Origin of the sequence: Segetibacter aerophilus, from assembly GCF_007991655.1 — a bacterium.
GTDB classification, from domain to species: domain Bacteria; phylum Bacteroidota; class Bacteroidia; order Chitinophagales; family Chitinophagaceae; genus Segetibacter; species Segetibacter aerophilus.
In genome coordinates this window covers 1-57,671 of sequence record NZ_BJYT01000012.1, presented here as the reverse complement: position 1 = coordinate 57,671, position 57,671 = coordinate 1, and the positions used below count along the sequence as shown (strand labels likewise).

The 57,671-nt window shown below is 40.0% G+C and carries 44 protein-coding genes and 1 tRNA gene; 19 read left to right on the top strand and 26 right to left on the bottom strand.

Annotation, left to right across the window (positions count from 1 at the left end):
* Position 1: 1 nt before the first annotated feature.
* From rplS to pheT, 6 genes are all read right to left on the bottom strand, one after another.
* Positions 2-349, bottom strand: coding sequence for a 50S ribosomal protein L19 (rplS, locus tag SAE01_RS15760; protein ID WP_147204754.1), 348 nt, complete (start codon positions 347-349; stop codon positions 2-4).
* A 69-nt stretch (positions 350-418) separates the two neighbouring features.
* Positions 419-1,072 (bottom strand): TylF/MycF/NovP-related O-methyltransferase, encoded by a 654-nt coding sequence (locus tag SAE01_RS15755; protein WP_147204753.1) that lies wholly within the window; start codon positions 1,070-1,072, stop codon positions 419-421.
* Positions 1,073-1,275: 203 nt separating this feature from the next.
* A complete protein-coding gene (gene rny / locus SAE01_RS15750; RefSeq protein ID WP_147204752.1) occupies positions 1,276-2,841 on the bottom strand; it encodes a ribonuclease Y in 1,566 nt (521 codons plus the stop codon).
* A 549-nt stretch (positions 2,842-3,390) separates the two neighbouring features.
* Positions 3,391-3,687, bottom strand: coding sequence for a cell division protein ZapA (locus tag SAE01_RS15745; RefSeq protein ID WP_147204751.1), 297 nt, complete (start codon positions 3,685-3,687; stop codon positions 3,391-3,393).
* Positions 3,688-3,691: 4 nt separating this feature from the next.
* Positions 3,692-3,979 carry a DUF3450 domain-containing protein gene (locus SAE01_RS15740; RefSeq protein WP_147204750.1) on the bottom strand — a complete coding sequence of 96 codons (288 nt, stop codon included), beginning with the start codon at positions 3,977-3,979 and terminating at the stop codon, positions 3,692-3,694.
* Positions 3,980-3,997: 18 nt separating this feature from the next.
* Complete coding sequence (pheT, locus tag SAE01_RS15735; RefSeq protein WP_147204749.1) at positions 3,998-6,424, bottom strand: phenylalanine--tRNA ligase subunit beta; 2,427 nt, start codon at positions 6,422-6,424, stop codon at positions 3,998-4,000.
* 559 nt (positions 6,425-6,983) lie between these two features.
* Between pheT and dnaB the strand changes: the two genes are divergently transcribed.
* Together dnaB and SAE01_RS15725 are read left to right on the top strand one after the other, a co-directional pair.
* A complete protein-coding gene (dnaB, locus tag SAE01_RS15730; RefSeq protein ID WP_147204748.1) occupies positions 6,984-8,582 on the top strand; it encodes a replicative DNA helicase in 1,599 nt (532 codons plus the stop codon).
* Between the two features lie 69 nt (positions 8,583-8,651).
* Positions 8,652-9,350, top strand: a complete 699-nt coding sequence (locus SAE01_RS15725; protein WP_147204747.1) for an RsmE family RNA methyltransferase — start codon at positions 8,652-8,654, stop codon at positions 9,348-9,350.
* Between the two features lie 13 nt (positions 9,351-9,363).
* Here the strand turns inward: SAE01_RS15725 and SAE01_RS15720 are convergent, their stop codons facing one another.
* The 5 genes from SAE01_RS15720 to SAE01_RS15700 all read right to left on the bottom strand — a co-directional run bounded on the left by SAE01_RS15720 (position 9,364) and on the right by SAE01_RS15700 (position 14,719).
* A complete protein-coding gene (locus SAE01_RS15720) occupies positions 9,364-9,981 on the bottom strand; it encodes an ABC transporter ATP-binding protein (RefSeq protein WP_147204746.1) in 618 nt (205 codons plus the stop codon).
* The gene (gene lpxA / locus SAE01_RS15715) at positions 9,962-10,774 is read right to left on the bottom strand and encodes an acyl-ACP--UDP-N-acetylglucosamine O-acyltransferase (RefSeq protein ID WP_147204745.1); all 813 of its coding nucleotides are present in this window, start codon (positions 10,772-10,774) and stop codon (positions 9,962-9,964) included. Before lpxA ends, SAE01_RS15720 begins: the two co-directional genes overlap by 20 nt.
* A complete protein-coding gene (locus SAE01_RS15710) occupies positions 10,771-12,180 on the bottom strand; it encodes a bifunctional UDP-3-O-[3-hydroxymyristoyl] N-acetylglucosamine deacetylase/3-hydroxyacyl-ACP dehydratase (protein WP_147204744.1) in 1,410 nt (469 codons plus the stop codon). The genes lpxA and SAE01_RS15710 overlap by 4 nt, the downstream gene beginning before the upstream one ends.
* A gap of 98 nt (positions 12,181-12,278) precedes the next feature.
* Entirely contained in the window at positions 12,279-13,343 is a 1,065-nt protein-coding gene (gene lpxD, locus SAE01_RS15705; protein ID WP_147204743.1) for a UDP-3-O-(3-hydroxymyristoyl)glucosamine N-acyltransferase, read from the bottom strand.
* Positions 13,344-13,420: 77 nt separating this feature from the next.
* On the bottom strand, positions 13,421-14,719 hold the full coding sequence (locus SAE01_RS15700) for an HD domain-containing protein (protein WP_246113257.1): 1,299 nt from the start codon (positions 14,717-14,719) through the stop codon (positions 13,421-13,423).
* A 20-nt stretch (positions 14,720-14,739) separates the two neighbouring features.
* Here SAE01_RS15700 and porX point away from each other — a divergent pair, with 20 nt between their 5' ends.
* From porX to SAE01_RS15675, 5 genes are all read left to right on the top strand, one after another.
* Entirely contained in the window at positions 14,740-16,299 is a 1,560-nt protein-coding gene (gene porX / locus SAE01_RS15695; RefSeq protein ID WP_147204742.1) for a T9SS response regulator signal transducer PorX, read from the top strand.
* Between the two features lie 192 nt (positions 16,300-16,491).
* Positions 16,492-16,857: a hypothetical protein gene (locus SAE01_RS15690; RefSeq protein ID WP_147204741.1), complete on the top strand. Its 366-nt coding sequence runs from the start codon at positions 16,492-16,494 to the stop codon at positions 16,855-16,857.
* Positions 16,858-17,038: 181 nt separating this feature from the next.
* Entirely contained in the window at positions 17,039-17,815 is a 777-nt protein-coding gene (locus SAE01_RS15685) for an MBL fold metallo-hydrolase (protein ID WP_147204740.1), read from the top strand.
* A 36-nt stretch (positions 17,816-17,851) separates the two neighbouring features.
* A complete protein-coding gene (locus tag SAE01_RS15680) occupies positions 17,852-18,805 on the top strand; it encodes a ComEA family DNA-binding protein (RefSeq protein ID WP_147204739.1) in 954 nt (317 codons plus the stop codon).
* Between the two features lie 103 nt (positions 18,806-18,908).
* Positions 18,909-20,048: an acyl-CoA dehydrogenase family protein gene (locus SAE01_RS15675; RefSeq protein WP_147204738.1), complete on the top strand. Its 1,140-nt coding sequence runs from the start codon at positions 18,909-18,911 to the stop codon at positions 20,046-20,048.
* Between the two features lie 78 nt (positions 20,049-20,126).
* On the opposite strand, the gene SAE01_RS15670 is transcribed toward SAE01_RS15675, so the two are convergent.
* The 6 genes from SAE01_RS15670 to SAE01_RS15645 form a co-directional block, all read right to left on the bottom strand.
* Complete coding sequence (locus SAE01_RS15670; protein ID WP_147204737.1) at positions 20,127-20,324, bottom strand: HU family DNA-binding protein; 198 nt, start codon at positions 20,322-20,324, stop codon at positions 20,127-20,129.
* A 185-nt stretch (positions 20,325-20,509) separates the two neighbouring features.
* Positions 20,510-21,745, bottom strand: coding sequence for an ATP-dependent Clp protease ATP-binding subunit ClpX (gene clpX / locus SAE01_RS15665; protein WP_147204736.1), 1,236 nt, complete (start codon positions 21,743-21,745; stop codon positions 20,510-20,512).
* A gap of 162 nt (positions 21,746-21,907) precedes the next feature.
* Positions 21,908-22,543 carry a ClpP family protease gene (locus SAE01_RS15660; RefSeq protein ID WP_218029170.1) on the bottom strand — a complete coding sequence of 212 codons (636 nt, stop codon included), beginning with the start codon at positions 22,541-22,543 and terminating at the stop codon, positions 21,908-21,910.
* A 94-nt stretch (positions 22,544-22,637) separates the two neighbouring features.
* Positions 22,638-23,330: a ClpP family protease gene (locus SAE01_RS15655; protein ID WP_147204735.1), complete on the bottom strand. Its 693-nt coding sequence runs from the start codon at positions 23,328-23,330 to the stop codon at positions 22,638-22,640.
* A 203-nt stretch (positions 23,331-23,533) separates the two neighbouring features.
* Positions 23,534-24,895, bottom strand: coding sequence for a trigger factor (gene tig / locus SAE01_RS15650; RefSeq protein ID WP_147204734.1), 1,362 nt, complete (start codon positions 24,893-24,895; stop codon positions 23,534-23,536).
* 276 nt (positions 24,896-25,171) lie between these two features.
* Positions 25,172-25,253: transfer RNA gene (locus SAE01_RS15645), tRNA-Leu, on the bottom strand.
* 284 nt (positions 25,254-25,537) lie between these two features.
* Here SAE01_RS15645 and nadB point away from each other — a divergent pair.
* Positions 25,538-27,160, top strand: coding sequence for an L-aspartate oxidase (gene nadB, locus SAE01_RS15640; RefSeq protein WP_147204733.1), 1,623 nt, complete (start codon positions 25,538-25,540; stop codon positions 27,158-27,160).
* Between the two features lie 30 nt (positions 27,161-27,190).
* On the top strand, positions 27,191-28,045 hold the full coding sequence (locus SAE01_RS15635; RefSeq protein WP_147204732.1) for an aminotransferase class IV: 855 nt from the start codon (positions 27,191-27,193) through the stop codon (positions 28,043-28,045).
* Positions 28,046-28,104: 59 nt separating this feature from the next.
* On the opposite strand, the gene SAE01_RS15630 is transcribed toward SAE01_RS15635, so the two are convergent.
* Positions 28,105-28,746 (bottom strand): SET domain-containing protein, encoded by a 642-nt coding sequence (locus SAE01_RS15630; RefSeq protein WP_147204731.1) that lies wholly within the window; start codon positions 28,744-28,746, stop codon positions 28,105-28,107.
* 202 nt (positions 28,747-28,948) lie between these two features.
* Here SAE01_RS15630 and SAE01_RS15625 point away from each other — a divergent pair, with 202 nt between their 5' ends.
* A complete protein-coding gene (locus tag SAE01_RS15625; protein WP_147204730.1) occupies positions 28,949-29,791 on the top strand; it encodes a helix-turn-helix domain-containing protein in 843 nt (280 codons plus the stop codon).
* A gap of 95 nt (positions 29,792-29,886) precedes the next feature.
* On the opposite strand, the gene SAE01_RS15620 is transcribed toward SAE01_RS15625, so the two are convergent.
* The 3 genes from SAE01_RS15620 to SAE01_RS15610 form a co-directional block, all read right to left on the bottom strand.
* Positions 29,887-31,113 carry an RNA polymerase sigma factor gene (locus SAE01_RS15620; protein WP_147204729.1) on the bottom strand — a complete coding sequence of 409 codons (1,227 nt, stop codon included), beginning with the start codon at positions 31,111-31,113 and terminating at the stop codon, positions 29,887-29,889.
* Positions 31,114-31,157: 44 nt separating this feature from the next.
* The gene (locus SAE01_RS15615) at positions 31,158-31,511 is read right to left on the bottom strand and encodes a YciI family protein (protein WP_147204728.1); all 354 of its coding nucleotides are present in this window, start codon (positions 31,509-31,511) and stop codon (positions 31,158-31,160) included.
* Positions 31,512-31,804: 293 nt separating this feature from the next.
* Positions 31,805-34,261: an outer membrane beta-barrel protein gene (locus SAE01_RS15610; protein ID WP_170234170.1), complete on the bottom strand. Its 2,457-nt coding sequence runs from the start codon at positions 34,259-34,261 to the stop codon at positions 31,805-31,807.
* 549 nt (positions 34,262-34,810) lie between these two features.
* Here SAE01_RS15610 and SAE01_RS15605 point away from each other — a divergent pair.
* The 3 genes from SAE01_RS15605 (at position 34,811) to SAE01_RS15595 (ending at position 40,896) form a co-directional block, all read left to right on the top strand.
* On the top strand, positions 34,811-38,452 hold the full coding sequence (locus SAE01_RS15605; RefSeq protein ID WP_147204726.1) for a metallophosphoesterase: 3,642 nt from the start codon (positions 34,811-34,813) through the stop codon (positions 38,450-38,452).
* A 9-nt stretch (positions 38,453-38,461) separates the two neighbouring features.
* Positions 38,462-39,685, top strand: coding sequence for a Pycsar system effector family protein (locus SAE01_RS15600; RefSeq protein ID WP_147204725.1), 1,224 nt, complete (start codon positions 38,462-38,464; stop codon positions 39,683-39,685).
* A 134-nt stretch (positions 39,686-39,819) separates the two neighbouring features.
* On the top strand, positions 39,820-40,896 hold the full coding sequence (locus SAE01_RS15595) for an adenylate/guanylate cyclase domain-containing protein (protein ID WP_147204724.1): 1,077 nt from the start codon (positions 39,820-39,822) through the stop codon (positions 40,894-40,896).
* A 105-nt stretch (positions 40,897-41,001) separates the two neighbouring features.
* On the opposite strand, the gene SAE01_RS15590 is transcribed toward SAE01_RS15595, so the two are convergent.
* On the bottom strand, positions 41,002-42,858 hold the full coding sequence (locus SAE01_RS15590; RefSeq protein WP_147204723.1) for a DNA polymerase III subunit gamma/tau: 1,857 nt from the start codon (positions 42,856-42,858) through the stop codon (positions 41,002-41,004).
* Between the two features lie 289 nt (positions 42,859-43,147).
* Here SAE01_RS15590 and SAE01_RS15585 point away from each other — a divergent pair, with 289 nt between their 5' ends.
* On the top strand, positions 43,148-43,387 hold the full coding sequence (locus tag SAE01_RS15585) for a DUF433 domain-containing protein (RefSeq protein WP_147204722.1): 240 nt from the start codon (positions 43,148-43,150) through the stop codon (positions 43,385-43,387).
* On the top strand, positions 43,371-43,700 hold the full coding sequence (locus tag SAE01_RS15580) for a DUF5615 family PIN-like protein (RefSeq protein WP_147204721.1): 330 nt from the start codon (positions 43,371-43,373) through the stop codon (positions 43,698-43,700). Before SAE01_RS15585 ends, SAE01_RS15580 begins: the two co-directional genes overlap by 17 nt.
* An 84-nt stretch (positions 43,701-43,784) precedes the next feature.
* On the opposite strand, the gene SAE01_RS15575 is transcribed toward SAE01_RS15580, so the two are convergent.
* Positions 43,785-46,496: a bifunctional YncE family protein/alkaline phosphatase family protein gene (locus tag SAE01_RS15575; protein WP_147204720.1), complete on the bottom strand. Its 2,712-nt coding sequence runs from the start codon at positions 46,494-46,496 to the stop codon at positions 43,785-43,787.
* 357 nt (positions 46,497-46,853) lie between these two features.
* Between SAE01_RS15575 and ppk1 the strand changes: the two genes are divergently transcribed.
* On the top strand, positions 46,854-48,959 hold the full coding sequence (ppk1, locus tag SAE01_RS15570) for a polyphosphate kinase 1 (RefSeq protein ID WP_147204719.1): 2,106 nt from the start codon (positions 46,854-46,856) through the stop codon (positions 48,957-48,959).
* 91 nt (positions 48,960-49,050) lie between these two features.
* Here ppk1 and SAE01_RS15565 read toward each other — a convergent pair whose 3' ends face one another.
* Both SAE01_RS15565 and SAE01_RS15560 read right to left on the bottom strand, forming a co-directional pair.
* Positions 49,051-50,460 (bottom strand): beta-helix domain-containing protein, encoded by a 1,410-nt coding sequence (locus tag SAE01_RS15565; RefSeq protein ID WP_147204718.1) that lies wholly within the window; start codon positions 50,458-50,460, stop codon positions 49,051-49,053.
* Positions 50,461-50,588: 128 nt separating this feature from the next.
* A complete protein-coding gene (locus SAE01_RS15560; protein ID WP_147204717.1) occupies positions 50,589-53,423 on the bottom strand; it encodes a TonB-dependent receptor in 2,835 nt (944 codons plus the stop codon).
* A gap of 304 nt (positions 53,424-53,727) precedes the next feature.
* On the opposite strand from SAE01_RS15560, the gene SAE01_RS15555 reads away from it, so the two are divergent.
* From SAE01_RS15555 to galE, 3 genes are all read left to right on the top strand, one after another.
* Complete coding sequence (locus SAE01_RS15555) at positions 53,728-54,375, top strand: DUF47 domain-containing protein (RefSeq protein ID WP_147204716.1); 648 nt, start codon at positions 53,728-53,730, stop codon at positions 54,373-54,375.
* Between the two features lie 30 nt (positions 54,376-54,405).
* Positions 54,406-55,419, top strand: coding sequence for an inorganic phosphate transporter (locus SAE01_RS15550; RefSeq protein ID WP_218029169.1), 1,014 nt, complete (start codon positions 54,406-54,408; stop codon positions 55,417-55,419).
* Positions 55,420-55,489: 70 nt separating this feature from the next.
* Positions 55,490-56,545, top strand: coding sequence for a UDP-glucose 4-epimerase GalE (gene galE / locus SAE01_RS15545; RefSeq protein WP_147204715.1), 1,056 nt, complete (start codon positions 55,490-55,492; stop codon positions 56,543-56,545).
* A 432-nt stretch (positions 56,546-56,977) separates the two neighbouring features.
* Here the strand turns inward: galE and SAE01_RS15540 are convergent.
* A partial coding sequence (locus SAE01_RS15540) for a T9SS type A sorting domain-containing protein (protein WP_147204714.1) occupies positions 56,978-57,671 on the bottom strand: 694 nt, incomplete at its 5' end.

The following is a 57,671-nucleotide window of genomic DNA, read 5'->3' as shown; positions in this document are numbered from 1 at the left end:
ACTAGTATCGTTTTTCTTTAATCCTTGCACTCTTACCGCTTCTCTCACGAAGGTAGAACAGTTTAGCGCGGTTAACTTTACCAACCTTATGCAGTACAATTGATTCAATATTAGGAGAGTTAACAGGGAACAATCTTTCTACGCCAACTCCATCAGAAATTTTACGTACAGTAAATGTTGCCGTTGCACCTTGACCCTGGCGCTTGATTACATCACCTTTAAAAGACTGAATTCTCTCTTTATTACCTTCAATAATTTTATAATTAACGGTAACGTTATCACCTGCTTTGAATTTAGGTACTTCTTTGTTTACAGTTAACTGCTCATGCACATAAGCTACAGCGTTCATATCAAATTTTTTTTCGGATTGCGAAGGTAAGGGGAAATGATTGATGGAAAAAGTTTTTAAACATTCTTTTTACATTCTCACTAAGTAGTGCGGCCCTTTATTAACAGAAAAATTAAGAATACGATTTTCAGAATACTTGAAATAATCTTTGACCGCTTGATAATCTTCCTCTTTTTTGTAGTAATTGTCGAAAATAAGTATACCGTCGTGAACGAGCCGAGGGTAAAAATACTGAAGGGTTGTTAATGAACTTTCGTAATCATCAAAGTCAATATTGAGATAAGCGATCTTCATCTCCGGATTTTCCATTAGGTATTCGGGAATCGAGTCTCCAATGTTTCCCGGAACGAAATCGATTTGTTGTTTAATTCCTTTTTTATCCAGCTTCTGCTGAATCCTACTTACGTTGATAGGCGATCTCTTAATATGATATTTTAACTTACTACTGTCATCTGTACTACTTGTAAGATAGAGGCTTTTCGAAAATTTTTCAAAAGCAACCACTTTTTGATTTGGGTGGGCAGTTACGAGATTTCGCAGCATTGAAAAGCGTGTAAAACCTTCTTCCGAAGCAATCCCACACTTTACAACGCAACCTTCCAAATGACTTACTTTTCTGTATAATTCGTAATGGGCTATTAGCTTACCTGAATAGCTTTTCTCTGATACTTCAGGAAACAGGATTTTTTCAAAGTCCAACGGGTACTCTACAAATGATTTCATACACCAATTAATTATTTCAGAAAATGATTACGGGGGCAAACAATTCTTTGGGAAGAAATTGCAGCGGCCTTTTAAGAAATATTGGATAATTGACTGGTAATCTTACTACTAAGACTGGCAGTTAGCTCCTTTTGGTTGCACGACTGTTAACGTAAATAAAAAACCCGCCTAAAGCGGGTTTCAATTTATAATTAGATTTCAGTTTATCTTGCAATGTTAACAGCTCTCTTCTCCCTGATTACAGTAACTTTTATCTGGCCAGGATAAGTCATATCAGTTTGAATCTTCTGTGCAATTTCAAAGCTCAGTTTGTCACTATCATTATCGGTGACTTTATCAGCCTCTACGATTACCCTTAGTTCACGACCTGCTTGAATTGCATATGCTTTCTCTACTCCCTGGTATGTTAGCGCAAGGGTTTCGAGCTCTTTTATTCTTTGCAAATATTGTTGCATAATTTCTCGTCGGGCACCAGGTCTTGCACCGCTTATGGCATCACAAGCCTGAATAATAGGAGAAATCACATACTGCATTTCCATTTCGTCGTGATGCGCCCCAATTGCATTTATCACTGCAGGATTTTCACCAAACTTTTCAGCAAGCTTGGCTCCAAGTAATGCGTGGCTTAGTTCTGTCTCCTCGTCCGGAACCTTTCCAATGTCGTGAAGCAACCCGGCACGTTTAGCAAGTTTAGGATTCATGCCTAATTCACTTGCCATCAGCCCACACAAGTTAGCTACCTCACGGCTATGCATTAGAAGGTTTTGGCCATAAGACGACCTAAACCTCATTTTTCCTACAATACGTACCAGTTCTTTATGAAGCCCGTGAATACCTAGTTCTATCACCGTGCGCTCACCGATCTCCATAATTTGCTCTTCCAGTTGCTTACGCGTTTTTTCAACCACTTCCTCTATACGAGCCGGGTGAATACGTCCATCAGAAATAAGGCGTTGTAAACTCAACCGAGCAATTTCGCGTCGAAGGGGATCAAAAGAAGAAAGTACAATTGCTTCCGGCGTATCATCTACGATCAAGTCAACGCCGGTTGCGGCTTCAATGGCCCTAATGTTACGGCCTTCACGTCCAATGATTTGGCCTTTTATTTCATCTGTTTCAAGATTGAAAACAGTAATAGCATTTTCAATGGCTTGTTCTGCAGCAGTTCTTTGAATAGTTTGAATGATAATCTTACGAGCCTCTTTATTTGCCTTCTGTTTAGCATCGTCAATAATCTCCTGCTGTATGCTCAGTGCGCGGCTTTGCGCTTCCTGCTTCAAGCTTTCAATTAATTGGTTTCTTGCTTCTTCCGCAGTTAGGGCAGCAATCTTTTCCAGTCTACGAATGTGTTCTTCCTGGTGTTTCTCAAGTTCAGTTCGCTTTTGGCTTACTACTTCAAGTTGTCTGTTCAGGTTTTCTTTAATCGACTCGTTATCCTTTAATTGTTTGTCGAGGTTGACCTCCTTTTGATTAATTGAGACTTCCTTTTGTTTTAACCTGTTTTCAATGTCAGCGATCTTACGGTTTTTGTCTATAACCTCCTTGTCATGCTCACTCTTTAGTTGAACAAATCTTTCCTTCGCCTCAAGTATCTTCTCTTTTTTTAAAGTCTCCGACTGCATTTGTGCATCAGCAATAATTCTTTGCGCTTGCTGCTCCGCATCCTCTACCTGTTTTCTTGTGTCTTTGGCAAAAATTAATTTTCCTATAATAATTCCTGCAACTACTCCGACAATGCCAATAATTATGGTTAATACTATGGTCCCCATGCTTTTCTGTTTGTTTTTAAAAAGTTTAATTTCATATGGTTATACCCTCCATTTCTGTTATAAATGATTGTATAGGTTCGCGAAGATAATTATTATGAACGATAAAAGCGGTTGATAAAGCAGGGTTACGCCAAAGGAGGTTGTGTGCTAAAACGTACCTTCTTTCGGGGTTCTGCCATTTTTTTCTCTTATTAGATAGGTTTGTTTTTGGTACAAACATTAGCCGATGTCTTACCATTGTTGTGTCACTCACTTGTACTTTAAATGTTTATTCGCCCATATTTGCTATTTGTAAAAATTGCGGGCTACTTAATTACATTTTTTCAATTTCGACTTTTTCAATTTTTATTTAAGAAAGGTCAAAAGGAAGAGACGCGCTAGCTGGTCTTTATTAAACTTTACTGGTAGCGAAAGCTAAAAATTAGATTTAGATATAGTAGCCTTTAGGAAAGAAAAAAGTGAAGTATATGTAGTATATTTAGTCTGGATACTAGCTGTTGCAAAACTGTTGTATCCGTACCCTACGGCCTCTGTGAAAGCAGGGGCTCTTTATTTTATAGGAATGGCCTTATTAAGTAGTTCTTCAAGTTTGTCCAGTTTAGCCTGGCTTCCTGTTTGGGAGGTCATCTCCGGAGTAGGTTTTTGTTGTTCCGTTGCATACCATAGTAACACCATTGACACGTAATCCTGCATGTCTTTTCCGGCAAAGTTGGTTTTGTAGTCAATAATTTTCTCATTGATAATCTTTAAAGTCCTTCTTACCACTTCCTCATCATCGGGATCAATCTTTAGCCTATAACTCCGGTCAGCTACAATTATATTTATGGGAATGAGCGGCTTAGACATAATGTTAAGAATGTAGTAGTGCAAGGCATTTATCAATGTCTTTCAAGTAAGTGTTAATGCGCTTTTCCAGGTCCTTTTTAGCTTTATCCTCCATGTTTGACGAAGAAAAGGTTTGCGCATCAACCCGCTGATGAAGTTTATTCGCCTGCTCGGTCTGTGTTTGTAATTGCCTCGCGAGGTTCTCGTTTTCTTTTTGCAACCGCTGAACTTCCTTTTGAGCGTTGTTGTACTCTTTCAGTAATTGCTGCACTTTAGTTTCAATTCGCTGTATTTGCTCCTGCATGTCTTCCATACAAATTGTATTTGCAAGTTATCTTCTAATTTCGGCGCTTAGCTCCCGCTCAAAAGTTAGGATGAGGCGATCCATTACTTCATCCACTTCTTTATCTGTCAGTGTTTTTTCTTCATCTAAAAAAGTAAAACTTACTGCTAAGGATTTTCTGTCCTTGCCAAGTTTTTCGCTTTCAAAAACATCAAACAGCTGTAGATTTTGTAATGTAGGAATTTTTGTTTTTTCGACCACATCTTCGACTGCTTCAAATGTTACGGTTTTATCTACAACAACGGCAAGATCTCTTTGCATTGCTGGAAATTTAGAAACTTCTTTGTAAGTAATATTTTCATTACTCACTAACTTCAATAACAGTAGCCAATCAAAATCAATAAAGAACACCGGCTGTTTTATATCAAAAGCTTTTAGCTTATTCGGATCAATTTCTCCTACAGTTAATAATTGCTGTCCATTTACAGTTTTAGCCAGCGCAAGAGAAAATCCATTAATATCCTTTTTTTGAAGAGAAGGAGTATCCAGCCCGACAACCCGAACAATTCCGGCCGCAATTCCTTTTGCGAAGAAAAAATCAATTGCCTCCTGTTTTGACTTCCAGCTATCCTGTTGCCGGCTACCTGTTATGTATAAAGAAAGGTGCTCTTTTTCCTTATAATCGCCCACTCCTGAGGAATGGTAGGTCTTGCCAAATTCGAACAATAAGAGATCTTTATTTTTCCGGTTGATGTTGTAAGCAATTGTTTCCAGGCCAGTTTCTACCATTGAAAGCCTCATTACATCAAGGTCAGCGCTTAGGCTATTAATCATTTTAGCCGCTCCCCCTAATTCAGCCTCTGTATAATATTTACTGTTAGTAATCGAATTAGTCACAATTTCATTAAAACCTAAACCTACCAGGTAGCCTGAGATTTTCTCCCTCAAATTTTCTTTCAAGATGTTCTCATCAACGGCAGGAGTGATGGTCATGCTACCGGTAATCTCAACGTTATCTAATCCATCAATTCTTAAAATCTCTTCTACTAAATCAGCGGGTAACGAAATGTCGGGCTTGCTATAGGGAACTAATACCCATAATTCATCTATGCCTTCTTTAACGATCTCGAACCCCAGGCTTGTTAATATTCTTTTTATGGCATCGGGATGATAATTCTTACCACTTAACTTTTTTAGGTAATGATACTTGATACCTACTTGAGTTTTGTCCTGCGGCTCAGGATAAACATCTACGATGTCTGAAGAAATTTCGCCTCCTGCCACCTGTTTTACCAACAGAGCTGCTCTTTTTAAAACATTTACAACGTTTGAAATATCTACCCCTTTTTCAAATCTGGCTGCGGCTTCGGTTCGTAACCCATGTCGAAAAGATGTCTTGCGAATCGTTATCGGGTTGAACCACGCACTTTCCAGAAAGATATTTTTAGTGTCAGCTTTTACACCACTCTCCGCTCCTCCAAATACACCGGCGATACACATTCCCTCTTCAGCATTACAAATCATCAGATCTGTCTCATCGAGCTTTCTTTCTTTTTGGTCCAGTGTAGTAAAAGGGGAATTTTGGGCTAAGTTTTTAACTACTATGGTTCCGCCCTTTATAGCCGCCGCATCAAATGCATGCAACGGTTGACCCGTTTCGTGTAAAATAAAATTGGTGATGTCTACAATGTTATTGATAGGTCTTTGTCCTATCGCCAACAATTTATCCTGAAGCCATTTAGGACTTTCTTTTACAGTCACTGCCGAAATTGTAACTCCTGAGTAACGTTTACAGGCCTCTTTATTTTCAATTGTTACTGCAATTTGCAATGAGTGACTGTCGGCTTTAAAACTGTTTACAAAAGGACTTTTGGGCTTTACCTCTTGTTTGTTGTGATGAGTTAAGTAAGCACAAACATCTCTGGCCACTCCCAGATGACTCATTGCATCCATTCGATTTGGAGTTAGGCCAATTTCAAAAATATAGTCAGTATAAGGTTTAAAATAATCAGCAGCTTTCGTTCCTACAGGAACTTCCTGTGGAAGAACTAAAACTCCTTCGTGACTTGTTCCAAGCCCGATTTCATCTTCAGCACAAATCATCCCTTCGCTTTCTTCGCCCCTAATCTTTGCTGCTTTTATCGTAATGGGTTGTCCATTTGTTGGGTAGATCGTTGATCCAACTGTAGCTACCAAAACCTTTTGCCCTGCAACAACATTGGCTGCTCCGCAAACAATTTTAAGTGGACTCCCCGATCCAATGTCAACCTTTGTTAGTTTAAGCTTATCGGCGTTTGGATGTTGCGATACCTCAAGCACCGATCCTGTCACTACACCATGTAAGCCTCCTTTAATACTTTCAAATTTTTCCAAACTTTCTACTTCTAAACCAATCGATGTCAAAATCTTTGAAAGCTCCTGCGGGTCTATTTCGTTTGGAAGGTATTCGCTCAACCATTTGTAACTAATCGTCATGTAACTTTTTTTGCCGTATGCAAATATAGCGGGTGGGCTACATCATTCATAATTCTGCACACACACCTGTAACAGGTTCTACTTTTAAAATTTTTACTGTCCCTGCTGTCTTTTGTCAATTTTTAAAATGCCTCTCAAAATCCTTCATAGCCCTCTATTTTACCAAATAAAACCTTCCTAATGATTTAAAATTTTCTTAAAATTGTGGAATTTTTTCCCCTTTGAATTAAGATTAATACTGTTCCAAACCAACTTTTCCCGAATAATTCTTTCTTCACAGGTTGTGTGAATTGAAATTGCAAAAGGGTCGAAAACTTTTTTAGCTTGTGTACATCTCCCTTCTTTATGTTAGTAAAGAGAGATTTTAGTAGAAGAAGTCTGTTGAATAAAATAGGAAAATTATACCTGTAGCAAAAGTTTTTTCCTCACTTTTTAAGACCCTATATTCGCCGTCCTATAAAAATCTGATAGCAATCCGGTAACATGGGGAAAAATGAAAATGCGAGGTGATAGCGATGTTTAAGGATCAGAAACAGTACAAAGAACAAAAGAAAAAACAATGGAATTAACCAATTTTAATAAAGACAGGAAGAAAGGAAGAAAGCCCTCGCTCGACTTGAGCACAATGGTATACGGCAAGGTACCTCCGCAGGCAAAAGAGCTGGAAGAAGCCGTTTTAGGTGCTATTATGTTGGAAAAAAGCGCCTTTGATAATGTTGTTGAAATTTTAAAACCCGAGTGTTTTTATGTAGATGCTCACCAAAGAATTTTTAAGTGTTTTCAGTCGCTGGCTCAAAAAAGCTTACCGATAGATATTCTTACAGTAGTAGAAGAATTAAAGACGAAAGAAGAACTAGATGTGGTTGGTGGACCTTATGCTATTACCAAGCTAACCAACATGGTTGTTTCTACTGCGAATATTGAAGCCCATGCGAGGATCATTTTACAAAAATTTATACAAAGAGAACTTATCCGCATTAGCGGAGAAATAATTGGCGATGCTTATGAGGATAGCACTGATGTTTTTGACTTGCTTGATGAAAGCGAGAGCAAGATGTTCAATATTACCAACAACTACCTTAAAAAGAACTTTGATGATATTGGAAGTGTTTTGGTAAAAACTATTCAAAGAATTGATGATTTAAGAAATAAGCAAGAAGAAATTTCGGGGGTTCCAACAGGGTTCCCATCTATGGATAAAGTAACATTCGGTTGGCAGCCAACTGACTTAATTATTCTTGCAGCACGTCCGGCGGTGGGTAAAACAGCTTTTGCGTTAAACCTTGTCCGTAGCGCTGCTTTACATCCTACCAAACCTACCGCCGTAGCATTTTTTAGTCTTGAGATGAGTTCAGCCCAATTAGTTTCGCGTATACTTAGTGCAGAAAGCGGAATTATGCTTGAAAAGATTAGCAGAGGTCGATTGGAAGATTACGAAATGCAGCAGCTATACAGTAAGGGAGTAACCAGACTAAGCGATGCACCTATTTTTATCGACGATACTGCAGCATTAAACATTTTTGAGTTTAGGGCAAAAGCCCGCCGTTTAGTTAATAAGCATAAGGTAGGTCTTATTATTATTGACTATTTGCAATTAATGAGTGGCAGTGGCGACAGGAATTCGAACCGTGAGCAGGAGATCAGCCGTATTTCGAGGGATTTAAAAAGTTTGGCAAAAGAACTCCAGGTTCCGATCATCGCGTTGAGCCAATTAAGTCGTGCGGTAGAGACGCGCAAAGAAAGCAAGATGCCACAGTTGAGTGATTTGAGAGAATCTGGAGCAATAGAGCAGGATGCTGACATGGTGATGTTCTTGTATCGCCCCGAGTATTATGAAATAAACACAAACGAATTAGGCGAGAGTAACCGGGGAGAAACGCACGTTAGAATTGCGAAGCATAGAAATGGTAGTCTTGAGACTATTAAGCTGAGAGCGCTCCTGCATATTCAAAAATTTATAGAAGAAGAAGGAGATGATCTCAGCGGAGGCGGACCTCCATCTACAGGTGGTGGTGGAAACTGGAAACCAGTGCCTTCAGGAGGAGGACCTACAGCACCTCCACCGACAAATGACGGCGCACGTCTATTTATTCAAAAAGGAAGTAAAATGAATACAGGAGAATTTGATGAAGGCTTTGATGAAGCTTCCCCGTTCTGATTCTTAGCGACTAATCATTTATATATTAGCCCCGGTTTTTCCGGGGTTTTTGTTTTTAATTTTACGCCGATGGATATTCCTATTTTCTTTCTTGATCATTTTTCTTCTGCAGATATTCTCACTCTAAATGAGGATACGTCGAAGCATGTGGTACAGGTATTAAGGATGAAAACAAAGGAGCAATTGCAACTTACAGATGGCGCTGGCAACCTATTAACTGCTCAAATAATTGATGAACATAAAAAAAAGTGCACGGTTGCAATAATTGAGCGAAAATTTATAGCCCGAAAGAACCAGGAAGTATCTGTAGCCATTTCACTATTGAAGAATTCGAGTCGTTTTGAATGGTTTTTAGAAAAAGCTACGGAAATAGGTGTAAGCGAAATAATCCCTTTACTATGCGATCGCACAGAAAAGCAACATTTTCGTTCTGAACGGATGAAGCAAATTGTAGTGAGCGCAATGATGCAAAGTAAACAAGCTTGGTTGCCGTTATTACACCAGCCACAATTAGTATCCGAAGTGATCAAAGGGAGTAGATACAATACAAAACTAGTTGCGCACTGCGAAGAGGAAATAAAGAGTTCAATTAACAGTTTTCGTTTACAACAATCTGTTCAAATCTTAATAGGTCCGGAAGGAGATTTTACTAAAGAGGAAATTTCGGTTGCACTAGCCAAAAGTTATATACCTGTAAGCCTGGGAGAAACGAGGCTTAGAACAGAAACGGCAGGGGTTGTTGCAGCGTGTATGCTATGTGTATCGTAAGTATCAATGGATTTTATTTATAATCCATAATACTAATTACATTCTCGCAAAACGAATATTCGTTTATGTCATTACTGCTAACGATAATCGTCTTGTAATTAGCATAATCCCTTATTAGCTTGTTATATAAATCGAAACCTGCAAGGTCGAGATTTGTACAGGGTTCATCCAACAGCAACAACGGAACGTTTGAAAAAATTGCTTGCGCCAATTTAATACGCTGCTTCATTCCGGAGGAATAGTACCTTATTTGCTTGTGTGCAGCTTTGTCTAGACCTATAATAAAAAGTATTTCGTCTAGGGAAATACCCTTCAATAAAGGTTTAAACTGTTGGTGAAAAAGCAAAAATTCCACGGCCGTCATTTCTTCAATTACTTCGACGTAAGGAGCAGCAATAGCGAGCTGATTATAAATTGAGTCCGGAGTTATAGCGCGGTCATTAAGTTCCCATTCTATTTTGCCTTCGCTAATTCCCAAACTTCCAGCCAGAGCTTGTAGTAAAGTACTTTTACCGGATCCATTGGAGCCCGTAATTGCATAATGGTGACCAGCTAAAAAAGTGTAAGATGTGTTGCGAAAGATCCAGTCTCTGTTAAAACGTTTTCCGACGTTAGAAAGCTTTATCGTCATCACTCTCTGTTTTGGAAGGACGCTTTATTATACCGGTTTTAGAACTTTTGACGAAGTCAACGATTGCATCTCTTTCTACTGAGGAAGGAAAGGTGCTCTCAATTTTATCAAGTGCCGAAGAAGTGATATTTTTTTCTATAAACAAGATTTTATAGATCTCTGCTATTTCTTGAATTTTCTCAGGTGAAAATTTAGCACGTTGCAACCCAACTTTATTTACCCCGGCGAAACTCATCGGCTCCCGGGCTCCCTTCACGAATGGCGGTACATCCTTTCGTACTACGGCATGTCCGGCAACGTAAGTGTGAGCGCCTATACGGGTAAATTGAACTGCTCCGCTTAATCCGCTAATGATGGCAAAGTTTCCGACTTCAACATGACCGGCTAACTGTACTGCGTTTCCAAGAATAACGTTATCACCTAAAATACAATCATGAGCAACGTGGGCGTAAGCCATGATCAGGCAATTCTTTCCTAGTACCGTTTTCCACTTTTCTTTAGTTCCGCGATTTACCGTTACACACTCCCGTATAGTTGAACCGTCACCTATTTCAACGGTTGTTTTCTCACCTACAAACTTTAGGTCCTGTGGAGTAGCACCAATAACAGCACCTGGGTAAACAGTAACCTTTTTTCCGATGATGGATCCGTCCATTACCACGGCATGAGACATTACATGAGTACCGGCGCCTATAGTAACTTCACCTTGAACAACAGCAAAAGGATCAATTGTTACATTGTCACCAATTTTTGCATCAGGATGAATGTGGGCAAGCGAACTTATTTTGCTCATGCTTTAGGTCTTTTTACAATTTGAGCGACGAGAGAAGCTTCCGTAACAATCTTGTCGCCAACGTATATCGTTCCTTTCATCTCACATATACCCCTGCGAATTGGGTTCAACAGCTCCATTTTTAAAATGAGCGTGTCGCCTGGCACCACCTTTTGCTTAAACTTACAATTCTCTATTTTCAAAAAATAAGTATCGTATTTGTCATCCGTATCTCTGGGGATCGCAAGAAAACCTCCTGCCTGCGCAAGTGCTTCTACTTGCAGAACACCCGGCATAACTGAATTATTCGGGAAATGTCCCTGGAAAAAGGGTTCATTGTAGGAAACATTCTTAATAGCTATTACAACTTTTTCAGTTAGTTCTATCACTTTGTCTACCAGGAGAAAGGGGTATCGATGAGGGAGAACCTGTTCGATTTGTTGAATGTCGAATATTGGCCGCTTGTTAGGATCATACTTCGGCACATCAAGCTTATTCTTGATTTTTTTGATATGCTCTTTAATCTTTTTTGCAAACTTTACATTACTTGCATGACCGGGCCTGTTAGCAATAATATGGGCCTTGAAAGGGTAGCCTACGAGCGCAAGATCTCCGATTACGTCTAGCAACTTGTGTCTTGCGGGTTCGTTTGGAAACCGAAGTTCAAGATTATTCAAAATACCTTCGGAACTGATTTCTACGTCTTTTTTGTGAAACACCTTCGAAATCCTTTCAACCTGCTCTTCACTCACTTCCTTATCAACAACCACTATAGCGTTGTTTATATCTCCACCCTTAATGAGGTTGTTGGCGAGTAGCCATTCCAATTCATGAAAAAAACAAAATGTTCTACATGGAGCTATTGCTTTGCTAAAATCTGAAAAGTTCCTTAGAGAGGCGTGTTGAGTGCCCAACACAGGGCTATTAAAATCAATTAATGTATTAATTCTGTACTCGTGATAAGGTAGAGCAACCATCTCTACTTTTTTCTCTTCGTCAGAAAAAGTGATGTTATGGTCAATAGTATAATAAATTTTTGGAACACCTTGTTGTTGCAAACCAGCCTTTTCCAGGGCTTCGACGAATTGCTGAGCACTTCCGTCTAAAATGGGAACTTCTTCTCCGTCAATTTCTATCAAGGCATTGTCAACCTGCATTCCTAACAGTGAAGCCATTAAATGCTCAACCGTACTAACCCGGGCACCATTGTGCTCAAGTGTGGTACTACGGTTAGTTTCAACTACAAAATCTACATCTGCTTTCACAACAGGCTTACCGGGGAGGTCAACCCTTTGAAAATTGATTCCGGTGTTAGGAGCTGCAGGCTTAATATTCATCGTAACAGACTGACCAGTATGAATGCCGGCACCCGAAATACTTATTTCCTGACGTATGGTATGTTGAAATGATTGTCCGTTACTGTTCATAAGCTCCTAAAGGCCACGAAAGTATGAAAAGTATCGGATTTTAGTTCTAAAGGGTGGTAGAATTATAAAACGTGTAAATCTCTACTTTACAGTTTTTTCTAGTGCAGATGAGCAGCATTTAGTCTTTCTTCAAGCAGCAATTTTAGCTGGTTTTCAAGTTCCGTTATTCGTTTTTCCATCTCAGGCAAATTGCGCGAAAGTGCCTGGCTTCGCAACGCACTCGTATAATCAAAAGCCGGCGAACCCGTAACAGCAGACTTTGGAATTTTTATGGATTTACTGACACCACTTTGAGCATTTATCTTGCTATAATCCGCAATTTGAATATGCCCGACAACACCGGCCTGCCCTCCAATCATCACGTTATTTCCAATTTTAGTGCTGCCACTTACTCCGGCCTGCGCGGCAATTACTGTATTAGTTCCTACTTCAACGTTATGAGCTATCTGAATTAGGTTATCAAGCTTCGCTCCCGCTCTTATAATTGTGGAGCCTATTGTCGCGCGGTCTATGGTAGCATTAGAACCGATTTCAACATTCTCCTCTATAATTACATTACCTATTTGAGGTACTTTTTTGAAAGACCCATCTGGTTGAGGCGCAAAACCGAAACCGTCGCCACCGATTACAGTTCCTGCATGAATAGTCACGTTTTTTCCAATGATGCAATCATGATAAATCTTAACCCCCGGATGCAGTAGGCTATTGTCACCAATCTTTACATTGTTCCCTATATATACTCCTGGAAAGATCTTTACGTTGTTACCAATCTCGCTCACCTCGCCTATGTAAGCAAATGCACCTATAAATACATTTTCGCCTTTTTTCGCGGTAGGAGAAATAAAGCACGGCTCCTCTACGCCCTGTAATTGTTGCGTTTTCAACTCCTGGTAATAATGAAGCAGACTTGCGAAAGCTGAATAAGGATCGGGCACACGGATAAGCGTAGAAGCAACAGGTTGTTTTAATTCAAGTTTATCGGAAATGATAACTACTGACGCATTAGTAATATACAGATATTCCTCGTATTTAGGATTTGCCAGAAATGCAAGCTGACCCTGCTGAGCTTCCTCGATCCGTCCAAAACTATTTGCTAAGCTTTCAGGGTTGCCTTCAATTTGCCCCTTTATTAAAACCGCTATTTGACTCGCAGTAAACATCATTTCTAAAAGTTTAGCAAAAGCATTTGGCTTCGGCGTAAGTGAATTTGTATTAATTGAGCAACTTCAAGGGGCAAATGCTATTCGTAGTAGCAAATGTAAAATTTTTTCACAGTGCTACTCAGTGTATTATGAATAAGAGCGTTGTCGACTTGTGAAATATCTTTGATTATTCCGTCTTTAAATAAAATATTGATTCGCTCATCACTTGTCTTATACATTGTATTTACCGCTTCACCTGTAAATACAAAATAACCAGCCTCTTCGTTCGTAAGACTTAACCTTTGACAAGCTTGTTTAAGTTTTTGTTGCACTAAATCTTTGATAAAAGGCTCGGCCTGAAGTTTAATCTTTAACAACTTTCTATCTAAAATTCCCTGGCATAGTACGCTTAGCACTTGGTCGGGATGTTTGCTCCAGGTTTTAATGCCATGCATGAAATCCATGTCATCAAGAATAACAAAGTTTCGAATCGCCTCTTCATCCATTTTTCCATCAAATTCGAATAGGAAAAAATCAAGGGAAGTTCCTGTAAGAAGAGTTGAACTTTCTCTGGCCCCTAGGGCTCTAACCCTTTCGACTATTTTTATCAGCATTTTTTCTGCAACCAATACCGTTTTATGCAAGTACACCTGCCAATACATCAGACGGCGCGCAACTAAAAATTTTTCGATGCTATAAATTCCTTTTTCCTCAACCAGCAGTTCGCCATTCTTCACTGCCATCATTTTAATGATCCTGTCATATCCAATCACTCCTTCGCTTACTCCTGTGAAAAAACTGTCCCTTGTTAAGTAATCCATCCGGTCTACGTCTAATTGCCCGCTGACTAATTGGTGTAGAAATCGTTTTGGATATTTATCAGTAAAGATGTCAATAGCCATCTGAAGCTCTCCGCCAAACTCTTCATTTAGCAATCTCATTATGTGCAGACTTAAGGTTTCATGGTGAATTCCTTTAAGCAGAATATTTTCCAAAGCATGACTAAAGGGCCCGTGACCAATGTCGTGTAATAAAATAGCAGCTTTTGCAGCCACCTCCTCTTCACGCGTTATTTCAATCCCTTTACTGCTTAACTCTCCAAGGGCATTACACATTAAATGATAAGCCCCTAAAGAATGATGAAACCTTGTGTGAACAGCACCGGGGTAAACAAGATGGGCGAGAGCCATTTGATAAATCCGTCTGAGCCTTTGATAACAGGTGTGTGTAGTTATTTTATAAATGAGCGGATCTGTGATACTTATAAAACCGTAAACAGGATCATTAATAATTTTTCTCGTTGAAACAGGCATTGAAAAAGTTGTTGTTAAAATATTAGCACCTCCGGCAAATCTACTATTGGCTGTATTAAAAAGGGTATTTTTGAAATATTGCACACCAAACCAGTGTTTGAATTATGTCCGCAGCAAAAATTTTATGGGTCGATGATGAAATTGAAAGTTTACAAAGTCAGAAATTTTTTTTAGAGAATAAAGGTTACGAAGTGACTACGTTGACTAACGGGTTTGATGCAATTGAATATGTGAAGGAAAATGCAGTGGACGTAGTGTTAATGGATGAAAGCATGCCTGGCCTTACCGGCCTTCAAACACTTGCACAAATAAAAGCAGTCAATTCTCAAATACCAATCGTTTTAATCACGAAAAACGAAACTGAGAATTTGATGGATGATGCTATTGGTAACGAGATTAGCGATTACCTGATTAAGCCAGTAAACCCTAACCAGGTTTGGCTGAGCCTGAAGAAAATCATAGACAACCGACGCCTTGTTGCCGAAAAAACTACGACTGCTTACCAGCAGCAGTTCAGGGAATTGTTTATGTCGCTTAACAGCAACCCCGACTATAACGAATGGATGGATATCTATAAAAAGCTTGTGTACTGGGAACTTGAAATGGAAAAGAGCGATAGCCCTGAAATGCAGGAAATCCTCCAAAGCCAGAAACAGGAAGCCAACACAGAGTTTTTTAAATTTATCAGCAGGAACTACGCTTCATGGCTTGATCCAAAAAACAATGCTCCTATCCTGAGCCATAACCTGCTTCAGTTTAAAGTGCTGCCGCATGTAGAAAAAGGAACTCCTACCTTTTTTCTTTTGATCGACAATCTTCGCTTTGACCAGTGGAAGGCTATACAACCCTTATTCGCCGAAAACTTCCGGATACTTGAAGAAGAAACCTTTTACAGCATTTTACCTACGGCCACTCAATACTCGCGCAACGCCATTTTTGGAGGATTACTACCAATAGACATCGAGAAACAGTTTCCGGTCGAGTGGAAAAATGACGACGAAGAGGGTGGAAAAAATCTTTTCGAGGAAACATTCTTCAAAGGCCAGTTAAAAAGATTACGAAAAGATAATATCAAGTACAGCTATACCAAAGTTGTAAACAATAATGAAGGACTACAACTGGTAAACAACATCCACAACCTGATGGGTAATGATTTAAACATCATTATTTACAACTTTGTCGACATGCTTAGTCACGCACGCACAGAGATGGAAGTACTGAAAGAACTTGCCGGTGATGAGATTAGTTACCGCAGTATTACCAAGAGCTGGTTCGAACATTCATCACTCAACCAGGCGCTTAAAAAAATCGCTGACAAAAAGGTAAACCTCATCGTTGCTACCGACCATGGAACGGTTAAGGTTAAAACTCCCTACAAGGTTATTGGCGATAAGCAAACTACCACCAACCTCCGCTATAAACACGGCCGCAACTTAAACTACGAGCCCAAAGATGTGTTGGCCTTTAAAGATCCACGCCAAGCGGGACTACCTGTTCCTAATGTAAACTCGTCCTTTATTTTCGCTAAGGAAGACGGTTTCCTTTGCTACCCAAACAACTATAATCACTTTGTCAATTATTACCGAAACACCTTTCAACACGGCGGGGTAAGTATGGAGGAAATGATTGTACCCGTGATTAAGATGGTAAGCAAAGTGTCCTAGTCTAATGATCTTTTTTTGTAGTCAACTATAGAAACTCTAATGATCAGTTGTTGCGTCGCACCCTGCAACTTTTAGTTCTCTTATCGTCCATCCCAGCTTTGAAACATTTTTGTGGATAATTGACAGAACAAGAAAATGTCGCCAGAATTACTTTTGTATTATTAAAAGAGCGCCGGTGAACGGCAGAAGTGTATGAAATACAACCAGGCAACTTTAAATAAAATTGAAAAAATACTCGACGAAGCTGAATACGTAGTTCGCTACGAAAGAGGAACATTTCAAAGCGGCTATTGCATTTTGGAAGCTAAGAAGGTTGTGGTGCTCAATAAGTTCCTAAGCGTTGAAGGACGAATCAATACACTGGTAGATCTAATTCCCCAGCTAAATGTCAACCTTGATTTACTTACCCACGAGTCGCAAAAGCTGTACGACGAATTGAAAAAGAAATCGGTCGCTTTGGCCCTTGAGGCCAGCGAGAAAACTGAAGCCGAGAAGAAAGACACAGAAGCAAAAGCAGCCGTTATGCCAGAAGAAACACAAACTCCTGAAGAAGTTTAAGTCCCGCTTCTGTCGCTTTAAAAGTTTCCGTACAAGAGTGTGACACAACGATGCTTGGTGAAGTGCTGAAGTTGGTTTAAAAGAAATTACCCCGTTTTTTCAAAAAGGCTAATATTCAAGTATCCTCTTTTTGCGACTTGTCTCGCACATAAGATTGTTCAATTTCCTGTAGGTTTGTAATGTGGCCTATCCTTCTCTGACAATAACTTTTTTAGGTACCGGTACCAGTAGCGGAGTTCCGATGATCGCTTGCGGTTGCGAGGTCTGCACTTCTGACGATGTAAAAGATACCAGGCTTCGTAGCAGTATTATGGTGCAGTCGTCTACCACAACAATCATCATAGACGCAACACCCGACTTTAGGTATCAAATGCTTCGGGAAAAAGTGAAGAAGATCGACGGCCTCTTAATAACACATCCGCACAAAGATCATGTTGCCGGTATAGACGATACCCGCGCCTTTCAATTCTTTAATAAAAGGGCGACAGACGTTTTTGCAAACAAGATGACGCTTGAAGGGGTAAAGAAGGAAATTCCCTATGCGTTTCAGCAGTTGGCTTACCCGGGAGTGCCTAAGGTAAACTTGCACGAAATAACATTGGAGCCGTTCATTATAGGCGATATTCCCATTATTCCTATTCTTGTCTGGCACCACAAAATGCCCGTCTACGGCTTCCGCTTTGGCAAGTTCACTTATATCACTGACGCGAATGCGATTGACGAACAGGAGCAGACAAAAATCAAAGGAAGCGAAATAGTTGTTTTAAATGCTTTAAGAAACGAAACCCATATTTCCCATTTTTCGCTGAAAGAAGCGATTGCTCTTGTACAACAGCTGAATATTCCCACCGCATATTTTACGCATATTAGTCACCAGCTTGGCCTAGATAAAGAGGTCAATAGCAAGTTACCTAAAGGAATGTTCTTAGCATTTGACACATTGCAATTATTTGTCTGATTTAAGTTGTATTATTATTTCTTAATACTCAATCAGATGAGATTGCGTTCACAGATTGTCAAGGATTACTTCACCTTTTCGAAAAAAGAACGCCGTGGCATTTTCGTCCTTCTTTTTCTTTCTGTACTTGTATTTCTTATTGGGCGGTTTCTGCCGGTAAAGAAAATGAACGTTAGCAAAGATGCCTTTCAGAAAGAACTCGCGCAACTGAAGATTTCAATTGATACCTCTCATAGTTCTTACGCTTATCAAAATAATGACGATGCTGAAAATTACCGTCCAAAACATTACGACAATTACAGTAAGCCAACAGGAGAATTATTTCTATTTGATCCAAATACATTGGATGAAAATGGATGGAAACGATTGGGAGTGAGAGACAAAACTGTCAACACCATTCGAAATTTTATTTCAAAAGGATACCGTTTTCGCCAACCCGATGACATTCGAAAAATTTATGGACTTAGATCACAGGAAGCAGACCAGCTGATTCCCTTCGTGCGAATTCTGGAAAAGGAAGGAATCAGTAAAAAAATCGTTCAAACTAGGGCCTACTCCGCCATCAATCATGAACGGGACGAAAACACTAGAACAAGAATAATTGATATCAACCTTGCAGACACGTCAGCATTTATTTCTTTGCCCGGTATTGGGACTAAGCTTGCTACCCGTATCATCAACTTCCGGCAAAAGCTAGGCGGCTTCAGCTCAGTTAATCAACTTGGAGAAACTTATGGAATTGCTGACAGCACCTTTCAGCAAATAAAAGGCAGGCTTCAATGTAACAATCCTGATGTTAAGAAGTTAAATATTAATACCGCTGATGCCCACGAGTTGAGGACTCATCCGTATATAAGATGGAATATTGCAAATGCCATCGTTAACTACAGGAACCAGCATGGCGCGTACAAGTCGGTCGACGAGCTTCATAAGATTGAAATCATCGACGAAAACACGTATACCAAGATGGCTCCTTACATCGCGCTCTAATAACTCCCACCATTCCTTTTTGTACGATTTGTTATTCTTTCGTTATGCAATCTTTCGGCACGTGTTTCACGTATTTTTGTTCATTATCAAATGATTGCTACTTATGAATTTTGAGGTTTCTGAATTAACGCAACAGGTTATACAAACAGCAAGAGATTTTGCCTTGCAACACATCAAGCCACACGTAATGGAATGGGACGAAACCCAGGAGTTCCCTGTTGGAATTTTCAAGAAATTAGGTGAATTGGGGTTAATGGGAGTTTTAGTACCTGAAGAGTATGGCGGGGCAGGACTATCTTATTACGAATACATAGAAATTATTCAAGAAATATCCAAAGTATGCGGCTCTATTGGTCTCAGCGTCGCAGCTCACAACTCTCTTTGTACCGGTCACATTATGCTTTTTGGAAATGAAGAGCAGAAGAGAAAATACTTACCATTATTAGCAAGCGGAGAATTTTTAGGAGCATGGGGATTGACAGAACCGAACACCGGTAGTGATGCTGGAAACATGAAGACTACTGCCACCCGTGAAGGAGATGATTGGATTTTAAATGGTACTAAAAATTGGATCACTCATGGAATCTCAGGGAACGTAGCAGTCGTTATAGCACGTACAGGTGAGGCAAGAACAAGTGGCAATTGCACTGCGTTTGTTGTTGAAAGAGGCACACCAGGTTTTACAGGAGGTAAGAAGGAGAACAAGCTTGGAATGAGAGCGAGCGAAACAGCTGAAATGATTTTTGATAACTGCCGTATTAGCGACTCTCAAAGATTGGGTGAGGTTGGAGATGGCTTTAGGCAAGCTCTAAAAGTATTGGATGGTGGAAGGATTTCGATTGCAGCACTGAGCCTTGGAATTGCAAAGGGAGCTTTTGAGGCAGCTTTGCAATATTCAAAAGAACGACAGCAGTTTGATAAGCCGATATCGAGCTTCCAGGGTATAAGTTTTAAATTAGCAGATATGGCTACTGAAATTGCTGCGGCAGAATTATTAACGCAGCAAGCGTGTGATTTAAAAATGCGAGGCGAGCCTATGACAAAAGAATCTGCAATGGCAAAATATTACGCCAGTGAAGTTGCAGTGAAAGTTTCTACAGAGGCAGTGCAAATTTTTGGTGGGTATGGATATACAAAAGATTTTCCGGTTGAAAAGTTTTACCGCGACTCCAAGCTTTGTACCATCGGCGAGGGAACCAGTGAAATTCAAAAGTTAGTAATCGCAAGGGAAGTACTGAAATAGTATAGTTTTGGAGGATATTTAAAAAGGGGCACGTTCTTATTGAATTTGCCCCTTTTTTGTTTTTAGAAAAAACGTGTTTTATTGGCCAAAACCTCCAAACCCACCAAAACCAGAACCACCAGAATTTGAGCCCCCACCTGTAAACATCTGGTCTACTGCACCACCTAGCATTGGAAATTTTTCTTTTACAAAATCAGCAATTGTCTCCACTGCTTTTTGCGCTTGTTCGGGAGTTAGTCCTGCTTGCTGAGTTAAACGTTCTACTATCTCGTTCATAAATTAATTTTTAGTTTGCTATTGAATGAAAGGATGAAGTATAAAAAGCATTCCAACTCGGAAGCCCTGAACCTAAGCTGATCATTACAATAAGTTGAAGTATTTTACTCAAAGGCGGAAGGTGAATTTGAGAGCATAAAAAAAGCTTCGCAAAAAATGCGAAGCTCTCTAAATATAGTTTCAGACTAAGCGACTTTTAGCATACTCATCTTGCTCTTTCCAAATTGTCTTTCTGCATACTCAAGCGTCACATGAAGCGCTTTCTGTCCAGAACTTGGCAGCTCATACATTGCTTCGGTTAAGATGCTTTCGCAGATACTTCTTAATCCACGAGCGCCGAGCTTGTACTCCATTGCCTTTGTTACCATGAAATCGTATACATCATTGTCAATAGTAAGCGCAATATTCTCAATCTCAAATAAACGATTATACTGCTTGATAATACTGTTTTTTGGTTCGGTTAAGATTGCTCTTAAAGTTTCCGCATCCAAAGGATTTAAGTAAGTAACAACTGGCAGACGGCCTAACAGCTCCGGAATTAATCCGAAAGATTTAAGGTCCTGGGCATTTATAAACTGAAGTAAATTTTTTCGCTGGTAATCCTGCAGCTGCTTATTTACGTTAAAGCCGATTGCATTTGTGTTTACGCGACGGGCAATTACCTTATCAATTCCATCAAACGCTCCACCGCATATGAACAGAATATTTTGTGTGTTTACTTTGATCATTTTTTGCTCAGGATGCTTACGGCCTCCTTGCGGTGGTACAAGCACTTCGGTTCCTTCAAGCATTTTTAATAATCCTTGTTGTACACCTTCACCGCTTACGTCGCGGGTAATCGAAGGGTTATCGCCTTTACGGGCAATCTTATCAATTTCGTCAATATATACTATTCCTCGTTCTGCCGAATTCACATCGTAGTTGCAGTTTTGCAACAAGCGGGTTAACATGCTCTCTACATCCTCTCCTACGTATCCTGCTTCAGTAAACACAGTTGCGTCCACGATAGCAAAAGGAACATTTAATAAGCGCGCAATGGTTTTTGCCAGTAAAGTTTTACCTGTACCTGTCTCGCCAACCATTATAATATTGCTCTTATCAATCTCTATATCAGACTCTGTCTGGCGATATTGCAAGCGCTTATAGTGATTATAAACCGCTACCGCCAAAACCTTTTTAGCATCATCCTGCCCGATTATGTACTCGTCCATAAACTTCTTTATCTCCATTGGCTTACGAACGGTAAGCTTGAAAGAAGCTGGCTGAGATTCTGTTTTTAATTGCAGTTCCTGTGAAATTATCTCCTGGGCATGTTCTACACAATTTTCGCAAATGTGTCCATCCTGGCCGGCGATAAGGATCTTAACCTCGTCGCGACTTCTTCCACAGAAAGAACAATGTAAATGACTTTGTTTGGGCATAAAATAAAAATTATCCTTTTCACAGGGATATATATATAAAAGCGGGGTAAAGAGGTGTGTTTCTACTTTTCCTGTGATAGAACTGCAAATTTACAAAAAACCGCTACTAAATAAGCCTTAATATGATGCCTATTATAGTAGCGGGAGCATTTTAACAAAAACCTACAGTTTCTCTAATATCTTATCTACAATTCCGTAATCCACTGCCTCTGTTGCGTTCATCCAGTAATCACGATCGAAGTCTTTCATGATTTGCTCAAATGTCTTACCGCAATTATCAGCAAGTATCCTTGCACCCAACTCTTTCGTTTTTTGTGTCTGCACAGCTTGTATCTCAAGATCTGCACTTGTTCCCTGGTAATAACCTCCCAAACTGGGTTGGTGTATCATTACCTCACCATGAGGATAAATAAAACGCTTTCCCTTTTCTCCTACACTTAACAATATTGATCCCATGCTGGCTGCAAGACCCATGCAAATGGTGCTTACAGGAGAACTAATTAACCTAATAGTGTCGTAAATAACCATGCCGCTGGTTACTACACCACCCGGGCTATTAATGTAAAATTTGATTTCTTCACCAGGCTTATCGCTATCCAGCAGCAAGAGTTTACTTACCACATCCCTGGCGCTTTTATCGTCAACAACTCCCCATAGATAAACGCTTCTTTTTTCAAAGAATTGTTTCTCCATCTTTTTTGCTAAAAGTTTGCTTTCAGCCGAAGGTTGCTCTTCTTTAGGCTTTTCTTCTTCGTCTTCCATCCTAAAAGGATTGGTTATATATTTTGAAGTAATCATCTTAATAATTGTGTGTTTTAAATTGGAATTGCTTTAAAAAGCAGAAATTAAAAGCGTGCTTCTTTTTACTTTTGAATTTTTCCTTTTTTACTTTTTAGTCTTTGTTTTGCTTCCGTGGATTAATAAGGAGCACTTCGTCTACAAGACCATATGCTTTTGCTTCTTCAGCACTCATCCAATAGTCTCTGTCGCTATCTTTTGCTACTTCTTCCGGTGACTTACCTGCATGGAAAGCGATGATTTCGTATAATTCTTTTTTGATTTTTTTGATCTCGTTTACAGTTATCAAAATATCACTTGCCTGACCACCTATTCCACCACTTGGTTGGTGCATCATTACACGACTATGCTTGAGAGCAGTACGCTTGCCTTTAACACCAGCACACATTAAAACGGCTCCCATACTAGCAGCCATACCGGTACAAATGGTAGATACATCAGGACCGATAAATTGCATAGTGTCGTAGATACCAAGACCGGCATATACACTTCCTCCAGGGCTGTTTATATACATCTGGATATCGCGAGCGCGATCGGTGCTTTCAAGAAACAGTAGCTGGGCGGTAACGATGTTTGCTACGTAGTCATTAATTCCTTCACCAAGAAAAATTATCCTATCCATCATTAAACGGCTAAAAACGTCCATACTAGCAACGTTCATAGGCCTTTCTTCGATGATATATGGAGTAAGATTTGTTACCTGGTGTTGTTGAAAATTATGCAGTGTTGCACTGCTTATACCATGATCTTTCACAGCATATTTTTCAAACTCTTTTCCAAAATTCATTTATAATAATTTATTGTAGTGAATATAAAGATTGTTACTTAATTGATTAGGCTTTCATTCAAATACTATGCAAAAGAAGAAATACGACAAAATAGCACTTGTGAAACTATTCTTGTTTTAATATTCTCCATCTTATACTGGTCTGTATGCAAAAAAATAAGGCCAGACCCAAGCCTGACCTTATTTTTAATATTTGTGCTGCATTAATGACTGTGATTGTGCTGCATAGCAGTTAATTCATCAGGAGTTACGACGTCTTCAATCACGTTGACCTGCTCCTCCAAAGCACCAAATAACTTGGTTGTTTGCAACTGGTAATACGTGTTTTCAATGAACTTTTTATCCTTTAGCATACTGTCGGCATAACCGTCTAACCACGGTGCGTCCTCCATACTTTGACCGCCCATGTAACCAAGAATTTGTTGTTTTGCAAACTCCTTAATTTCCGCAGGGTCTACGTTTATCTCGTATTGATTAGTGAGCTGCGTGGTGATTAAAGTCCACTTTAAAGAGTTGGCAAAAGTAGGATATTCCTTTTCTGCCTCTTCGGCAGTTTTACGCTCTTCCTGTCCCTCCTGCATCCATCGCTTTAGAAAGTCTTCAGGAAAATCAATTGGGGTATGATCAATTAAGTGATGATAAATCTGGTCGTGCAACTGGTTACGGCTTTGGGCATCCCATGTAGCTTGAATGCCTTCTTTTACCGCCTTACGAAAATCGTCTTCGTTGGCTATATTCCTTCCAGGGAAAGCTTGTGAGAAAAACTCCTCATTCATTTCAGGCTTCTCGATCAGCCCAACTTTAGTGATCGTCATTTTAAAATACTTGTCTGCTGCACCTTCCTCGTTTACAGCAATCCCAAGGTCGCTGATAATCCACTCTCTTTCTTTTTCCTCAAACGCCGAGTTTAATTGCAAGACAAGCGTGTCATCCTTTTTCTTACCCATTAACTGCGGGCGGAAGCTTTCAGAGAAATATTTAACTATAACAGAGTTGCCTTTGTTTATGCCACCTTCAATTTCATTCCCTTCAGCATCGCTTTCTGCAAACGTTACGTTTAGTACGTTTTCTTCGGTAGTTACTTCTTCAGGATCTGTCATTTTTCCATGCCTGACTTTTAAACGCTCTACCTCTTCATCTATCATGGCATCGGTTACATTAACACGATGACGGGTAACAGTAATGCCTTTAATGTCGATATCGATAGCAGGCTTTAAACCTATTTCAAATGCAAATGCATAATCGGCAGGATTGTTCATATCCAACTGCCTTGCATCAGTCTCAAGTGGTAATGGCTGAGCAAAAATGTCGAGCTTCTCTTCCTGCATGTATTTGTTCAATTCTTTCTCCACTGTGCGAAGTACTTCTTCAGTAAACACACCACTTCCATGCATTTTCTTAATCATCCCTGCAGGAACCATCCCTTTACGAAAGCCTGGAATGTTAGCTGTCTTAGCATATTTTTTCAGCGATTGCTCAAACGCCGGCATATAATCGTTTTTAGAAAGCGTAACAGTTAACTTGTCTGTCAGCTTGCCAATATTCTCTCTTGAAACAGTAGCCATACTATTTAATTTATTATAGAATTTTTAAAAAGATCTTCTGCAAACAACGAAAGCTTGCTGAAATTTTAGGGCTGCGAAGGTAAGTTTTAGCGTGGAAAAAAATACCTATTAAAACTTTTAATACTTCAAAGCAATCTCCCGCTTCAAAAGATTAAGATTTTTTTGTCGAAAAGCTGTATTATGCCGTTTTCTCATTGTTCGAAGAACGGAAGCTCGAGGATCTTGAGAGGAAAGTATAAGAAACAAAAAACCCGGCCAGTAAAGCCAGGTTCTTAGTGCGGATGATAGGGGTCGAACCTACATGCCTTGCGGCGCTAGATCCTAAGTCTAGTGCGTCTGCCAATTTCGCCACATCCGCGAGGTTGCAAAAGTAGGGGATTTCATAAAAACAAAAGACACGATTTAATAAAAAATTTTAAAACCTTCCTTTCTGTTATGGCATGTTGTGTCGTAGGTTTTGCGCTTCCGGCTGGACTTACTGTACAAGAGTGCGACGCAACAAATGTTTAATAGTAGCAATGCCAAAGGGCTCTAAAAAAACTTCATACCTCTAACAATTCTCTTTCTTCGACTATATGTTTAAAGACATTTATCTTTAAAAATTATTAAAAGTAAAAACTCTTTAAGTAAGAAACGAACTGCATGCAAACAGACTTTTTAGTAATAGGTAGCGGAATAGCAGGACTAACATACGCGCTAAAAGTTGCGGAAGCAAAGCCGGACAAACGGGTAACCGTAATAACAAAAGCGCATTCAGACGAGACAAACACGAAGTATGCACAAGGCGGTATAGCGGGCGTTTGGGATGACGAAAATGACAGTTATCAAAAACACATTGAGGATACGCTTATTGCCGGTGATGGGTTGTGTAATGAAAAAATTGTAGAGATTGTTGTTAAGGAAGGTCCGGAAAGAATACGTGAGATTATTGAATGGGGCGCTCAGTTCGACAAAGATCCCGACGGCGATTATACGCTAGGAAAAGAAGGCGGTCACAGTGTAAACAGGATCTTGCACCACAAGGATGTGACAGGCAGAGAAATGGAACGCGCGCTCTTATTAAAAATACAAAGCCTTCCTAATATCACGCTAATTACGCACTGCTTTGTAATTGACCTGATCACGCAGCATCATCTTGGCTACCTTGTTACAAAGTCAACTTTAGACATTCAGTGTTACGGTGTGTATGTTTTGAACCTTGAAAGCAACGAGATAGAAAAGATCATTTCAAAAGTTACAGTGCTGGCTACTGGTGGAAATGGACAAGCCTATCGAACTACTACCAACCCTATCATTGCCACCGGCGATGGGGTTGCGATGGTGTATCGCGCAAAGGGCCGGATTGAAAATATGGAGTTCATCCAGTTTCACCCAACTGCTTTGTTTCAACCTGGCGTGTCGCCCTCTTTCTTAATAACTGAAGCTGTGCGGGGAGACGGGGGCATTTTACGAAATAAGTTTGGGGAAGCGTTTATGGAGCGATACGACGAACGCAAAGACCTTGCTCCACGCGACATTGTTGCCCGAGCCATTGACAGCGAAATGAAAAAGAATGGTACCGAGCATGTATACCTTGATTGCCGGCATATGGTTGTTGAAAAGTTCATCCATCATTTTCCCAATATTTACGAGAAATGCCTGAGCATTGGTATTGATGTTACTAAAGACATGATACCTGTAGCTCCTGCTGCGCATTATAGTTGCGGCGGCATTAAGACAGATGAGTTTGCCAAGACTTCCATCAGAAATTTATATGCTTGCGGCGAGTGTGCAAGTACCGGCTTACATGGCGCAAATCGCCTTGCAAGCAATAGCCTTCTTGAAGCAATGGTTTTTGGACATAGAGCGTACGTTCACTCTATCGCAAGATTGGAAGAACTGGAAGCTTTACATCCGCAAAGTGCTGCACAAGCGGACGCCATGATTCCAGACTGGAACGCCGAGGGTACAAGGGAACCGAAAGAGATGATCCTGATTACCCAGAGTTTAAAAGAACTGCAGCAAATTATGAGCGATTATGTTGGTATCGTCAGAACCAATGTGCGCCTGACAAGAGCCCTAAAAAGGTTGGATTTGTTGTATGAAGAAACAGAGGATTTGTACCGGTCTACCAAGGTGTCTCCGCAGCTATGTGAACTTCGAAATCTCATTAGCGTCGGCTATCTTATTGTAAAAGGTGCTGCATTTAGGAAGGAAAGTCGCGGGTTACATTTTAATACAGACTATCCTGAGAAGAGTGTGCTGAAGGAGAATATCATTTTGTAAAAATTGTTTTGCAAACTAAAACCGGCGCAAATGATTGTATTTATAAATGACCGTTTTATCGATGAAAAGGAAGCTTCTATTGGTATAAGCGATCTTTCAGTTCAAAGGGGTTTTGGCATCTTTGATTTTTTTCGAACGTATCGTTATGTCCCTCTTTTTTTGGATGATTATCTTGATCGGTTTTTCAATTCCGCCACCTTACTAAGTCTGCAGCCAAGACACACGCGAGAAGAGTTGAAAACAATTATTTATGAAATGATTGATCGCAACCAGATTGAAACTTCAGGTTTTAAATTGATCTTAACAGGAGGATATTCTCAGGATGGATTTGAGCCCGGCACTCCTAATTTCATTATGACCCAACAGCCGGTAGAAATTTCTTCTGAAGAAAAATTCGAGAAGGGCATCAGGATAATTCTACACGAATATTTGCGCGATGTACCTGAAGTAAAATCTATCAATTACCTCATGGCAATCTATCTTCAGAACAGGCTTGTTGAGCAGAAAGCAGATGATGTACTGTATCACCAAAACGGGGAGGTACTCGAGTTTCCCAGGTCTAACGTTTTTATAGTAACAAAAGAAGGGGCGGTTGTAACTCCGGGCAAAAATGTTTTGCACGGCATCACAAGAAAGAAGGTACTCCACATTGCAGGTAGAAATTATAAAGCTGAGGAAAGGACGGTAACTCTTGAGGATTTAAAGAATGCCTCTGAAGTTTTTTTGACCAGTTCAACTAAAAGACTTTTGCCGGTTTTAGAAATCGATGATGTTATTGTTGGTAATGGGAAGCCGGGAAAAATTACCCGTGAGCTTTATACAGCTTTCAAGCAATTGGAGGAAGAATATTACAAACACGAAAAGTTGCCTCTAAAAGATGCTTAGTACCAGCATCACCAACAGTAGTAGTTTAAAGGAAAAACGAACAAAAATTCCTATTTAGCTTAAGCATAGCTGTACTTATTCAGCAATTCTTCTTTCACTGTCATCTTGCTTTCGTCTTCGCTATAATAGCAGTTTAAAATAGAATCCATTGGCTCTTTGCCATTTGCGATCGAACCGACTTTTTTACGGTATGCGGGTTCGATTAAAAATGAGAGCGGCTGCTGCAGGCTGTTAAAATACTCAAAGGCCCTCGCCACTTTTTCATCCCACTCTTTGTAGTAATGCAGCAAATCATCGGGCATCACATGTGTGCGCGAAGTGTTGGGTTCAGGAAGACATTCAAAAGGCTCAAGACAATTTAAGTAACCATAGTCATCCGTCAATTCTTCTCCCGGGTAAATATCTCTTACTGCCAACTCAAAGTTGTAAGCAGTTGTAATGCAATTCGAATTAAAGCTATGGTTTACGAACCTTGAATGATCCCAGCAAAGGATTAGATCGCCCTTATTATCCCGATACGTATACTTATGCAAAATGTCTTTGTAGACTTCGTCCATCCCACTAACTCGCTGGGGAGTAAATACCTGGTCAAGTTGATCGAAGGCCCATGTAATTGTTCCTTTTGGAATAAGCTTCGTTGCCACTACCCCATAACCTATTTCGGGGCTGATAAATTTAAGCTTCGTATGAGGATGGATCATATTAACAAACTATATAATTTTAATGCCAATGCAAAGCGACGCTCCTATTATCAATTATTATTGTGGCAAAGAATCAGCAGAAGAATTGTAGGCATAGTTCCTTCAGTAAAAAAAGTGCATTTTCTAAAATTTTCATAGTATTACTACCACGTTTATTTTTACTATCATTTCTATTTATAATTAAGGTTACGAGGAGGAGATTATGGAGTACCTGGAGTTTATTGATCGCGAACATTTTGAATACAAGTACCACAGAACGTGGGCAACTGGTGCATTGTCGTCTTACATAGATTTTTGTTGGGAAACTAATTTTGACCACCTTCTTTCTGAACACCCTGATGGTTTCGCAGATGTTCTTTTTCCAAACATTGGGTATACATATATCATCAACCTGGGTACTCCTTTCGTCATGCAACTCGAGAAGAGTTCTCTCGAGGTAAAAAACGACGGTTTTATTCCGCGTCATCATTATATCACCTGCCATCATTCTGCCGGCAACAGGCTTTTTGGAATCAAGTTTAAGGTTTGTCCAATTGTCTTTGAAAAAGATGTAGACTTCTCCGAGTACACTGATTTTGTCTATCCCCTCGCTTATTTAATTGACCGAAATATCATAAACAAAGTAAAGAACGCCGGCTCATTCTCTGACAGAGTCGGGCTCATCTTTCAGCATTATGAAGAGCTTGTAAATAAGCACACGGGTTCGTTAAATTATGTAAGCACCGTGACAGAGATATTGGTCAATAGCCTGCAGAAAAAAGAATTTGATAGCCCGGTTGAAAAGCTCGCTGAAAAGTATAAAATCAGCAATCGAACACTGCAACGATACTTCCGGGCAACTACCAGTTTTAGCAGCAAGCAGGCACTTCAAACGATGCGGATAAGAGAGGCAGTCATCAGCCTTACTGCTTCGCCGTCTACCTTCCAGTATTTTCAATTTGGGTATTATGACTACAGTCATTTTGCAAAGCATCTGCAACAGTTTGTGGGAGACAAATATTTCAAGACTTTCCAGGAATTGTATAAGCATGGAAAAGTGGAGTAGGAGACTTTTTTGACCAGGCTTTAAGAACATTATTCGTACCTCGTTGCGTCGCACACTTCAACGACATCAATACTAGATCCACTGCAAACCTAGCCTCATAGGTTTTCAATCTGCTTTCGAATCACTTGCCGGTCCGTCTTTGTTTTAGCCAGCGAATAAGCTTGTTCGAAATGTGCTTTCGCTTTCTGCTTATCAACGCTTTTATAAAGTTCTCCCAGCAAGGCGAAATAGAAAAGATTACCTGTTAAGTTTAACTTCTCTGCTTCTGTAATAGCTTCTGTAATTCCGTTGGCTTTTGAGAGAGCATACGTTCTGTTGAGGGCGGCAATGGGCGAATACTGCAATTGCAGCAGACGGTTATAGAGTTGTAAAATATTCTCCCACTTTTCTTTTGTGTCAGTCTTAATGGTATGCCAGTAAGCAATGCCAGCTTCCAGGTGGTATTTAGAAAGTTTATCTCCACGTGAGGCTTCTTTAAAAAAGCAAACACCCTTTTGCACCAGTTCCTGGTTCCACAATGTTTCGTCCTGGTCCTGGTACAAAATAATCTCGCCACTTTCATCCTTTCTTGCATCAAAACGCGAAGCATGAAAACACATCAGGGCAAGTAAAGCGTTCACCTTGGGTTGATTGGTTTGCTCATTTTCGGTAAGAAGATGAGTTATGCGCATGGCTTCGAAACATAAGTCTTTACGCAACACCTTGTCCTCGCTTTCAGAATAATAGCCTTCGCTAAAGAGCAAGTATAAAGTGAGCAGAACCACATCTAATCTTTTATCGATTTCGGCTCGCCGCGGAAACTCAATCTTTACTTTTTCCTGCCGCAGTTTTTCTTTGGCTCTAAAGAGTCTTTTGTTGACCGTTTCCTTATTAGTTAAAAAAGCGTCAGCAATTTCATCAATACCAAAGCCGCATAGAATACGAAGGGCAAGCCCGATTTGAGCCTCAGTTGGTATTGATGGATGACAAAGCGCAAACAACATTTGTAACTGGCTGTCCGTAATATTCTTTTCTGATAAATCTATCTCGATTTCCTCGAAACCTTGCGATGATAATTTTAGGTCGGTTGTGATTTTGCTTGTAAAAATGCTGTCACGGTTTAAATGATTTTTGGCCTTATTCTTTGCAACGTAATAAAGCCATGCGGTCGGGTTTTCAGGCAAGCCTTTGTAACTCCATGTTTCTACTGCCAGCAAAAAGGTTTCGCTGGCTAAGTCTTCTGCAACTTCAATGTGATCTATACCAAACAGCTTGCATAGAACAGCTGTTATTTTTCTGTATTCTGTTCTAAACAGGTGTGGTATTAATTCGTTTTGCTCCATAATTAAAAGGGCCTTTGCATTGCTGCAAAGGCTCTTCATAGTCTTTAGTGAACACCATCGCTTTTAGCGATTTTTCTTACTTCAACGCTATTTCCTTCGCCTTGTAGTACGGGGCTTCCCTTTGCAAATTCAACTGCCTCTTCAACTGACTCTGCCCTCACGATGACAAATCCGCCAATGGTTTCCTTTATGTCTCCAAATGGTCCGTTCGTTACGATTTTGTTGTAACGTACTACCTTGCTGTCCTCAAAAGGTAAACCTGTGCCGCTTACAAATTTGTCTTGCGCAGCTATGCCTCCTATCCAGTCCATCGTTTGTTTCATCCACGCTTGCATTTGTTCTGGTGAAGCTACTTTTTGACCGTCTTCGTGTCTAAAAATTAATGCGAACTCATCCATGATGTTGAAATTTAATAGTTATGAAAATTAATTATAAATCCATAACAAACGGGTTAAAGGGAATTGGACAAAATGGTCGAAAAATTTTTTCTGCAGGTTTTATTCTTCGGCATTTTTAAAATGCTGCCCTAAATAAATTAAAGTACAAGAGAGTGACACAACGATGTTGAGAAAAGTACAAATGCGCGTTACAAAAACAATAAACTTCAGCATGCCAAGGAGGAAATACAAGAAAGCCGGGTGAATAATCTCACCCGGCTTTGAAGCTTTTCTACACCTTTTTTTGCAACTGCTTAATTCCCTCCTGCCCGCCGCCTTTCTTCCTCAGAGGCTGTCGTTCTTCTTCGTGATGCAGCTACTTTATTGTTTCCAAAGCGATAGGTAAATGAAAGATTAGCTACCCTTGTTTCGCGGTATGCGTGCCAGTTTTCTATATAGTTGTTATAAGTGATTGTGGCTCTCGGAAGGTTGGTCCAAAAAATATCTGTTACGTTGAAGCGAACAGTTCCTTTGTTTTGAAGAATGCTTTTTTGTACCCCCGCCGATAAACCCCACTGAGGTTCTAATACCATATAACCGCTACGGCTTCTGCTGGAGTAATTAAAGTTCAGCTCGCTCGCCCATCCCTTTTTAAACGTAAAGGAATTATTAGTGCTGATGCGCGCAGTGGGAGACCCGTTGTTTAAAGGAGTATTGGCAAGATTTCCTTTATAGTTAATATAATAAAGATCTGCGTTGTTCATTATGTTCCACCAATTATTGACCTTAATTGGAGCCGCGATTGTTAAGCCAAAATAGTCTGATGAAGTAAGGTTAACAGGTATTTGCAAGGTGACATTTGTGTCGTTGATAGGCACATTAGGAAACACACTTTTAAAGGGTATAATGGCAGTTGACTGAATGTGCTTTGTATGGCTATAACCCAACGTAAAGTTCAACTGCTTTAAAGTATAACTGAGTTCATACGACCATGTAAACTGCGGCAGCAAGCCCGGGGCGCCGGTACTATAAGTGCTGATATCTATTAAGAATAGAAAGGGATTAAGTTGGTTATAACCAGGTCTGTCAATACGCCGACTTACTGATACGCCTAGTGTTTGATCAGGCTTAAGTTTATAGTTGATAAAGGCGCTGGGGAATAATTGAAAGTAACTGGAGTCCCACGATACATTTCCTTTTACCTGTTTTGTTTTAATGTTTGTCTGCTCACCTCGCAGGCCGAATTGTAGACTAAATTTCTTAAACTGCTGGCTGAAATTGATATAAGCAGCATTGTTGCTTTCATCATAATTAAAGTGGTTGGTCTTAGTAGTGTCGTTAACGGGGCGGCCGGAACTCACGTCAAAAAATTTCGCATCGTTGCCCGATGAAACAACGCTTGTCTTAATGCCTGCTTCTATTCGTCCATCTTTTTTCAAGGGGTTTACATAATCGGCTTTTGCTGTTTTAATAGTCAGCTTTCCGTCCTGGTCGCCATTTAAAATATAGGTGGGTTTTTGACTAGTACCATTTAGAAAATAATACCTGGTGAGTGTACTCGAAATGGATCTGTTATTGAAAACCCCATAGTCCGCGTCGGCAGTCAATTCCCTGCCAGTCTTATCAAATGTATGCTTGATGTTTGCGTTAATTACTGAGTTATTAAACTTGTCATGGCTGCTAATATCCGTATTAAAAGTCGAGGCAGCCTGCTTTACATTGTTCATCACAACAGCGCTATTATGGTTAGTTCTGCCAATGTCATTAAAGCTTGAATTGACTACAAACCCAAGGATTGTTTTTTTGCCTGCAAAGAAATCTGCTCCAAACCTTGCAGTGTTATTGTTGGATGGAGCAGTCATGTAATTATCTTTTTCGTCTCCTCCATCGTAGTTGCTGTTTGAGAAAAAGTTCCTTTCGAGCAGTAAATGGTTTAAACCTTTTCGATAGCTATAATTATAATTGCCAAAGATGTTTACAACCTTATTGCGGTAGTTAAACGTAGTGCCGGCATTTGCCTTAGGATAAACTCCTTGTCCATACCCAGCGTTGAAAGTCCCATTCAATCCAAGTCGTTGATCTTTTTTCATCCGGATGTCGATAATTCCCGAGTTTCCTGCCGCATCGTATTTTGATGAAGGGTTGGTGATAAGATCGATTCTTTCGATTGCATTGCTCGGCAAACCTTTTAAATAACTGGCTAAACTAGCGCCTGTCATAGGGGTGATGCGACCATCAATCATAATCACCACACCAGCCCTGCCTCTTAAACTTATATTGTCGTTTTGATCTACTGAAACACCCGGAGATCTTTCTAATACTTCCATGGCGGTACTACCGGCATTTACAATACTGTTTTCTACGTTGACAACAATCCGGTCTGTTAACTTTTGGATGAAGGGTTTACGAGTAACAACAGTCACTTCTTTTAACGCCGCTTCCGTTTTCATAGTTAGGCTCGCCGGGGGAATAGTCACCCGCTCGGTGCCGACTTCAAATGGTTCAGAGAAATAGGTGGAATAATTGACTGATGTTACTCGAACAAGGAATTTTCCCGGACTGACCTTTTCAAATTCTGCCAGGCCGGTGTTATCAGTAATGGCAGTTTTTACAATAGCAGAATCTTTGACTCGTAATAATTCTGCGGTAGCCCCTTCTAAAGGAGCTTTCCCCTCGCCTAGTACTGTAATAGAAACGTTGGTTTTAGTAGTTTGAGAAAATGCTGAAAAAGTTAAAAAAATCAAGAAACAAAAGAGTAATTGTTTTAGCATAACAAGTGTTTTGTCAAAACTCAAAAGATTTAACAGCATCAGAAAGCACATAAGTACGAATGATTACGTATTTACATAAGCGAATAAAACTTGGGATAAGCCGAAAAGCTGCTGTCGCTTTTTTACGTGATATTGTCAATTGAAAAATTGTGAGATAAAGAAGTTCGGATTAGCCAGAGTCAGCCAGGATGAATAAAACAAAAGCGCGGATTAATAACTTTACTCTTTACAACTGATATTATAGCCTTTTGTATATCAATTGGTTAAAACATTAATAGGCCCGTTTCTTGTAGAAATGTTTCCCCATGACCTGGTTGCGCCTTAATGACATTTCTGATTAACGCTGTTGCAACAGTTAAAGTAGACGGCAAAGGATTTGACTTTGTTGTTACAGTTTTTACGGTTCGTCACTTGAATTTTTTGTATAAATATGTTTATTTAGAAAAATAGAACGCTTCTAAATCAACTTGTAAGAAGATTAGATGGCGTGATGACAAACGGAGGAAAGAACAAAGAGAAAAATATTACGTTTTAAAACAAGTTTGGTTAATGAAAAAGGCTAGTGCGATTTTAATTTTTTTGTTTCTGGGTTTATGTGGTTATAGCCAGGAAGACACGCTGCAGGCAAAACTTATATTGATTGGAGACGCTGGTGACTTTAAAGGTGGAAGACATCCGGTGATAGATGCTGTGCGACAAACACAGAAGCTGGATAAGAAAACGACGGTTCTTTATTTAGGCGATAACCTCTACACGACCGGTTTACCTGACGAGCAGTATTCATCTTACGACATAAGAAGAAGCGTTTTGGATACGCAGATCGCTATTGCGAGCGGCACCGATGCAAAAGTGTTTTTTATTCCCGGCAACCATGATTGGGATAAAGGTGGTAGAGGAGGCTGGGAGGCAATCGTGAGACAGCAGCAGTACATAGATTCTAAAGGAGGTAAAAATGTGAAGTTCTACCCCGAAGATGGGTGTGGCGGACCGGTAGAAGTTTCTCTCAGCGACGATGTTACCCTTGTTATGTTCGACAGCCAATGGTGGATACATCCATACGACAAGCCGGGTGTTGAATCAGATTGTCCTTACAAAACTCCTTTCGAAATATTGAACCAGTTGGAAGACATTCTTTCAAAAAATTCAAAGAAGCTGGTTGTACTTGCCTGCCATCATACCTTTAGAAGTTATGGTATTCATGGGGGCTATTTTACTCTCAAGCAGCACGTTTTTCCTTTCACTGACGCGTCGCCTAATATGTATATTCCACTGCCGGTTATTGGGTCTATCTACCCGATTGCCCGTGGTGTTTTCGGTGTTCCTGAGGATTTATCTCACCCTGCATATGCCAATATGATTCGTGATGTAGAAAAAGTAGTTAAGGGACATCCAAATGTAATTTTTACAGCAGGTCACGAACATAGCCTTCAATTGATTAAAGACAGCACTTACAACTATATTGTTAGCGGTAGTGGAACAAAACACACCCGCGTTTCCCCTAATAAAAAGGCGCAATTCATATCTGACCTAAACGGTTACGCTGTGCTTGATATTTCAAAAAACAAAAACGTAGACGTTTCTTTTTATACCGTTAGTGACTCTATTAAGAAGGCTTATAACAGCCATCTCCTAAACTTTTCTAAACTACCTCAAGAGGATACAAAAAAAGACGAACCTGTGGTAGCTGTTCCTTACGCAGCTGACAGTATAACGGTGGCTGCAAATCCAACATATGCTGCGGTTTCAGGTACCAAAAGACTTTTTAATGGAAGTAATTACCGTGATGTTTGGGCACAGCCGGTTAAGATGAAAGTGTTTAGAGTACATGAAGAAATGGGTGGATTTAAGATCGGAGAAATGGGTGGAGGACACCAGACAAAATCTTTGCGTCTCACCGACACGAGCGGAAAGGAATGGACCCTAAGAACTATAAATAAAGACATTACTAAAATACTTCCGGGAAACATCCAGGGAACGCTTGCACAAGATTATTTGCAGGATTTCATTTCCTCAGCTCATCCATACTCACCGGTAATTATTCCTCCCCTAGCAAAAGCGGTTAATGTAACAGTTGCTACCCCGAGAATTTTCTATATTCCAAACGATCCTGCGCTAGGTTCTTATCGCCCCTTTTTCGCCAACACAATTTGCCTGTTGGAAGAAAGACAACCAATAGCGAAGGGAGAAGACACCAAGAGCGAGCAGAAAGTAGTAAATAAATTGTTAGATGACAATGATAACCATGTCGACCAGGAAGCCTTTCTACGTGCGCGCCTGTTAGACTTTCTAGTAGCCGACTGGGACCGGCACTTTGACCAATGGCGCTTTTTAGAAAAAGACACCGGAAAAGGTAAATTGTACTACCCTATCCCTCGCGATAGGGACCAGGCCTTTTCTTACTCGGATGGTGTGCTCGTAAAGCTTGCCTCTGAAAATTTAATCCCTTTCCTTAAAGGATTTAGAAGACACATTCCAGGCATTCAATGGCTTGCTTATTGGGCAAAAGATCTCGATCGCAACTTTCTTAATTCCCTCGATAGTGCGACTTGGTCAAGAGCTTTGGCCAATTTTAAGACTAATTTGCCCGATAACGTAATAGACAATGCTGTTAAAAAACTTCCTCCTGAGGTATATGCATTAGATGGAGCGCTTATAAGCGAAAAGTTGAAAAGTCGCCGCGACTACTTGCCAAAAAAAGGAATGAAGTACTACAGATTTTTATCTAAGCAGGTAAATGTGGTTGGCAGTAACAAAAACGAATACTTTAAGGTAGAGTCAGCGGGTGAAAACTTACAGGTAAGAGTGTATAAAAAAACAAAAGAGACAGATTCTGCCGCTCTTGTTTTTAGCCGCGTTTTTGAACCCGGTATAACCAAAGAGATTCACATGTACGGGTTGAACGGAGATGATATTTTCGATATTGACGAGAATGCGAGCTCAAAAATTAAAATGAGGATCATTGGAGGCAGAGGCAATGATACCTTCAACATTAAGGGAGATATTAAGAATTACCTCTATGATCTTTCAACTGAGAAAAACGTCATCCAAAATAAAAACAGGACTAGATTAAGGTTCGAAAACAGCCCTGAAGCAAATAAATACAGTACTACAGGTTTCAACTATAACAAGAATTATTTCCCTAATCTGAACGTTAGCTTCAACGGGGAAGATGGCTTCATGGCAGGTATTGGCTTTGCCAGAAGAACTTTCGGATTTAGGAAAGAGCCTTATTCCACATTTCAAAAATTCAACACATTATATGCCTTTGGTAGTGGTGCCTACAAATTCAATTACCAAGGCGAGTTCAACCAGGTCATTGGAAAAAATGATATTGTGATTAATGGTGAAATGGCCAAGCCAACGCTTAATAATTTTTTCGGCATCGGTAACAATACCAAAGTTGCAAACAATAAGGAACCTTTGTTTTACCGTGTTCGCTATAACTACGTAAATGGTGAGGTATTGCTACGCAGGAGGTTGGGCGACGTTTTAAAAATATACGCCGGCCCGCGCATTTTTAATTATTGGAATCATCTTGAGGACAATAGCAACAAGATCTTGAATGCGCCGTCACTTGTCGGACTTGACTCTATAAACGTGTACAAGACTAAGACTTATGTCGGCGGTAAATTCGGAATACTATTAAACAATGTAAACAGTGAGTTCATGCCTACCAGGGGAATTTATTGGAATACAGAAGTGAATGCTTTAGGTGGCATTAACAAGAACAGCAAGCCTCTTACTACTTTAACTTCAGATATGACTCTCTATTCCAGCCTGACTGATCCGGCTAGGGTAGTTAGTATTTTAAAACTTGGAGGCGGACATATCTTTAGTAAAAATTATGAATACTTCCAGGCACTGAACCTGGGGCAAAATAATTTTTTAAGAGGATTTAGAAAGAACCGGTTTGCCGGAACATCCCTCGCCTATGGAAGTCTATCGCTGCTTGTAAAGTTGTTTGATACTAAATCGTACATCCTTCCCGGTTCTGTAGGCGTCATTGGATTTGATGATATTGGACGCGTTTGGGCAGGAAACCAAAGCAGCAAGAAATGGCATAACTCTGTGGGAGGAGGACTTTACTATTCTCCATTTAATATGGTATTGATTTCAGCAGCAATGGGCTTTTCCGAGGAAGAAACACTTTTTAACCTTTCGATTGGTACAAAATTTAACCTGACTTTTTAACCATATTTCATGGATTATAACTCAATATATAAAAAGGTAGAGGCACACGTAACGAATCTGTTTGAACGAATGGCAAACCCTAAATTGGTTTACCATAATTTACAACACACACTTAAAGTAGTAGCAAGAACCAAGGAAATTGCAGGCCATTATCACCTTATTGAAAATGATATGCTTGCGCTGGTTGTTGCTGCATGGTTTCACGACACCGGCTATTTATTTGACGAAATTGCATTACATGAAGAGAAGAGTGTTCAGCTGATGAACGAATTCGCCTCGTCCGTAATTGCTGATACTGATATTCTTAAAAACATTGAAGAGCTAATATTGTCGACAAAGCCAAGTGCAAAGCCGGTTAACTTACTACAGCAAATATTGGTGGATGCAGACTGCTATCATTTTGGAACAAAAGAGCTTGAGGCTACCAACAAACAAGTGTTTGATGAGTTCGTCTCAAGAAACGGCCACATGAGCAAAAGGGATTGGGATAAGCAAACGGTTAAAATGCTTGAAAACCATCACTACTATACTTCTTACAGTAAAGAACTACTTAACGATAGAAAAAAGAAAAATATCAAAAAGCTAAAGAAAAACATCGAAGAGCAACCCGAGGAAGCTCCCGCACCAGCAACTGACAAAGAATCTATTAAAGCCGCTAACAACCTTACAACAAAAGGTATTCAGACGATGCTACGGCTTACTTCTGAGAATCATATGAGGTTAAGTGATATGGCAGATGGCAAGGCAAATATCCTGATATCAGTAAATGCAATTATTATCTCCGTTATTTTATCTGTACTCATGCGACGCTTGCAGGAGGATGCTTATTTGACCGTTCCCACCATTATATTTTTATCGTCCTCTGTTTGTACCATTGTGGTAGCTATCCTGGCAACGAGACCTAAGGTAAGCGTTGGCAGGTTTAGTGAAGAGGATATTGATACTAAGAAAACGAACCTTCTTTTCTTCGGCAATTTTTATAAGTGCACACAGGAAGAATATGAAAAAGCGATGTCGAAAATGATGGTTGACTCTGAATATTTGTACGGCTCCCTCATCAAAGATATTTACCAGTTAGGTGTTGTTCTTGCCCGAAAATACCGGCTCATCCGTTGGGCTTATAATATTTTTATGTTCGGAATAATACTTTCGGTGATTGCTTTCGCGTTTGCTGTTATTGTAAGTAATAGTGCTAGTGGATCAATAACGGGTCCCCAGGGATCTCCATTATAGTTTTAGCAATACAGATCCTATTCTTCTATTCGGTATTATAATTTAATTACACAGGGTCAGATGTTACTAACTTTCCGCAATAACACGTAAAAGTGCAGAAAAGGTTCTTTCTGCTAAGAGCTGCAAATGAAAATATGAAATCGCCGCTACGAAAATTATTCACTTTCAGCTTTGTAAGCAGGTATAGGTTCTCGCTTATATTGTACATCTCTATTTTCTGGACGCTTATAGACTTTATCATTGTGCTCACGCGGCCTGAGCCAGCCTACTATAGCCTTGCTTCTGCCATTGTACTACGAAGTGTGTTGATTTTTTTAATGAGCCTGGCAATTGGTTACCTCCTCATTTTTAAGCTTAGGAGATTATTTAGAAATCGTTCGCTGGCCGTAAGTTTTGTTTTTAGAAGCGGGATTTTATTCATCGGGGCATTCATTGTTAACTACATTATTCATGCGGCTAACATAGTTTTCATTCTCAACTTAAGTGTTGGCCAGGCTTTAGCTCGATACGGGGAAGATGCTTTTCAGCCGTTGTGGTTAACGCAGAAGATCATTTATTGGATGGTTCTTTTTGTATTAACCCAATTGATTATTGAGGTGAATGAGAAGTATGCTCCCGGCGTTTTTATGGATATCCTTCTTGGAAAATATATTGAGCCAAAAATAGAAAGGCGCATCGTAATGTTTTTAGACTTGAAGGACTCTACTCCGATTGCTGAGAAACTTGGGCACCAGCACTACTTTAAATTTATTCGGGAGTTTATTTACCAAATCTCAAATGCCCTGATAGAACATGGTGGCAGCATTTATCAATACGTAGGGGATGAGGTAGTAGTGTCGTGGCTCTTCGAAAAAAAGAATACACGAAAATGCATGGACGCTTTAATAGAGGCAAGAAAAAACCTACAAAAAAGAGGTGAACATTTTCGTCGTCATTATGGTCTAATCCCGGAGTTCAGGGTAGGGATACATGTGGGTGATGTGACCGTGGGAGAAATAGGTGTGATAAAAAAGGACATCGCCATGAGTGGTGATACGATGAACACTACCGCACGGATACGAAGTGCGTGCAGCGAGCTGAACCAGAAATTTATTGTGTCTGTCGACTTCAAGGAGAATGTCGATTTAAAAGAATGGCAAACAGAGAGCTTAGGCATCGTTGAATTAAAAGGAAAGAACAACGGCATTGAGTTGTTTTCCTTAAAAATCTAAATAAGCAATCTTTCCTTGCCCCGCTTTAACAAAAGCTGCTAGTGTGTGCAACAGTATAAGTGAGTGACACAACGATGTCGATGAGCGAGCCGAAGTTATGCAACATTAATAATCTAACTCAAGCTTCAAACGATCTTTCAACTCTTTAATCATCGGATACTGTTCGATAACGCGTTGGTACTTTTCGCGTGTTGTCAACGTTGCTTCTGAGATTACAATTTCTTTTGGCTGTTCATTAATGTGTATAGTAAAGCCAATATTGCGGTTATGAAAACAGCTTTTCAAGTACTCAAGCAAAGGCAATTTTTCCTGCTCGATAAATTTTTGTTCAAGACTGGCGGAAACGGTCACAGAAAAATGCTGCTCATTTACAACTTGCAACGCTGCATTATTAAAGACAGTTACTACCGAATGTTTTAGTTGCTGTTTTAGTTTTTCGGTAAAACACTTCCAATGTTCTTTCAGGTTTTCTTCGGTTACCGGAACAGCTTCCTTTATATCCTCGCTTGTTTTATTTGAAATATGCTTATCGCGTAAACTTTGAAGAAGTGACTTTTTGCCTGTTAAAGCTTCTTTTGGTTTCGGTGGCGCTGCTACTGTAGCGGTAGCACCAAGCGTTTCATTTGCAGTAGCAGGAATATCAGCAATAGCACCCACTTTTACAGCAGCTTTTTGAACTTCAGTTACCGACGCAAGCACCGGTTGTTTTGGATCAATAAATAATTTCGCTCCTGTTGGAGGAGTACTAGTGCCAGGTGCAGATTTAATTTGCAGGGATTGTAACTGCTCGAATTTAACAGCTACAGGACCGCTAACCCGCTTTTTTTTTACGAGCGTAGAAGTCTGGTTGTCGAAAGACAGTTCTATCGCCTGCTGCAAAAAAGTAAGCTTGATCATCGTCATCTCCACGTGCAGCCGTTTGTTCCGGGCCATCTTATAATTAATCTCGGCTTCGTTTAAAATATTAAGAGCACTTACCAGGTAAGCAGGGCTAACCTTTTTTGCTGTCTCTATATATTTCGGTTGAAGCCCTTCAACCACATCAAGCAAAGAAGCAGCTCTCGGATTTTGACAAACCAATACATTCCGGATAAATTCAGCATAACCGTTCAGAACGAGATCTCCTTCAAAACCCTTGCGGTTTATTTCGTCGTACAGCAGCATCGATCCTGCCATGTCCTGGTTGATCTGGGTATCAAGCAGCTTAAAATAATAATCGTGGTCGAGGATATTCAGGTGCTCAAGCGTATTCTGATAGGTAACATCGCCATTCGTAAAACTTACGATCTTATCGAGTATACTCAGAGAGTCTCTCATACAACCCTCACTCTTCTGAGCGATCAATTGCAACGCTGCCTTTTCTGAATGGATATCTTCTTTTCCTGCAATTTCCTGTAAGTGCTCAACCGTATCGTTGTTAGTAATACGTTTGAAATCGAAGATCTGGCAGCGACTTAAAATGGTAGGAAGTATCTTATGCTTTTCCGTGGTAGCTAAAATAAAAATGGCATAAGAAGGTGGTTCTTCCAAAGTTTTCAAAAATGCATTAAAAGCACTCGTACTAAGCATGTGCACCTCATCCACAATGTAGATCTTGTATTTACCAGCTTGCGGGGCAAATCGCACCTGCTCGACAAGAGCCCGTATATCTTCTACCGAATTGTTGCTGGCAGCATCAAGCTCATGAATGTTCAGAGAAGTTCCTTCGTTGAATGACACGCAGCTATGACAAACATTACAAGCTTCACCATCTGGCTGAATATTCTCGCAGTTAATCGTTTTAGCCAAAATACGGGCACAAGTGGTCTTACCTACCCCACGGGGACCGCAAAACAAAAAGGCGTGAGCGAGTTGATGATTGCGGATAGCATTCTTTAAAGTAGTAGTGATATGGCTTTGACCAACAACAGTATTAAAATTCTGAGGCCTGTATTTTCTGGCTGAAACAATAAATTTTTCCATAATATTTCTCTCGCTCAAGAACGGGTTGAGGTGCAAATTAGCAAACTTTGGTAAAGGATAAAATGCTCATTGTTCACACACGAGCCTATGTTTTGTTATTAATTTTTTGGTTGCCAGCGGCAGAAATACTACTTAACTTTTGTTGCGTCGCACACTTGTGCCACAGAAAGCACCGATGCGGCATTAACCGATTATTAATACTGAAAATTCTGCTTGAAAATAGTAGGCTAGCGTTACCCTGGTAGAGCTTACCAACGATGCTTGCAACAAATTACTGTAATTTTGTATCATGGAAATTCGTGAGATCATACTCGTTGACAACGATATTTTAGGTGGACAACCTGTGTTTAAAGGCACGCGGGTTCCTGTCGAAAGTTTCTTCGACCACCTTGAAGCCGGTGTACCTTTAGAAGAGTTTCTAGATGACTTCCCAACAGTTTCGAGGGAACAAGCAGTTGCTTTGTTAGAGATTGCAAACAAGCTTTTAACCTCGAAAAATATCGAGGCTTTATATGCGACTGTTGCTTGACGAAAACCTACCGAAACGCCTTAAACTGGATTTTCCAGAGCACGAGATTTATACAGTTCGCGACCAACAATGGAATGGCATTAAAAATGGTGAATTACTCAAGCTTCTAATCGCTAATTCTTTTGATGCCCTACTTACCTATGACAAAAATCTGCAGCATCAACAAAACTTTTCAAAACATACAGTAACCGTTTTTGTTCTGAGAGCGAGAATAAATCAGTACGCAGAATTGACAAAACTGACGCCGAAAGTAAAAGAGTATTTAAGTAAAGGGGTCATGACTCCTGGACCTGTCGTTGTAGCGGCAAAATAAATCGCGCAGCCAATAGCATTATTGCCAATGAAGAAGTTGGGCAATCTTCCAATCCCTTTTAATCCATCTAAACCTTGTTGACCATTAAGGTTTTTTGCTGTCATAATGGTCTTTACGCTGGTCATCTTCATCATCCATTTCGGGACCTTTAATAATTTTGCGCCAATCGATATCCCGGTTATAACGTTTCATCGCATTCGTTGGGTCAAATACTTCTTTCGAGGGCATGACTAAAGTGTAAGGCGTATAGTTAGGTTTACCAGTGAAAAAGTCCTGTAAGTTAGACGCAGTAGCATCGTACTGATTTACGTAAGGAACATTCAAAATATTATAGATCGTTTTTAGGATCGATCCAAAGTTCGCATGGGTATGCGATGTATAACCGCGCTTCACATAAGGACCGGCCATCATGAGAATACTTCTGTGCGCATCCAAATGATCTACCCCACCCTGCGGATCGTCTTCTGTGATAATAACAAGCATGTTTTTCCAGTAAGGCGTGCGCGAAAGAAAATGTAAAATTCGGCCGACTGCAAGATCGTTGTCAGCAACAAACGAGTGACGATAAGGATAGCCATCAGCAGGACGAGGGCTAGCTGTATGATCGTTGGGGACCTGCATGGTTATTAATTGCGGCATTTTATTTTTGCCTTTTAGCCACATCTTCGTAAAATTTCTTTCAAACTGTTCCATTCTGAACTGGTCTGGAATGTTGGTATTATAACCGGCATAATCATGACTAGTTCTGCTCCACAAAGCCTTTTGCATTGGGACCATTACAGAGTGAGCAGCACCCGTAGCTGTATCCATCCACTCCTCCCGCACGTGTGCTGTTTCATTGGCTTCACCAAAATTGTAAAAAGAAACTTTCTTTCTTTCCAATGCCTCCCACAAGCCACCACGTTCTGCATAGTCTTCCGGATCCATACTTCCCGTTGATCCGGGAAATCTTCTGCCTGAAGCTTTCGAAAATATTTTTGCCCTTTTGTCCACGCTTGAATTTGTTTCAACCCACTCATTTGGTATCACGCCCATCATCCAATGATGACCGTGAATTGACGCGTCACTATCGCAATAAAAATTATCAGCGAAAGCAAACTCTTTAGCGACTTTTAAATGATTGGGGGAAACATCCATGTTTTTTAAATCTCCACTTGTATCGCTAATGTTTACGTGCACTCCAAAACGAGCCAAAGTAGAGTCGCCCCTGCCGGTTGTTAGCTGCCCCATAATTTCATCGTAAGTCCTGTTTTCTTTGGTAATGTAAACGATGTGTTTAATTGGGCTCGTTCTTAAGCCGGGCAATAAAGGAACAGGGTTTTTCACATCGTCTTTTACCTGCACTTGCACAAATGTATTTTCAACCGACTGTTTTGTATAGGCCTTTAACTGGCTAACGTTAGGTACAGGTATTTTGTGAAATGTTGCTAGTTGTATATCGCCGATATAAGTTCCTTGTATGGGCTCAACAAAGTCTTTACCTCCGTTTGGACCGGCGCCATATCCGCGACAAGTAATTACATACAAATCCTTATCATCCTTACTTAATTGAACCCGCGTTGGTCCCCATCCCGTAGGTATTAACCCTGTTGTCACTCTCTTTTCAACATCAATAACAGCAACCGCGTTAAAGCCCAACAATGCTACATACAACGTTTTTTCATCTTTGCTTAAACATACTCCAAAAGGCAATAACCCCCGGTAGTGATCAATCAGCGGATTTACTTTAATGGGAATATGGCCAACAATTTTGTGGTTACGATAATCGATTACAGAAATGTTATCGTTTGTCGCGTTGCTTACATAGGCATACCTGCTTCCAACAGCTATTGAATTTGGGCTTGCTCCTCCAACCACTTCTGCACCCTCAACCATTTGACCTACCTGGTGGCCGGGTTTAAATCTGTCAATCACTTTGTTTGTTGCCAAATTGATCGTATAAACACTCATAGCTTCAGGGGCTAGTGGGCTTCCTACACCGGGAACTTTTTTCCCTCTGTATTCATACCCTTCGATTGCTTCCTTACTATTATCGGCATAAGGATGGAAAGGCAAGGCTAAACTGTTTTTGTTTTTAGGTGTTAGTCCCGTAAGTAAAGGATAATCATAGACACCCACATTGGCGACAAAAGCAGTTTTACGATCAGGGCTAATTGCTAGTCCAAAAGGTTGGCGACCGGTTTTTATAGAAGCCGTGATTTTCTTTGTTTCAATGTTAATTCGAACTAATCGAAAATTGCCCCGGTCAAGCACGAACAGTTCTTTACTTTCATCGTCTAACAAAAGATCAGATGTGAAGCTGTCATCATATTCGACGCCTGCTATGCTTCCATTCAGAGAAATCGAATCGACCCGCTGAAATTTTTCTACGTCATATACAAGCACAGCACCGTTGTCGCCGCCACTTAGATAAACTGTTTTAGAATCAGGTGCAAACGCAACGCCTAAAAAAGATCCATTCGAAAAAGGTGAAACAATTTTCTTATCATACGAAGGAACGCGGGTGTTGTTTAATGTGCTGTTGTTGATGATTGTAATAACTCCGTTGTGTAGCGTTACTGTTTTGGTTCCGTCAGGAGAAACGGCCATGCCGAAAGGGTCATGAGTTATTTGAATAGTTTGACCGGCAGGGGTAACATGCCTGCCACTCGGTAAAACAGTTTTTCCATTTTTATTAATATTTGTAAACGCATCCTTACCCGGCACTGTCAAAACCCTAAGCAGCTTTTGAGCGGGCGCTTCTAACGTAAGCGCAATTAAGAAGAGTAGAAATAAATATTTAGAAGCAGTTATCATAAGTTTTACAAAAAAAGTGATTAATAGAATAAGTAGTAATTCCCCCCAAAACTTTTAAGCACAAATACAGGGCAAACAAAAGGTAAAACTGAAGTGGCAGATTTTGTCTTTTCCGCTTTAAGTGCTATTTTTCGTTAGCTATAAATTGAAACAATTCGAAAGAAAGTAGCCATGTAATTGACCGGAATATTGGAAAGAAAACTTGCTGCAAAAGAAACTAAATATTCCTGCTACAAACCTTTTCGACCCATGTTTAGAATAATGGCATAAATGTTTCTGTTAGCAAGAAGCCGAATAAAGATATTAGATCAAAATTTAATGATAGATTAGATCGTTAGTGATAGAAGAATAATTACCATGAGTAAACACAAATTCATTCCAAGAGATATTAGCTGGTTAAGTTTTAACGCCAGGGTATTACAGGAAGCAAATGATCCCTCTGTTCCTTTAAAAGCCCGGATACGTTTTCTTGGCATTTTTTCAAATAACCTCGACGAGTTTTTTAGAGTGCGGGTAGCTACTCTAAAACGGATGACTCAAATTGGAAAAAAAAATATGCATCTTGAAGAGGATCCGCAAAAGATTCTTGATGATATTCAGATGACCGTTTTGCAACAACAAAATGAGTTCAATAGGATTTGGGAAGACATACTCGTTGAACTCGAACACGAAAAAATATACCTCCTCAATGAAAAACAATTAAACGAGGAACAGAGCCAGTTTGTAAGAAAATATTTTGAAGAAGAAGTAAGAAGCAATGTAATACCGCTGTTGGTTGAAAGCATTCCGCAGTTTCCATATTTAAGAGAGAAGTCCATTTACCTCGCGGTAATCATGCGAAAAATAAGCAGTGCGTATGAGCAGAAATATGCATTGATAGAAATACCCACAAGAGCGCTGGGCCGTTTTGTTTTACTACCTTCAGAAAACGGGGAGCAAAACATCATCTTGCTTGAAGATGTGATTCGCTTTAACCTGCCGTCCATATTTTCTTATTTTGGGTTCGACCATTTCGAGTCGCATATTTTTAAAGTTACCAAAGACGCCGAAATTGATATTGATAGCGACATCTCAACTTCGCTTATTCAAAAAATAGAAAAAGGCATTAAAAATCGTCGAAAGGGAAAAACAGTTCGATTTGTTTATGACAAAGAAATGGATGCCGGTTTGCTGGAATACCTGATCAGGAAATTAAACCTTTCAAGAAAAGACAATATTATCCCCGGAGGGCGTATTCATAATTTCAGGCATTTCATGGATTTTCCCGATGTATTCAATGCGAAAAGCAATCGTCGAAGTTCGATTATGCATCCTGATCTTTCTCACTCGCTGCGTGTTACTGACGTAATACTCGAGAAAGATGTGCTACTTAATTTTCCATATCATTCTTTCAATTCTGTCATTGATCTGTTGCGTGAAGCAGCGATCGATCCGCATGTAACTGTTATAAAAATTACTCTATACCGCCTTGCCAGAAATTCTAAAATCATCAACGCCCTGATCAATGCTGTACGCAACGGTAAAGAAGTTGTGGTAATGCTTGAACTAAGAGCCCGTTTCGATGAAGAAGCAAATCTTACCTGGAAAGAAAGACTGGAAGAAGAAGGTGTAAAAGTGCTGATCGGGGTCGACAATATGAAGGTGCATGCAAAGATCTGCATGATCAGGAAGCGGGTAGCGGACCAGGTTATTCAATACGGGTTTGTAAGTACAGGGAACTTAAACGAATCAACGGCGAAGGTCTACGGCGACCATTGCTTGCTTACAAGCAACCGGAACGTTATGGCTGATATCAACCGGATTTTTAATTTTCTCGAAAATCCAAAAACAAGCTTAGAATCTTTAAAACTCTGCCAGACATTACTGGTCTGCCCGACAAGTATGCGGCATGAGTTGACGCAGTTAATCAATAAGGAAATTAAGAACGCCAAAGCGAAGAAAGACGCATGCATCACGCTAAAACTAAACTCACTAAGCGATGCTGACTTAATTGAAAAATTGTATGAAGCAGCGCAGGCAGGTGTCATTGTAAAGATGGTGGTAAGAGGAATTTTTTGTGCGGTTGTCGAAAATTCAAAATTCAAAAAACCAATTAGTGCTATCAGTATTGTTGATGAATATCTTGAGCATGCCCGCGTAATGATCTTTCACAATGATGGCAAAGAAAAAGTCTTTATCTCTTCCGCCGACTGGATGGTAAGAAACCTTGACCATCGCATAGAGGCTGCCATTCCTGTAACAAATAAAGAAATTATCAACGAGTTAAAAGACATCATCTCCATCCAATTACAAGACAACGTAAAAGCAAGATGGCTCGATCGTGAACTATCTAATACTTATGTCGAGAGAGATGAACACCATAAGGTAAGGTCGCAAATTGAAATCTTTAATTACCTGCAGCAAAAGACCCTGCGCATTGAAGACACAATACCAGAGCCGCACGCCGCAACGACGCTCATTTAAAAGGCTGTGTAAACTATAAGTTCATAATAGACATCATAAAAAAGCTATCGCATTAAACGATAGCTTTTTTATGATCCTGCATATAAGAGAATTAGTATTTCGTCCATCCCTTCCACCAGCTATCGGCCGGACCGCAAGCACCTTTATAATTTACGGGCGCTAATCCTGCAAGCTTCGAATTTGTGTACACTGCACCCGTTACAGCGACAGAATTTGCTGTGGGATTAAAATCAGGCGAAGCGTAATTAAAAGGGGCTGTTAAACCTGCTTCCTCATTGTTAGTTAAGATGGTGTTTGAATAGGCAGCGGTATTAAACCAGCTTGCAATAGAGGCCGTAGTAGCTCCTGTTGCGGCAGTTGAGCTTGCAGCGTATACCAGCGGTTGAGCGCAACCCGCAATAATATTATTTTGCATAAGCAGCAAAGGTGTCGCCGAGGTAATATTCAAATCTGTAGGCACACCTTTAGAGGCGTCGATGATTAAACCCTGCGGCCATCCTGCAATGATTGAATTGAAAATAGAAATGGAAGAATTTCTGCGAATCTGGGCACCTGCTAGAAACAAACTATTACCTCTTGAAGACGAAGTAGCTTTTGGGCCGAGTACTGTCATGTTGCTAAATACTGCCGATGTCTGCGGGAATAACACGCTTCCATTTGCGTCATTATCGCTTTCGAAAGCTTCGCTTTTTGAGATGTCTGCAATAGCCGAGTCTCTTAAAGCAATGCCGAACTGAACTTTACCTGCAAAGCCGTTGTCAGTATCAAAATCATCATCTAACGTACGGAAAGAAATGAGGTGTTTACAGTTAACGGTTCCACCAAACCATTCAAAAGAATCATCATTAGCATAAGAAACCTGCACGTAGTCGATCACGGTCTGGTTACCGACTCCACCTAAGGTTAGTCCGTTAATTTCTTTATCAGGCAAGAATGCATAACCTGCATATTCAATTCTTACATACCTTAAAATACCACTGTTATCCGCCGGATTTTGCTGTTGTGTAGCAGGCGTGCCATACAGACCGAGACCGTCACTATTATTGATACCTCCTTCAATCTCGCCTACACCTTGCACGCCATTAAACGATGCGTTTGTCGGAGCGTTTCCAAGTACTACCAAACCCGCCCAGTCTCCGCGTTGTGGTGTGGCTGCTTCCGATGTAAACACGATTGGTTTATCAGCAGTACCGTCTGCAATTACTTTTGAGCTTCTTGTTATAATCAGTCCGCCGTTTTTGCCGGTTTCACCCACTATTTTAGTACCTGGTTCAATAGTTAAGATTGCCCCATTTGTTACATATACAAGTCCACGAAGCTTGTAGGTGTACGCTGCTTTCAATGTTCTGTTTGCTGAAATTCTACCTTCAAGAACAACATTTTCGTTGCCGTTGGTGGTGGTAGGATCAGTGATAACGGTCGTTGGTCCGTCTACCTCTATTTTACGGCAACCGCTTATTGCAACGCCCGCTGCTATAAAAAGGATGAACAACTTTTTCATGTGTTTATTTTTACTTTAAGTGTTTTATGAAGTGTTTTTTGAATGCGGCAATAGAACAGAATTGAACTTTGATTGCGTCGCACTCTTGTACTGTTGTAACCGCTTTCGACTACTTACATGTTTTGCTTCTACCGTGTATTATAGGCAAATGAAAAGCTAACATTTGTACCGAATTTTCTTCTGATGGCTAAAGCATCCTGACCTTTATCGTATGTGCTGTTTTGGTTAAGGTCGACGTAATAGTTGGTCGCCTGGTTTAAGATATCAGAAGCGTTCAGCTTTAGTTCGCCTTTATTTTTCATGATTTTCTTAGCTATCTGAAAGTCAATTAAAGGACGTGAAGCTTCCCAAATTGGCGGAGTGTTGTCGCCGCCGACATATAAAATTCTATCACCAATTTGATTATAAAGAAGTGTAGTGTTCAATCCCAATTTCTCAATGTCATATTGCAGTGAAGCATTGAACACATAGGGACTTTGTCCTTGCATTGGCCGCTTAATTTGTGCAGCCTGGCTTTCTACCCTATTGTATATGTAAGAAAGATTGGTTTGAAAAGTAAAGTTGCGCAGTGCTTCAGTAAAGTCTAATTTCTTTCTCAATTCCAATTCTGCACCGAAACCTTTTGCTTTATCAGCATTCAGGAAGTTATAAGAACTACCTCCGCCGGCAACAGCATTAAAATAAGATTCAATAGGATTTTTAAAATACTTATAAAACACACCTACCGTGAAAAGTTCCCCTGCTCTTGGATATAGTTCATATCTCAAATCTGCGTTGGTCACTTTTGTGCGAACCAGGTTTCTATATCCTGCTACCGTTGCGCCTAGTTCGAAATCGTAAAACTGAAAATCACTCAGTTCCCTAAACTCAGGACGGATGACAGTCTGTGAACCGGACAAACGAATATTGGCGCTATTGGTTACTTTATAAGTCAGGTTAAACCCTGGAAGAAGATCAGTTGTACGTGTGTGTAAATGTCTTGGATCACTTTGCTTTAGGCTACCAATTACCTGGTCATAATCTTCGACCCTCACACCCCACGTAGCTCTTAGTTTATCCGAGAATTGGTTATCAAACTGCAGGAAGCCGGCATTAAGAATTGTATTGGCAACATACCTGAACCTGTCGCCTGCAAGTTCATTAAACGCGAACTTATTATCTTCCCCGTTTCCGAAATTCTCTGCGTTAAAGATCGTTTCTGCGGGAAGGGTTTGCAGAGCCGGGTTCTCGCCAGCCGGAATGTAAATGGCAAATGGTCTTGAGTCAAACAGCCTGTCTTTTACCTGGAAGAAATAACCAGCCTTTACTGTCTGGTTCAAATCAAACATTTTAAAAGATGTAGCCACATCAGCGCCGGTATTATAAATATAGTCGTTCAAAAAACCATAATATCTGCTTCCCGATTTCTGCGAAGTTTTGGAAGTTGCAATCAATGCAACATAAGGGGTGTTGGTAACTTCCGGGTTCTGGTTGTATTGCAAACGGCGCTGGTCAGGAATGTATTGATCGAGAATATTGAAGCTGCCGTACCAGTGCAATTTCGATTGCAAGGTTGTAAAATTATGATCGCCCGATAACTGGGTATTAAAAAATGTATTTGATTTAAGGGCTAACTCTGTCGCCCTAATATTCTCGCCCAAAGAGGAATTAAACTCGAAGTCTTTACCTGTTCTGTGAGTTACATAATCTGTCGAGTTTATATTGGCGAGGTTCTTAAATGAGATCTTATGATTAGCTCCCAATTGCAGGGTAACATTTCCTAAAGCTCCCCACAAAACATCCTGGCTATACTTATTATTATTGTAGTCAAAATTTACACTGGCAACATTGTTCTGAAAAGAGTAGAGTGTATTTTGAAACTCGGTTCTCCTGTTTTGTTGATTATACGTAATTGCAAATATTGCCCCTAATTTGTTGTTAGTAGACAGCCTCTTATTCAGCCCGCCACTCAGTTGAAAAGACTTGTTTAGAACAGGGATAATATTTGTAGAATTCTTGTTAGCGGACCAAATATTTTCGAATTCTCTTCCAAAAGCATTTTGCTGTGCTTTGGTAGAACCCAGGTCACTGAATCGAGATTTAGTTGGAAGGCCTGTTGGCAAACCTCTTGCGCCATCATCAATTCCGAGCCAATCGAGTTTTCCTCCACGATAAGTATAAAAGTCTTTACCTATTGTTTGCGTATTGAAACCTGTACCTATTTGAACATTTAGAAAATTGGTTGAAGGAACATCTTTAGTATTAACCTGTACCAAACCCCCGGCCCACTCGCCGCTTAGTTCGGGGATAAACGACTTATTGATAATCATATTATCAATCATTGCTGCAGGAAAAATATCAAATGAGAAAGTCTTTCTGTCGGGCTCAGTGCTGCTTAATAAAACTCCGTTTAACATCGCTTGGTTATAGCGATCGCTCAATCCTCTTACAACAAGATATTTACCTTCCTGTATAGACGTTCCCGGTATTCTCTTTAGTATCTCCCCTGTGTTTTTGTCCGGCGATCTTCTGATGGCTTCAGCAGAAATTACCTGTGCAACAGTGCTTGTGTTTTTCTGATATGCGATTAATGCATTCACAGATTCTCTTCTTGCTCCTGAAGATTTGACTACCACATTTTCAAGTTTTTTACTTGCTTCTTCTAAAACAATATTCAGCTCTTCGGTTTTACCGGACGCCACAATTATGTCTGCAACAGTCTTTTCCTTATAGCCTACAGCAGATACTTTAAGGGTTACAGTTTTAGAAGAAGCGACAGTTAACACAAAACTGCCTTCTACATCTGTAGATGTTCCGGTTGATAAACCTTCAATGGTGACAGACGCACCTGAAAGAGGATCGTTTTTAAGGTTAAATATTTTACCACTGATCTTAGACGCGGCTTGAGCTAATAGTGAGTAAGAGAAAAGTGTGAGTGCAGTTGTACAAAAGAAAATATAGACTTTCACTTTAGTTAGTTTCATTGTAGCAAAAGTATCAGGGCGATGTTATGGTACTGTTACCTCAACATTATCCTACTGTTACTTAAATGTTATCGCAGTATTAATAGAAGTATCTGAAGTTGTAGGTTGAAAGCTGCAATAAAATAATTTGTACAAGTGAGTGACACAACGATGTTGAAAGAAGTTATGAAGCTTATAAAAAAGCATTCAAAAAACATTCATACTAATAAGACTATAATCGTTACTCAATATTATCTTATTATTAAGTAATCGTTAAGCGTTGTAGATAGATGCCTTAACTCTATTTTTGCTGAAATTTTTATGTATGGGATTAAATTCTATCGGTAAGCTGTTCATGCCAAAAAATACCATCTTCTACAATTTGTTTGAAGAGGTTGCTGTAACGGTTCGCACCATGGGTGGAGTATTAAAGCAACTGGTTAATGAACCTGACTTTGATAAAAGAGCTTCCCTCTCGAGCAAGCTCGAAGACCTGGAGCATCTAAATGACGACCATACTCACAAACTATTTACTGAATTGGGGCGCAACTTCATCACGCCTTTTGACAGGGAAGACATTCATACATTGGCCTCTGCATTAGATGACATTGCAGACTATATTTATTCTTCTGCAAAGAAGATTATTTTTTACAGGGTTAATCCAAACGATCCGGGTATACAGAAAATGGTTGAGTTGATTGAACAAGGTACCATACATGTACAAAGCGCCGTAGTAGAACTCCGCAACATGAAAAATCTTAGAAAAATAACGGAAGCACTGGTAAGAGTTAATGATATCGAGAACCAGGCTGATGATATTTTTGATTTAAGTATTGAAAAGCTTTTCAACCAGGAGAACGATTTTAAGGAAGTGATCAAACGAAGAGAGATTTACCAGGTGCTGGAACTTGCGACAGATAAGTGTGAGGATGCTGCTAATGTGATTGAGTCTATTATTGTAAAATACGCTTAATCACCAGTTACATTACTTCAAACTTCCCGTATGATTTCTTTGCTGGTCATTATCATCATTTTTGCTTTTATATTCGATTATATCAACGGCTTTCACGATTCGGCAAATAGCATAGCTACGATCGTATCAACAAAAGTTCTTACTCCTTTCCAGGCCGTTTTGTGGGCGGCGTTATTCAACTTTTCAGCTTTCTTTATTTCGAAATATGTTATTGGTGGTTTTGGAATAGCAGATACTATAGCAAAGAGCGTTTCCATTCAAAAAGGGGATCCGCTGGCTTTGTATGTAATTCTGGCCGGACTACTATCGGCGATCATTTGGAACCTTATTACATGGTGGTTCGGTATTCCTTCAAGTTCATCACACGCGCTAATTGGTGGTCTCATAGGAGCTGCTGTGGCGCATTATCACACTTTCAGTGTCGTAAATGCAAGTAAGGTTATCCCTACTATTTCATTTATAGTTGCTGCTCCGCTAATAGGTATGGTTATCGCTTTTTTTATTACCGTCATTATTGTTCAACTATTTAAAAGATCGAATCCATATAGAGCCGAACGTTGGTTCAAACGATTACAATTGGTTTCGTCTGCAGCGTTCAGTATTGGGCACGGAGGAAATGATGCGCAAAAAGTGATGGGTCTTATTGGCGTTGCTATGGTTGCCAGCAACTACATTCCTGACTTAAAAAGCATTCCTGATTGGGTTCCACTTTCTTGTTTCTTAGCCATGGGTGTTGGTACTATGAGTGGAGGTTGGAAAATTGTAAAAACAATGGGTACGCGTATTACGAAAGTAACTCCACTGGAAGGCGTTGCCGCTGAAACTGCTGGGGCAATAACTCTTTTTCTAACTGAGCATTTCAAAATTCCTGTAAGTACCACTCATACCATTACAGGTTCCATTATCGGCGTCGGTGCAACGAAGCGCCTTTCTGCAGTACGGTGGGGTGTAACCGTAAGTCTTCTATGGGCGTGGATCTTAACCATACCTATTAGTGGTATCATTGCCGCCCTCATCTTCTATCTTATCAAAGTTTTTTTATAGCAAAAATCACCGCGTAGAACTCATTATTTACACTTATTTTGCATGTGTAAATGTTGCTAATACATAATTTATGAAAAAAATCCTGGTTACTGGTGGCTGTGGTTATATCGGCTCTCATACAATTGTTGACCTTATAGAAAATGGATTTGATGTAATATCTATAGACGACCAGTCGCGAAGTACCCGCTATCTGTTGGATGGTATTGAAAAGATGACAGGCAAAAAAGTAAAAAATTATAAAGTAGACCTTAAGGACTATAACGACACCCGCGCAGTTTTTCAAGAGAATGAAGACATATCGGGTATCATTCATTTTGCAGCTTATAAAGCGGTTGGAGAGTCGGTCGAAGAACCCCTAATGTATTATGAAAACAACCTTTTTTCATTAATTAATTTGTTGAAGTGCGTGGATGAATTTCATGTTCCGCATTTCGTTTTTTCTTCTTCCTGCACTGTATATGGCAGCCCTGACACAATTCCTGTAACTGAAGAATCTCCTATAAAAAAGGCTGAATCTCCCTACGGCTCAACAAAGCAAATGGGTGAAGAGATTATAACAAATGTGGTGAAAGCGGCTGATACAAAAGCAATTTTGTTACGCTATTTTAATCCCGTAGGCGCTCATCCATCAATATTAATTGGGGAACTTCCTTTAGGAAAGCCCGCGAACCTGGTTCCCGCTATAACACAGGCTGCCATTGGCAAAATTCCTCAACTCACTGTTTTTGGGACTGATTATCCAACACGTGATGGTAGTAATATCCGCGATTATATTCATGTGTCCGATATTGCTCATGCACATACCCTGGCCATCCAATACCTTCTTGCTGAAAAAAATAAAACCAATTGTGACATTTTTAATCTCGGCACTGGAAACGGTGTTACCGTGCTGGAAGCGATCAAGGCTTTTGAAGAAGTTAGCGGACAAAAACTAAATTATAAAGTTGGCCCGCGCCGACCGGGGGATGTGGTAGCGATTTATGCAAACAACAATTACGCGCGTACAGCTTTGGGATGGGATATTAAATATGACTTGAAAGAAATGATGAGAACCGCGTGGGCATGGGAGGTGAAGGTTAAGCAAGACGAAGAAATTATAAAAAGCCAGAAGTTTCAATATAATTAAGAGGGAAATTCTAAAATGCAAAAAGCACGTTTCTTACTGGAACGTGCTTTTTTGCATTTTAGGCGGATTGGAGTGTAATGGTAAAAATATTTCGTATGTATAGCGCTTTCAGCACAACTGCTACAAATACAAGTCCTATGTTATAAAATGCCACCGCATTTGAAGATATTGCTATAAATGTTACCTCTTCTTTCTGAAACGGGACAATTTGCTTTTAATTTCCAAATCAAAGGATTATAGCACTGCAATTGGCAATTGCATCTAAGTAAGATACGCAGGCTTAAGTTTAACTAATTCGTTATAAGAAAACCAAAACTTAGGGGCATTAATATCAAAGTCTTTTAAGAACTCCCTAGGGATCCGTCCAGGTTATAAAAAAAGAGGCTGTCCCATTAATGCGAGACAGCCTCCTTACATACTTGATGACCGTTCTTATTTAATCAACTTCCTTGTGAGCGTTCTGTTCTCACCTGAAATATGCAATAGATATGGCCCCTTTGACAACTCGGTTTTTAGAGAAATTATATGGTTAAAAGAGCCTCCAGAATGGGTGATCGATTGAGCATAAATGGCTTGCCCAAGACTGCTTAATAACTTTATTACATAAGTACCACCGGGGAGGTTATAAGACTGAACATAAATTTTATTACTGATAATTGGGTTTGGAAAAACACGGACATTTTCAATCTCGGCTATATTATTTACAGAAGCAACTTTCGAAAGTGTTATTCTACCCGAATGGGCAGTAGATCGAACCCGATAATAATTTTCTCCGGGATTAGGATTGAGATCAGTAAAGTGATAGCTGCCTTCAACTTGATTCTTTATCACTCTAATTTCTTTTTTTAATTCAAAAACCCTTCCGTCCGCTGACTTCTCGACTTCGTATGTATCTGTATTTATTTTCTTTGTTGTAGAGAACTCTACCAAAACGTCTTTATCAGCTTTCTTTGCCTTGATATCAATTACACTCAACCCACCTTCAACCGGATCTGAAAGTTCCAGATGATCCTCTAATACTCGTGCGACCGCCTGTTCCGCCATCTTTGCCTGGTTGCTCGAGATGTCATAATTAAAAGGCGACAAGTGAGAACCTGCTATTGGCGCCTCCATACCTCCATCAGGG

Bases quoted from the DNA above. Each gene is read 5' to 3' on its own strand.
- rplS (WP_147204754.1), bottom strand. From the start codon at position 349: ATGAACGCTGTAGCTTATGTGCATGAGCAGTTAACTGTAAACAAAGAA.
- SAE01_RS15755 (WP_147204753.1), bottom strand. From the start codon at position 1,072: ATGAAATCATTTGTAGAGTACCCGTTGGACTTTGAAAAAATCCTGTTT.
- rny (WP_147204752.1), bottom strand. From the start codon at position 2,841: ATGGGGACCATAGTATTAACCATAATTATTGGCATTGTCGGAGTAGTT.
- SAE01_RS15745 (WP_147204751.1), bottom strand. From the start codon at position 3,687: ATGTCTAAGCCGCTCATTCCCATAAATATAATTGTAGCTGACCGGAGT.
- SAE01_RS15740 (WP_147204750.1), bottom strand. From the start codon at position 3,979: ATGGAAGACATGCAGGAGCAAATACAGCGAATTGAAACTAAAGTGCAG.
- pheT (WP_147204749.1), bottom strand. From the start codon at position 6,424: ATGACGATTAGTTACAAATGGTTGAGCGAATACCTTCCAAACGAAATA.
- dnaB (WP_147204748.1), top strand. From the start codon at position 6,984: ATGGAATTAACCAATTTTAATAAAGACAGGAAGAAAGGAAGAAAGCCC.
- SAE01_RS15725 (WP_147204747.1), top strand. From the start codon at position 8,652: ATGGATATTCCTATTTTCTTTCTTGATCATTTTTCTTCTGCAGATATT.
- SAE01_RS15720 (WP_147204746.1), bottom strand. From the start codon at position 9,981: ATGACGATAAAGCTTTCTAACGTCGGAAAACGTTTTAACAGAGACTGG.
- lpxA (WP_147204745.1), bottom strand. From the start codon at position 10,774: ATGAGCAAAATAAGTTCGCTTGCCCACATTCATCCTGATGCAAAAATT.
- SAE01_RS15710 (WP_147204744.1), bottom strand. From the start codon at position 12,180: ATGAACAGTAACGGACAATCATTTCAACATACCATACGTCAGGAAATA.
- lpxD (WP_147204743.1), bottom strand. From the start codon at position 13,343: ATGATGTTTACTGCGAGTCAAATAGCGGTTTTAATAAAGGGGCAAATT.
- porX (WP_147204742.1), top strand. From the start codon at position 14,740: ATGTCCGCAGCAAAAATTTTATGGGTCGATGATGAAATTGAAAGTTTA.
- SAE01_RS15690 (WP_147204741.1), top strand. From the start codon at position 16,492: ATGAAATACAACCAGGCAACTTTAAATAAAATTGAAAAAATACTCGAC.
- SAE01_RS15680 (WP_147204739.1), top strand. From the start codon at position 17,852: ATGAGATTGCGTTCACAGATTGTCAAGGATTACTTCACCTTTTCGAAA.
- SAE01_RS15675 (WP_147204738.1), top strand. From the start codon at position 18,909: ATGAATTTTGAGGTTTCTGAATTAACGCAACAGGTTATACAAACAGCA.
- SAE01_RS15670 (WP_147204737.1), bottom strand. From the start codon at position 20,324: ATGAACGAGATAGTAGAACGTTTAACTCAGCAAGCAGGACTAACTCCC.
- clpX (WP_147204736.1), bottom strand. From the start codon at position 21,745: ATGCCCAAACAAAGTCATTTACATTGTTCTTTCTGTGGAAGAAGTCGC.
- SAE01_RS15660 (WP_218029170.1), bottom strand. From the start codon at position 22,543: ATGATTACTTCAAAATATATAACCAATCCTTTTAGGATGGAAGACGAA.
- SAE01_RS15655 (WP_147204735.1), bottom strand. From the start codon at position 23,330: ATGAATTTTGGAAAAGAGTTTGAAAAATATGCTGTGAAAGATCATGGT.
- tig (WP_147204734.1), bottom strand. From the start codon at position 24,895: ATGGCTACTGTTTCAAGAGAGAATATTGGCAAGCTGACAGACAAGTTA.
- nadB (WP_147204733.1), top strand. From the start codon at position 25,538: ATGCAAACAGACTTTTTAGTAATAGGTAGCGGAATAGCAGGACTAACA.
- SAE01_RS15635 (WP_147204732.1), top strand. From the start codon at position 27,191: ATGATTGTATTTATAAATGACCGTTTTATCGATGAAAAGGAAGCTTCT.
- SAE01_RS15630 (WP_147204731.1), bottom strand. From the start codon at position 28,746: ATGATCCATCCTCATACGAAGCTTAAATTTATCAGCCCCGAAATAGGT.
- SAE01_RS15625 (WP_147204730.1), top strand. From the start codon at position 28,949: ATGGAGTACCTGGAGTTTATTGATCGCGAACATTTTGAATACAAGTAC.
- SAE01_RS15620 (WP_147204729.1), bottom strand. From the start codon at position 31,113: ATGGAGCAAAACGAATTAATACCACACCTGTTTAGAACAGAATACAGA.
- SAE01_RS15615 (WP_147204728.1), bottom strand. From the start codon at position 31,511: ATGGATGAGTTCGCATTAATTTTTAGACACGAAGACGGTCAAAAAGTA.
- SAE01_RS15610 (WP_170234170.1), bottom strand. From the start codon at position 34,261: ATGCTAAAACAATTACTCTTTTGTTTCTTGATTTTTTTAACTTTTTCA.
- SAE01_RS15605 (WP_147204726.1), top strand. From the start codon at position 34,811: ATGAAAAAGGCTAGTGCGATTTTAATTTTTTTGTTTCTGGGTTTATGT.
- SAE01_RS15600 (WP_147204725.1), top strand. From the start codon at position 38,462: ATGGATTATAACTCAATATATAAAAAGGTAGAGGCACACGTAACGAAT.
- SAE01_RS15595 (WP_147204724.1), top strand. From the start codon at position 39,820: ATGAAATCGCCGCTACGAAAATTATTCACTTTCAGCTTTGTAAGCAGG.
- SAE01_RS15590 (WP_147204723.1), bottom strand. From the start codon at position 42,858: ATGGAAAAATTTATTGTTTCAGCCAGAAAATACAGGCCTCAGAATTTT.
- SAE01_RS15585 (WP_147204722.1), top strand. From the start codon at position 43,148: ATGGAAATTCGTGAGATCATACTCGTTGACAACGATATTTTAGGTGGA.
- SAE01_RS15580 (WP_147204721.1), top strand. From the start codon at position 43,371: ATGCGACTGTTGCTTGACGAAAACCTACCGAAACGCCTTAAACTGGAT.
- SAE01_RS15575 (WP_147204720.1), bottom strand. From the start codon at position 46,496: ATGATAACTGCTTCTAAATATTTATTTCTACTCTTCTTAATTGCGCTT.
- ppk1 (WP_147204719.1), top strand. From the start codon at position 46,854: ATGAGTAAACACAAATTCATTCCAAGAGATATTAGCTGGTTAAGTTTT.
- SAE01_RS15565 (WP_147204718.1), bottom strand. From the start codon at position 50,460: ATGAAAAAGTTGTTCATCCTTTTTATAGCAGCGGGCGTTGCAATAAGC.
- SAE01_RS15560 (WP_147204717.1), bottom strand. From the start codon at position 53,423: ATGAAACTAACTAAAGTGAAAGTCTATATTTTCTTTTGTACAACTGCA.
- SAE01_RS15555 (WP_147204716.1), top strand. From the start codon at position 53,728: ATGGGATTAAATTCTATCGGTAAGCTGTTCATGCCAAAAAATACCATC.
- SAE01_RS15550 (WP_218029169.1), top strand. From the start codon at position 54,406: ATGATTTCTTTGCTGGTCATTATCATCATTTTTGCTTTTATATTCGAT.
- galE (WP_147204715.1), top strand. From the start codon at position 55,490: ATGAAAAAAATCCTGGTTACTGGTGGCTGTGGTTATATCGGCTCTCAT.